The 55,504-nt window shown below is 76.2% G+C and carries 50 protein-coding genes and 1 pseudogene (2 of these 51 only partly in view); 28 read left to right on the top strand and 23 right to left on the bottom strand.

The window, feature by feature from the left end; genetic code table 11:
• Positions 1-356: the beginning of an SIS domain-containing protein gene (locus MUK52_RS27880; protein WP_114056382.1), read on the bottom strand. 553 nt of this gene lie to the left of the window's left edge; only the first 356 of its 909 coding nucleotides appear in the window; it begins with the start codon at positions 354-356; its stop codon lies off the left edge, out of view.
• 218 nt (positions 357-574) lie between these two features.
• Between MUK52_RS27880 and MUK52_RS27875 the strand changes: the two genes are divergently transcribed.
• Positions 575-1,372, top strand: a complete 798-nt coding sequence (locus tag MUK52_RS27875; RefSeq protein WP_114058769.1) for a DeoR/GlpR family DNA-binding transcription regulator — start codon at positions 575-577, stop codon at positions 1,370-1,372.
• Positions 1,373-1,480: 108 nt separating this feature from the next.
• Here MUK52_RS27875 and MUK52_RS27870 read toward each other — a convergent pair whose 3' ends face one another.
• From MUK52_RS27870 to tdh, 3 genes are all read right to left on the bottom strand, one after another.
• Entirely contained in the window at positions 1,481-2,398 is a 918-nt protein-coding gene (locus tag MUK52_RS27870; RefSeq protein ID WP_114056383.1) for a LysR family transcriptional regulator, read from the bottom strand.
• A 12-nt stretch (positions 2,399-2,410) separates the two neighbouring features.
• Positions 2,411-3,619 carry a glycine C-acetyltransferase gene (locus MUK52_RS27865; RefSeq protein WP_114056384.1) on the bottom strand — a complete coding sequence of 403 codons (1,209 nt, stop codon included), beginning with the start codon at positions 3,617-3,619 and terminating at the stop codon, positions 2,411-2,413.
• A 121-nt stretch (positions 3,620-3,740) separates the two neighbouring features.
• Positions 3,741-4,769, bottom strand: coding sequence for an L-threonine 3-dehydrogenase (gene tdh, locus MUK52_RS27860; protein WP_114056385.1), 1,029 nt, complete (start codon positions 4,767-4,769; stop codon positions 3,741-3,743).
• Between the two features lie 215 nt (positions 4,770-4,984).
• Between tdh and MUK52_RS27855 the strand changes: the two genes are divergently transcribed.
• Positions 4,985-5,893 (top strand): alpha/beta hydrolase fold domain-containing protein, encoded by a 909-nt coding sequence (locus tag MUK52_RS27855; protein WP_114058770.1) that lies wholly within the window; start codon positions 4,985-4,987, stop codon positions 5,891-5,893.
• 18 nt (positions 5,894-5,911) lie between these two features.
• Here the strand turns inward: MUK52_RS27855 and MUK52_RS27850 are convergent, their stop codons facing one another.
• A complete protein-coding gene (locus MUK52_RS27850) occupies positions 5,912-6,646 on the bottom strand; it encodes a class I SAM-dependent methyltransferase (RefSeq protein ID WP_114056386.1) in 735 nt (244 codons plus the stop codon).
• A 313-nt stretch (positions 6,647-6,959) separates the two neighbouring features.
• Between MUK52_RS27850 and MUK52_RS27845 the strand changes: the two genes are divergently transcribed.
• Positions 6,960-9,056 (top strand): SpoIIE family protein phosphatase, encoded by a 2,097-nt coding sequence (locus MUK52_RS27845; RefSeq protein WP_284581791.1) that lies wholly within the window; start codon positions 6,960-6,962, stop codon positions 9,054-9,056.
• A gap of 37 nt (positions 9,057-9,093) precedes the next feature.
• Here MUK52_RS27845 and MUK52_RS27840 read toward each other — a convergent pair whose 3' ends face one another.
• The gene (locus MUK52_RS27840; RefSeq protein WP_114056387.1) at positions 9,094-10,902 is read right to left on the bottom strand and encodes a glycoside hydrolase family 15 protein; all 1,809 of its coding nucleotides are present in this window, start codon (positions 10,900-10,902) and stop codon (positions 9,094-9,096) included.
• A gap of 100 nt (positions 10,903-11,002) precedes the next feature.
• Positions 11,003-11,560, bottom strand: a complete 558-nt coding sequence (locus tag MUK52_RS27835; RefSeq protein ID WP_114056388.1) for a DoxX family protein — start codon at positions 11,558-11,560, stop codon at positions 11,003-11,005.
• Positions 11,561-11,679: 119 nt separating this feature from the next.
• On the opposite strand from MUK52_RS27835, the gene MUK52_RS27830 reads away from it, so the two are divergent.
• Both MUK52_RS27830 and MUK52_RS27825 read left to right on the top strand, forming a co-directional pair.
• Entirely contained in the window at positions 11,680-12,141 is a 462-nt protein-coding gene (locus MUK52_RS27830; protein WP_284581061.1) for a MarR family winged helix-turn-helix transcriptional regulator, read from the top strand.
• A gap of 47 nt (positions 12,142-12,188) precedes the next feature.
• Entirely contained in the window at positions 12,189-12,494 is a 306-nt protein-coding gene (locus MUK52_RS27825) for a YkvA family protein (RefSeq protein ID WP_114056390.1), read from the top strand.
• Between the two features lie 3 nt (positions 12,495-12,497).
• On the opposite strand, the gene MUK52_RS27820 is transcribed toward MUK52_RS27825, so the two are convergent.
• The gene (locus MUK52_RS27820; protein ID WP_114056391.1) at positions 12,498-13,160 is read right to left on the bottom strand and encodes an alpha-ketoglutarate-dependent dioxygenase AlkB; all 663 of its coding nucleotides are present in this window, start codon (positions 13,158-13,160) and stop codon (positions 12,498-12,500) included.
• 247 nt (positions 13,161-13,407) lie between these two features.
• On the opposite strand from MUK52_RS27820, the gene dhaK reads away from it, so the two are divergent.
• The 3 genes from dhaK to MUK52_RS27805 are packed head-to-tail and all read left to right on the top strand — an operon-like array spanning position 13,408 to position 15,466.
• The gene (gene dhaK / locus MUK52_RS27815; protein ID WP_284581057.1) at positions 13,408-14,412 is read left to right on the top strand and encodes a dihydroxyacetone kinase subunit DhaK; all 1,005 of its coding nucleotides are present in this window, start codon (positions 13,408-13,410) and stop codon (positions 14,410-14,412) included.
• A 56-nt stretch (positions 14,413-14,468) separates the two neighbouring features.
• Positions 14,469-15,065 carry a dihydroxyacetone kinase subunit DhaL gene (gene dhaL, locus MUK52_RS27810; protein WP_114056393.1) on the top strand — a complete coding sequence of 199 codons (597 nt, stop codon included), beginning with the start codon at positions 14,469-14,471 and terminating at the stop codon, positions 15,063-15,065.
• Positions 15,062-15,466 (top strand): PTS sugar transporter subunit IIA domain-containing protein, encoded by a 405-nt coding sequence (locus MUK52_RS27805; protein WP_284581052.1) that lies wholly within the window; start codon positions 15,062-15,064, stop codon positions 15,464-15,466. The genes dhaL and MUK52_RS27805 overlap by 4 nt, the downstream gene beginning before the upstream one ends.
• 69 nt (positions 15,467-15,535) lie before the next feature.
• On the opposite strand, the gene MUK52_RS27800 is transcribed toward MUK52_RS27805, so the two are convergent.
• Positions 15,536-15,919, bottom strand: a complete 384-nt coding sequence (locus MUK52_RS27800) for an RNA-binding S4 domain-containing protein (RefSeq protein ID WP_114056395.1) — start codon at positions 15,917-15,919, stop codon at positions 15,536-15,538.
• A 134-nt stretch (positions 15,920-16,053) separates the two neighbouring features.
• Here MUK52_RS27800 and MUK52_RS27795 point away from each other — a divergent pair, with 134 nt between their 5' ends.
• From MUK52_RS27795 to MUK52_RS27785, 3 genes are all read left to right on the top strand, one after another.
• A complete protein-coding gene (locus MUK52_RS27795; RefSeq protein WP_284581049.1) occupies positions 16,054-16,449 on the top strand; it encodes a TOBE domain-containing protein in 396 nt (131 codons plus the stop codon).
• Positions 16,450-16,576: 127 nt separating this feature from the next.
• Positions 16,577-17,386 carry a molybdate ABC transporter substrate-binding protein gene (gene modA, locus MUK52_RS27790; RefSeq protein ID WP_114056396.1) on the top strand — a complete coding sequence of 270 codons (810 nt, stop codon included), beginning with the start codon at positions 16,577-16,579 and terminating at the stop codon, positions 17,384-17,386.
• A gap of 52 nt (positions 17,387-17,438) precedes the next feature.
• Positions 17,439-19,370, top strand: a complete 1,932-nt coding sequence (locus MUK52_RS27785; RefSeq protein WP_114056397.1) for an ABC transporter permease — start codon at positions 17,439-17,441, stop codon at positions 19,368-19,370.
• 17 nt (positions 19,371-19,387) lie between these two features.
• Here MUK52_RS27785 and MUK52_RS27780 read toward each other — a convergent pair whose 3' ends face one another.
• Together MUK52_RS27780 and MUK52_RS27775 are read right to left on the bottom strand one after the other, a co-directional pair.
• Positions 19,388-19,891, bottom strand: a complete 504-nt coding sequence (locus MUK52_RS27780; RefSeq protein ID WP_114056398.1) for an FBP domain-containing protein — start codon at positions 19,889-19,891, stop codon at positions 19,388-19,390.
• Between the two features lie 256 nt (positions 19,892-20,147).
• Positions 20,148-22,217, bottom strand: a complete 2,070-nt coding sequence (locus MUK52_RS27775; protein ID WP_284581044.1) for a SpoIIE family protein phosphatase — start codon at positions 22,215-22,217, stop codon at positions 20,148-20,150.
• 62 nt (positions 22,218-22,279) lie between these two features.
• Between MUK52_RS27775 and MUK52_RS27770 the strand changes: the two genes are divergently transcribed.
• The gene (locus MUK52_RS27770) at positions 22,280-22,753 is read left to right on the top strand and encodes an SRPBCC family protein (RefSeq protein WP_114056400.1); all 474 of its coding nucleotides are present in this window, start codon (positions 22,280-22,282) and stop codon (positions 22,751-22,753) included.
• A gap of 29 nt (positions 22,754-22,782) precedes the next feature.
• Here MUK52_RS27770 and MUK52_RS27765 read toward each other — a convergent pair whose 3' ends face one another.
• Entirely contained in the window at positions 22,783-23,919 is a 1,137-nt protein-coding gene (locus tag MUK52_RS27765) for a DUF6777 domain-containing protein (protein ID WP_284581042.1), read from the bottom strand.
• 517 nt (positions 23,920-24,436) lie between these two features.
• On the opposite strand from MUK52_RS27765, the gene MUK52_RS27760 reads away from it, so the two are divergent.
• On the top strand, positions 24,437-25,714 hold the full coding sequence (locus MUK52_RS27760) for a streptophobe family protein (protein ID WP_114056401.1): 1,278 nt from the start codon (positions 24,437-24,439) through the stop codon (positions 25,712-25,714).
• Positions 25,715-25,724: 10 nt separating this feature from the next.
• Here MUK52_RS27760 and MUK52_RS27755 read toward each other — a convergent pair whose 3' ends face one another.
• Positions 25,725-26,366, bottom strand: coding sequence for a hypothetical protein (locus MUK52_RS27755; RefSeq protein ID WP_246042614.1), 642 nt, complete (start codon positions 26,364-26,366; stop codon positions 25,725-25,727).
• A gap of 4 nt (positions 26,367-26,370) precedes the next feature.
• Entirely contained in the window at positions 26,371-28,788 is a 2,418-nt protein-coding gene (locus MUK52_RS27750) for an FHA domain-containing protein (RefSeq protein ID WP_284581036.1), read from the bottom strand.
• A 151-nt stretch (positions 28,789-28,939) separates the two neighbouring features.
• Here MUK52_RS27750 and MUK52_RS27745 point away from each other — a divergent pair, with 151 nt between their 5' ends.
• The 6 genes from MUK52_RS27745 (at position 28,940) to MUK52_RS27720 (ending at position 35,627) form a co-directional block, all read left to right on the top strand.
• Positions 28,940-29,989: a cation diffusion facilitator family transporter gene (locus MUK52_RS27745; RefSeq protein WP_284581034.1), complete on the top strand. Its 1,050-nt coding sequence runs from the start codon at positions 28,940-28,942 to the stop codon at positions 29,987-29,989.
• Positions 29,990-30,046: 57 nt separating this feature from the next.
• Entirely contained in the window at positions 30,047-30,538 is a 492-nt protein-coding gene (locus tag MUK52_RS27740) for an NUDIX hydrolase (protein ID WP_114056404.1), read from the top strand.
• A 152-nt stretch (positions 30,539-30,690) separates the two neighbouring features.
• Complete coding sequence (locus MUK52_RS27735) at positions 30,691-32,352, top strand: serine/threonine-protein kinase (protein WP_284581031.1); 1,662 nt, start codon at positions 30,691-30,693, stop codon at positions 32,350-32,352.
• A complete protein-coding gene (locus tag MUK52_RS27730) occupies positions 32,349-32,933 on the top strand; it encodes a hypothetical protein (protein ID WP_284581029.1) in 585 nt (194 codons plus the stop codon). Before MUK52_RS27735 ends, MUK52_RS27730 begins: the two co-directional genes overlap by 4 nt.
• A 293-nt stretch (positions 32,934-33,226) precedes the next feature.
• Positions 33,227-34,699 (top strand): glycosyltransferase family protein, encoded by a 1,473-nt coding sequence (locus MUK52_RS27725; protein WP_284581027.1) that lies wholly within the window; start codon positions 33,227-33,229, stop codon positions 34,697-34,699.
• A 163-nt stretch (positions 34,700-34,862) separates the two neighbouring features.
• Complete coding sequence (locus MUK52_RS27720) at positions 34,863-35,627, top strand: trypsin-like serine peptidase (protein WP_284581025.1); 765 nt, start codon at positions 34,863-34,865, stop codon at positions 35,625-35,627.
• A gap of 121 nt (positions 35,628-35,748) precedes the next feature.
• On the opposite strand, the pseudogene MUK52_RS27715 reads toward MUK52_RS27720, so the two are convergent.
• The 3 genes and pseudogenes from MUK52_RS27715 to MUK52_RS27705 all read right to left on the bottom strand — a co-directional run.
• Positions 35,749-36,210: pseudogene (locus MUK52_RS27715) on the bottom strand (NUDIX hydrolase); the annotation flags it as partial.
• 35 nt (positions 36,211-36,245) lie between these two features.
• Positions 36,246-37,865: an apolipoprotein N-acyltransferase gene (lnt, locus tag MUK52_RS27710; RefSeq protein ID WP_114056408.1), complete on the bottom strand. Its 1,620-nt coding sequence runs from the start codon at positions 37,863-37,865 to the stop codon at positions 36,246-36,248.
• A gap of 59 nt (positions 37,866-37,924) precedes the next feature.
• A complete protein-coding gene (locus MUK52_RS27705; protein WP_114058775.1) occupies positions 37,925-38,440 on the bottom strand; it encodes a hypothetical protein in 516 nt (171 codons plus the stop codon).
• 660 nt (positions 38,441-39,100) lie between these two features.
• On the opposite strand from MUK52_RS27705, the gene MUK52_RS27700 reads away from it, so the two are divergent.
• A complete protein-coding gene (locus MUK52_RS27700; RefSeq protein WP_246042616.1) occupies positions 39,101-40,021 on the top strand; it encodes an ADP-ribosylglycohydrolase family protein in 921 nt (306 codons plus the stop codon).
• A gap of 29 nt (positions 40,022-40,050) precedes the next feature.
• Here MUK52_RS27700 and MUK52_RS27695 read toward each other — a convergent pair whose 3' ends face one another.
• On the bottom strand, positions 40,051-40,848 hold the full coding sequence (locus MUK52_RS27695; RefSeq protein WP_162793265.1) for a glutamate racemase: 798 nt from the start codon (positions 40,846-40,848) through the stop codon (positions 40,051-40,053).
• Positions 40,849-41,203: 355 nt separating this feature from the next.
• Here MUK52_RS27695 and MUK52_RS27690 point away from each other — a divergent pair, with 355 nt between their 5' ends.
• From MUK52_RS27690 to MUK52_RS27670, 5 genes are all read left to right on the top strand, one after another.
• Complete coding sequence (locus MUK52_RS27690) at positions 41,204-42,373, top strand: glycosyltransferase (RefSeq protein ID WP_114056410.1); 1,170 nt, start codon at positions 41,204-41,206, stop codon at positions 42,371-42,373.
• Positions 42,374-42,619: 246 nt separating this feature from the next.
• Positions 42,620-43,150, top strand: a complete 531-nt coding sequence (locus tag MUK52_RS27685) for a DUF6643 family protein (RefSeq protein WP_114056411.1) — start codon at positions 42,620-42,622, stop codon at positions 43,148-43,150.
• Positions 43,151-43,245: 95 nt separating this feature from the next.
• Positions 43,246-44,070: an MOSC domain-containing protein gene (locus MUK52_RS27680; RefSeq protein ID WP_284581013.1), complete on the top strand. Its 825-nt coding sequence runs from the start codon at positions 43,246-43,248 to the stop codon at positions 44,068-44,070.
• Positions 44,071-44,341: 271 nt separating this feature from the next.
• Positions 44,342-44,953, top strand: a complete 612-nt coding sequence (locus MUK52_RS27675) for an Rv1733c family protein (RefSeq protein WP_284581011.1) — start codon at positions 44,342-44,344, stop codon at positions 44,951-44,953.
• 143 nt (positions 44,954-45,096) lie between these two features.
• Complete coding sequence (locus tag MUK52_RS27670; protein WP_284581009.1) at positions 45,097-47,547, top strand: right-handed parallel beta-helix repeat-containing protein; 2,451 nt, start codon at positions 45,097-45,099, stop codon at positions 47,545-47,547.
• Here the strand turns inward: MUK52_RS27670 and MUK52_RS27665 are convergent.
• Together MUK52_RS27665 and cds1 are read right to left on the bottom strand one after the other, a co-directional pair.
• Positions 47,498-49,906: a hypothetical protein gene (locus tag MUK52_RS27665; protein WP_502963635.1), complete on the bottom strand. Its 2,409-nt coding sequence runs from the start codon at positions 49,904-49,906 to the stop codon at positions 47,498-47,500. The genes MUK52_RS27670 and MUK52_RS27665 overlap by 50 nt on opposite strands.
• Positions 49,907-50,101: 195 nt before the next feature.
• A complete protein-coding gene (cds1, locus tag MUK52_RS27660; RefSeq protein ID WP_114056416.1) occupies positions 50,102-51,256 on the bottom strand; it encodes an L-cysteine desulfhydrase Cds1 in 1,155 nt (384 codons plus the stop codon).
• Positions 51,257-51,454: 198 nt separating this feature from the next.
• On the opposite strand from cds1, the gene MUK52_RS27655 reads away from it, so the two are divergent.
• Positions 51,455-52,063: an ATP-binding protein gene (locus MUK52_RS27655; protein WP_114056417.1), complete on the top strand. Its 609-nt coding sequence runs from the start codon at positions 51,455-51,457 to the stop codon at positions 52,061-52,063.
• A 99-nt stretch (positions 52,064-52,162) separates the two neighbouring features.
• Here MUK52_RS27655 and MUK52_RS27650 read toward each other — a convergent pair whose 3' ends face one another.
• Positions 52,163-53,422: an ROK family protein gene (locus MUK52_RS27650; RefSeq protein WP_114056418.1), complete on the bottom strand. Its 1,260-nt coding sequence runs from the start codon at positions 53,420-53,422 to the stop codon at positions 52,163-52,165.
• Positions 53,423-53,465: 43 nt separating this feature from the next.
• Positions 53,466-54,137 carry an alpha-ketoglutarate-dependent dioxygenase AlkB family protein gene (locus MUK52_RS27645; RefSeq protein WP_284581001.1) on the bottom strand — a complete coding sequence of 224 codons (672 nt, stop codon included), beginning with the start codon at positions 54,135-54,137 and terminating at the stop codon, positions 53,466-53,468.
• A 37-nt stretch (positions 54,138-54,174) separates the two neighbouring features.
• Here MUK52_RS27645 and MUK52_RS27640 point away from each other — a divergent pair, with 37 nt between their 5' ends.
• Positions 54,175-54,915 (top strand): maleylpyruvate isomerase family mycothiol-dependent enzyme, encoded by a 741-nt coding sequence (locus tag MUK52_RS27640; RefSeq protein WP_114056420.1) that lies wholly within the window; start codon positions 54,175-54,177, stop codon positions 54,913-54,915.
• Between the two features lie 61 nt (positions 54,916-54,976).
• Complete coding sequence (locus tag MUK52_RS27635) at positions 54,977-55,255, top strand: DUF6332 family protein (RefSeq protein ID WP_114056421.1); 279 nt, start codon at positions 54,977-54,979, stop codon at positions 55,253-55,255.
• 112 nt (positions 55,256-55,367) lie between these two features.
• Here the strand turns inward: MUK52_RS27635 and MUK52_RS27630 are convergent, their stop codons facing one another.
• A protein-coding gene (locus tag MUK52_RS27630; RefSeq protein WP_246042847.1) for a geranylgeranyl reductase family protein crosses the window boundary here: on the bottom strand, positions 55,368-55,504 show its 3' end. Its footprint extends 1,072 nt past the window's final position; the window shows 137 of its 1,209 coding nt (coding positions 1,073-1,209); its start codon lies beyond the right edge, outside the window; it ends in the stop codon at positions 55,368-55,370.

Below are 55,504 nucleotides of genomic sequence, written 5' to 3'. Positions count from 1 at the left end.
ACGGGCGTCGCGGGGTCCCCGACCACCGCGGTCACCGCCACCCCCGCGTCGCGCAGGCCGGCCAGCAGCTCCAGGACCTCGGTCGTGGTGCCCGACCGCGTCACGGCCACCACCCTGTCGTAGCGGCGGTGCAGGGGGAACTCGGACGCGGGGAACGCGTCCGTCTCGCCCTGCCCGGCCTCCTCGCGCAGGGCGGCCGCGGCCTGCGCCATGTAGTACGAGGTCCCGCACCCCACGATCGCCGCCCGCTCCCCCGGCTGCGGCAGCACCGCCCGCCGGCCCGGCGCCAGTTCGGCGGCCCGCTCCCAGCACTCGGGCTGCGTGCCCAGTTCGTATGCGACGTGGCTCTGGCTCATGGCGGCTCCCTGGCCGGGCTGATGCGGGTCGGGTGGGCGTGGCGCTTGATGTCGCGTGATGCGCTTTCCTGCAAGGTATCGGGCACTTTCACGCAACTTCAAGCATCCCGGTGCCCCGGACGCCTGGGTTAGTGTCGGCGCACGGGCCGCGGCGCACGCGCCGCCGGCCGGAGTGCCGGGCACACCTGGAACACCTGGGGGGCGAACGCGTGGGATCCATGACCCGCAAGGAGCGCTGGCAAACGCTGCTGGACCTGCTGGTCGAGCGGGGGGAGATCGAGGTCGAGCCCGCGGCGGAGACGCTCGGCGTCTCCGCCGCGACCGTCCGCCGCGACCTCGACCTGCTGGCCGAACAGCAGCTCCTGGTCCGCACGCGGGGCGGCGCGGTCGTGCACGGGGTGTCGTACGAACTCCCCCTGCGCTACCGGACGTCCCGCCGGGCCGCGGAGAAGCGCCGCATCAGCGAGGCGGTCGCCGCCCTGGTCACCCCCGGCGAGGTGATCGGCCTGACGGGCGGCACGACCACCACCGAGGTGGCCCGCGCCCTGGCCGCCCGCCCGGACCTCGCCCGTTCCGACGCCCAGGGCTCCGGCGCGCCCGCCCTGACGGTGGTGACGAACGCCCTCAACATCGCGGGCGAGCTGGTCATCCGCCCCCAGTTCAAGATCGTCCTGACGGGCGGCGTCGCCCGCGCCCAGTCGTACGAGCTGACGGGCCCGCTGGCGCAGCAGGTCCTCGGCCAGCTGTCCGTGGACACGGCGATCGTGGGCGTCGACGCCTTCGACCCGGCCGACGGCGCGGCAACCCGCCACGAGGACGAGGCCGCGATGAACCGCCTCCTGTGCGACCGCGCCCGCCGCGTGGTCGTCGCGGCGGACTCCAGCAAGCTGGGAGTCCGCGCCTTCGCCCGCATCTGCCCGACGTCCGCGGTGGACACCCTGATCACGGACACGGCTCTGCCGGACGAGGTGGCGGAGCGCTTCGAGGCGGCGGGGGTGGCGGTGCGGCGGGTGTGAGGCCCGGCAGCCGCGGGGCGGGGCCGGGGCGACGGCGGGAGCCGGGTGACCGGGAGCCTCGCGACCGGGGCCGACGGGCGCACCGGGCGGTGGCTCCCCGCCGCACCGTCACCCCCGCGTGTCCAGCCGCGCGGCCTCCCTCGTCAGCGCCTCCAGGATGGGAGCCAGCAGCGGGTGGGTCTCCGCCCCCCTGCGGGTTGCGGCGAAGACGCGGCGGGTTGCCGGGAGGCCGGCCACCGGGCGGACCTGGACCTCCTTGAGGTCCATGCCGCGCAGGGCCGAGCGCGGGACCAGGGCGACCCCGGCTCCTGCACCGACGAGGGCCGTCACGGCGCGGAAGTCGTCCGAGGAGTGGCGCAGGCGCGGCTGGAAGCCGGCGAGTTCGCAGGCCAGCAGGGTGACGGCATGGCACGGGTTGCCGGGGTACTGGCCGACCCAGTCCGAGTCGGAGAGGTCCGGCAGGCTCACCTCGGGGAGGTCGGCGAGCGGGTGGCCGGCGGGGAGGACCGCGTCGAAGGGCTCGGCGTAGAGCGGGACGACCGACAGGCGGCCGTCGTCGGCGCCGGGCGCGCCCCGGTATTCGACGGCGAGGGCGATGTCGGCCCCGCCGTCGAGGACGAGGGGGAGGCTTTCGTCGCCTTCGGCGTCGCGGACGCGGAGGCGGATGCCGGGGTGTTCGCGGGCCAGGCGGGCGATCGCCGGGGCGAGGACCTCGGCGATGCCGGTGGCGAACGCGGCGACGGTGACCTCGCCGGCGGTGCCGCCCGCGTACGCGGCGAGTTCGGCCTCGGCCTTTTCGAGCTGGGCGAGGACCTCGTGGGTGTGGGCGAGGAGGATCTCGCCGGCGGCGGTGAGCCGCACGCCCCGGCCGCTGCGGGTCAGCAGTGTGTGCCCGGTTTCCTGTTCGAGCGCCGCGAGCTGCTGGGAGACGGCGGAGGGGGTGAGGTACAGGGCTGCGGCCGCGGCGGTCACCGTACGGTGGTCCGCCACGGCCCGCAGGATGCGCAGCCGGCGGGGGTCGATCACCCCTCCATGATGTCAGCCCCTGGCGGCGGCGAGGGCCGCGCGGGCGTCGGTGAACGCGGCCACGGCCCGCTCGACGTCGGCGGTGGAGTGGGCGGCGGACAGCTGGACGCGGATGCGGGCCTGGCCCATGGGGACGACGGGGTAGGAGAAGCCGATCACGTACACGCCGCGCTCCAGGAGGAGCTCGGCCATGCGGCCCGCCTCGGCGGCGTCGCCGATCATGACGGGGGCGATGGCGTGGTCGCCGGGGAGGATCTCGAAGCCGGCCTCGGCCATCTTGGTACGGAACAGCGCGGTGTTGGCGGCGAGGCGCTCGCGGAGGTCCGCGGCGGACTCCAGCAGGTCGAGGACCTTGAGGGAGGCGGCGGCGATGACGGGCGCGAGGGAGTTGGAGAAGAGGTAGGGGCGGGAGCGCTGGCGGAGCAGTTCGACGATCTCGGCGCGGGCGGCGACGTAGCCGCCGGAGGCTCCGCCGAGGGCCTTGCCGAGGGTGCCGGTGATGATGTCGACGCGGTCCATGACGCCGTGCAGCTCGGGGGTGCCGCGGCCGCCGGGGCCGACGAAGCCGACGGCGTGCGAGTCGTCGACCATGACCATGGCGTCGTAGCGGTCGGCGAGGTCGCAGATCTCGGCCAGGGGGGCGACGTAGCCGTCCATGGAGAAGACGCCGTCGGTGACGATCAGCCTGCGGCGGGCGCCGCCCTCCGCGGCCTCCTTCAGGCGGGCTTCCAGTTCGGCCATGTCGCGGTTGGCGTAGCGGAAGCGGCGGGCCTTGGAGAGGCGGATGCCGTCGATGATGGAGGCGTGGTTGAGGGCGTCGGAGATGACGGCGTCCTCGGGGCCGAGGAGGGTTTCGAAGACGCCGCCGTTGGCGTCGAAGCAGGAGGAGTAGAGGATCGTGTCCTCCTGGCCGAGGAAGGAGGACAGGCGGGCCTCCAGCTCCTTGTGGACCTCCTGGGTGCCGCAGATGAAGCGGACGGACGCCATCCCGTAGCCCCAGCGGTCGAGGGCCTCCTTGGCGGCGGCGACGACCTCGGGGTGGTCTGCGAGGCCGAGGTAGTTGTTGGCGCAGAAGTTGAGGACCTCACCGGGGGTGCCGCCGGCGGTGACGGCGACGGACGCGCTCTGCGGGGTGCCGATGACCCGCTCGGGCTTGTGCAGGCCGGCGGAGCGGATCTCGTCGAGGGTGGCGCGAAGGTCTTCGCGGACGTGTCCGAACATGGTGCGGTGCTCGCTTTCTTCTCCGTGCGGCGGAGGGAGACGAAGGGGGGCCGGGCCCCGCGGAGGGGGGAGGGTTCTGCGGGGCCCGGCCGGAGGGGAGTGGTGTGCGGGGCAGGCGCGGCTACGCGGTCCAGTCCAGGATGATCTTGCCGCTGCGGGCGGTGGCCGCCTCGTCGAAGGCGGCTTCGAAGTCGCGGTGCGAGTAGCGGCCGGTGATGACGGGGCTGAGGTCGAGGCCGCCTTCCAGGAGGACGGTCATCGCGTACCAGGTCTCGAACATCTCGCGGCCGTAGATGCCCTTGATCGTGATCATCGAGGTGACGATCTTCGCCCAGTCCACGGGGAACTCCTGGGCGGGCAGGCCCAGCATGGCGATCTTCCCGCCGTGCGTCATGTTGTCGATCATGTCGCGCATCGCCTCGGGGCGGCCGGACATCTCCAGGCCGACGTCGAAGCCCTCGCGCAGCCCGAGCCGCTCCTGGGCGTCGGCGATGGTCGCGTCCGAGACGTCGAGGGCGAGGGTGGCGCCGGCCTTGCGGGCGATCTCCAGGCGCTCGGGGCTGACGTCGGTGATGACGACGTTGCGGGCGCCGGCGTGGCGGGCGACCGCGGCCGCCATGATCCCGATCGGGCCGGCCCCGGTGATCAGGACGTCCTCGCCGACGAGGGGGAAGGACAGGGCGGTGTGGACGGCGTTGCCGAACGGGTCGAAGATCGCGGCGACGTCGAGGTCGACGGCGGTGCGGTGCACCCACACGTTCTGCGCGGGCAGGACGACGTACTCGGCGAAGGCGCCGTCGCGGCCGACGCCGAGGCCGACCGTGCTGCGGCACAGGTGGCGGCGGCCGGCCAGGCAGTTGCGGCACTTGCCGCACACGAGGTGGCCCTCGCCGCTGACGAGCGCGCCGATCTCGATGTCGCGGACGTCGGCGCCGACGGCGGCGACCTCGCCGACGAACTCGTGCCCGAGGACGAGGGGGGTCTTGACGGCGCCCTGCGCCCAGCCGTCCCAGGAGCGGATGTGCAGGTCGGTGCCGCAGATGCCGGTGCGCAGCACCCTGATCAGCACGTCCCCGGCGCCGTACTCCGGTTCCGGGACGTCCATCAGCCAGAGCCCGGGTTCGGCTTTGTGCTTGACGAGTGCCTTCATGGGGTGGCTCCAGGCATGTGCAGGGGGTGCCGCGCCCCGTGGGGCTGGTGCGGCGTATCGACGGGACCAATCTGCCGACCTGCGCAGTAATCAGTCCATCGAGGATTTCTTAAGCGGGTCGACAGCGCAGCTTCACGCCTATGCTCCTCCCGTGAAGGGCGGGTGGCCTGCGGAAGGGCCGCCTGTCGGGGTCGGGGTTCGGGGAGGTGTCGGGCGTGCCTAGTCTGCGCAGCAGGGCGCTGTCGGTCGCGCTGGTCGCGGCGGGCAGGCGCAGGGGGCTCGCAAGTGCGGAGGCGGTGCGCGCGCTGGTCGCCGAGGCGGCGCGCCGGCCGGCGTCGCACCTGCCGCCCCGGTCGCTGGGGCGGGTCGCGGAGATATCGCGGACGTTCGTCGGGGCGTGGCCGGTGTACGACGCCTCGCCGCGGGGCGCCGAGCCGGCGGCCCGGGTGCTGTACATGCACGGGGGCGGGTACGTGCACGAGCTGGTGCGGCCGCACTGGGCGATGGTGCGGACGCTGGTGGTGCAGGCGCGGGCACGGGTGGTGGTGCCGGCGTACACGCTGGCTCCGCGGGGCACGGCGGACCGTACGGTGCCGGTCGCCGCGGACCTGCTCAGCGGCCTGATCGAGGCCGGCGGCGAGGGCGGGACGGTGCTGGTCGGGGATGCGGCGGGCGCCGGGCTGGCGCTGGCGGCGGCGCAGCGGCTGCGGGACCGTACGGGGGCCCAGCCGTCCCGGATCGTGCTGATCTCGCCGTGGCTGGACCTGACGGTGAGCCATCCGGACCAGGAGGCGTTGGAGGCCCTGGACCCGGTGCAGGCGCGGTCGGGGCTGCGGGAGGCGGGGCGGTTGTACGCGGGGACGCTGCCGACGGAGGATCCGCAGGTGAGCCCGTTGCGCGGGTCGCTGGGCGGGCTGGCTCCGATCACGGTGTTCTCGGGGACGCGGGACGTGCTGGCGACGGACAGCCGGGAGCTGGTGCGGCGGGCGCGGGAGGCCGGCTCCGAGGTGGAGCTGTACGAGGAGGCGGGGCTGCTGCACTCCTATCCGCTGCTGCCGGTGCCGGAGGGGCGGGCGGCCCGCGACCGGATCGTGGAGCTGGTCCGGTCCGCCGCCGCACAGTGAGGGGCGGGGCGGGCGGGCTCAGGCCGTGCAGGTCATGAGGGAGCTGACCGGCCAGGCGCGGTACGCGGTCCAGTAGGCCTCGTCGCGGGCCGCGTCGGCGGGCGGGGTGCGGTTGGGCTGCCAGCCGACGGTGCTGAACCCGGCTTCGACGGCGGCTTCCGCGAAGTCGGAGTGCGCCCACTCGCGGAACTCGAACTCGAGGGCGGGGGCGCCGACGAGCTGCGCCTTCAGCAGGGGGGCTTCGCCTGCGGGGATGCGCTCGACGATGCGGACCCCGTACGGCGACCAGTCGACGTGCGGGTAGGCGCCGGCGTTGGGGACGGTGGCGAGGAGCCGGCCGCCGTCGCGCAGGTTGGCCCTGATGGAGCGGAACATGCCGTGGAGCGCGGTGCGGTCGGGGGCCTGGTTGAACAGGTAGGCGGCGGTGACCAGGTCGAAGGGCCCCATGCGGGGCAGACTGGCGGTGTCGGCGACGACGTAGGCGACGGCTCCGGGGATGTGGCCGGCGTGGGCCCGGGCCTTGCGGACCAGGTCTTCGGAGGTGTCGACGCCGAGGGCGCGGCGGGCTCCGCCGCGGGCCAGGAGCCGGGTGTTGTGGCCGTGTCCGCAGGCCAGGTCGAGGGTGTCGAGGCCGTGGACCCCGCCGAGCGCGTCGAGCGCCTCCAGGAGGGTGTGGGTGTCGGCGGCGGAGTAGGCCGCCGTGGTCGTCGACTCCGGGAACTCGTCGCCGAGGGTGTCGTACGGGAACCGCATGCTCTGCCTTGCCTTCCGGGGCGGGAGGGGTGGGAGGGGTGGGACGCCTGCGTATCGTGCCCCGGGTCCGGGCGGGCGGCGGGGTGGGCGCGAGCCCGTCCCCCCGGACGGGCGAGTCGTTCGCCCCGCCGGCGGGGCCGGCGGGCGGGGGCTGTGCGCGGTGCAGGCGCCGCGTACGGGCCCCGCCTGGTGTGTCCGGCCCCGGCGGGAGGTGCGTCCGCCCGCCGCACGGGCGGCGGTCGCGGTGGCGGCGGGGCGGGGGCATGCTGGCTGTGTGACGGCGAGACCGGACAGCGGCCCGGGCCGCGATGCCCTGGCCCGGGTGCTCGTGCGGGCGGCCGGCGAGGCGGTGCGGGCGGTCGGCGGGTTCGCGGGCGGGGTGTATCTGCGCTCGGGGGCCGGGGGTGTGCTGCTGATGGCGGCGCTGACCGGGGCGCCGGGCCCGCTGTTCCGGCCGTGGTGGCGGATCCAGGTGAACCGGCCGTTCCCGGTCGCCGAGGCGCACCGCACAGGTTCGGCCGTGTACCTGCCGGACGCGGAGTCGGCGACGCGGCGGTTCCCGCAGCTGATGGCCGGGCTGCCGTACCGGTACGGGTCGCTGTACGAGCCGGTCGCGGCCGGCGGGGACCGGTTCGGGGTGCTGTTCGTGCTGCGCCCGCCCACGCCGGGCGCCGCGGTGCCGGCCGTGGACCGGGAGCGGCTGCGGGCGGTCGCGGCCGGGCTGGCCGTCGAGCTGGCGGCCGTGGCGGCGGCCGGGGACGCGGTGGAGTGGGCGGGTGATCCGGTGGTGGCGCCGCCGCCGGGGCGTGCGCAGGGGGCGCGGGAGGCGTTGGACCGGTTTCCGCGGGCGGTGCTGTCCCTGGACCGCGGGGGCCGCATCCGGTACGTGAACGCGGCGGCGGCCCGGCTGGGCGCGGGCGGGCCGGAGCTTCGGGGGCGGCTGCTGTGGGAGGCGGTGCCGTGGCTGGGGCACCCGGCGTACGAGGACCACTTCCGGGCGGTGTTCATGGCGGGCGACCCGGTGCACTTCCCGGCGCGGCGGGGCCGGCAGCCGCCCGGGGAGTGGGTGGCGGTCGACCTGTACCCGGGGCCGGACGGGGTGACGGTCGTGATCGGCGGGACGGAGGAGCCGGCGTACGCGCCGGAGGCGGTGGTGCGTCCCGGCGCGGACCTGGGGGCGCCCGCGGACCGGGCGTCGGCGCTGTACCGGCCGGTGGCGCTGGCGATCGCGCTGACGGAGGCGGTGACGGCCCGGCAGGTGTCGGCGGTGGTGACGCAGGAGCTGCTGCCGGCGTTCGGGGGCCGCCAGCTGGCGATCTACCTGCTGAGCGACCGCCACCTGTACCTGGCGTGGGAGACGGGTTTCCCGCAGGGGTTCCTGGACCGGTTCGACGGGGTGGGGCTCGACGCGCGGCTGCCGGGCGTGGAGACGCTGACCTCGGGCCGGCCGATCTTCTTCGAGTCGATGGAGCACCTGGCCGCCGCGTACCCGGGGATCCCGCTGGACGCGCACGTGGGTGCGCGGGCGTTCCTGCCGCTGATCGCGTCGGGGCGGCCGGTGGGCTCCTGCATCCTCGGCTTCGACGCGCCCCGCGGCTTCAGCCCGGAGGAGCGCACGGTCCTGACGGCGCTGGCGGGGCTGATCGCACAGGCGCTGGAGCGGGCGCAGCGCTACGACTCGGAGGCGGCCCTGGCGCGGGGCCTGCAGTCGGCGCTGCTGCCGCACCGGCTGCCGGAGCGGCGGCACGTCACGACGGTGGGCCGGTACCTGCCGGGGACGGTGGGGATGGATGTGGGCGGGGACTGGTACGACGTCGTGGAGACGGCCGGGGGCCTGCTGGCGCTGGTCATCGGGGACGTGCAGGGGCACGGTGTGGCGGCGGCGGCGACGATGGGCCAGGTGCGCAGTGCGGTACGGGCGTTCGCGCTGAGCGGGAACACGCCGGAGCAGGTCGTCGCGGGCACGAACCGGCTGCTGATCGACCTGGACCCGGGGCAGTTCGCGAGCTGCTGCTACGTGGTCCTCGACCCGGTGTCGGGGCGGGCGCAGGCGGTGCGGGCGGGGCATCCGCAGCCGCTGCTGCGGCACGCGGACGGGCGGGCCGAGGTGCTGGACCTGCCGGGCGGGGTGGTGCTGGGGATCGATCCGGACGCCGTGTACCCGGTGGCGGACTTCCGGCTGGCGCCGGGGGCGGTCCTCGCGATGTACACGGACGGGCTGGTGGAGATGCCGGACACGGACATCGACGTGGGGGTCGAGCGGCTGCGGGCGGCGCTGGCCGCGGCCCCGCCGTCGCCGCTGGAGGAGACGGCGGACCGGCTGATCGGCGTGGTGCGCGGGGTCGAGGACAGGGCGGACGACGTGGCGCTGCTGCTGGCCTCGCGGGAGGCCGCCCCGCGGCGGCCGTGAGACTCCGGGGGCGGCCGGGCCGGGCTGCGGCGCGCCGTCAGTGCGGCGCGGAAGGGGGGCCGCCGGGGGTGAAGAGGGTGAGGACGGTGTTGACGAGGCCGATGTGGCTGAACGCCTGCGGGAAGTTGCCGAGTTGGCGGTCGGAGACGGGGTCGTACTCCTCGGCGAGGAGGCCGACGTCGTTGCGGACGGCGAGCAGCCGTTCGAACAGCTCCCGCGCCTCCTTGTCGCGGCCGGTGAGGTGGAGGGCGTCGGCCAGCCAGAAGGAGCAGGCGAGGAAGGCTCCTTCGTCGCCGGGCAGCCCGTCGACGGAGGGCCCTTCGGTGCTGTAGCGGCGGAGGAGGCCGCCGTTGCTGCCGAGTTCGGCGCGGACGGCGTCGACGGTGCCGATCACGCGCGGGTCGTCGGGCGGGAGGAAGCCGACGCGCGGGATGAGGAGGGTGGCGGCGTCGAGTTCGCGGGAGCCGTAGAACTGGGTGAAGGTGTTGCGCTCGGGGTCGTAGCCGTTCGCGCAGACGTCGCGGTGGACCTCGTCGCGCATGGCGCGCCAGCGTTCGACGTCGCCGAGCTCGGAGGGGTCCCGTTCCAGGGTGCGGACGGCGCGGTCGGCGGCGACCCAGGCCATCACCTTGGAGTGGACGAAGTGGCGGCGGGGGCCGCGGACCTCCCACAGTCCCTCGTCGGGGCGGCGCCAGTTGTGCTCCAGGAAGTCGAGGAGGGCGAGTTGGATGCGCCAGCCCTGGCGCTCGGCGGGCAGGCCGGCGGTGCGGGCCAGGTGGAGGGTGTCGAGGACCTGGCCGTACACGTCGAGCTGGAGCTGGTCGACGGCGGCGTTGCCGATGCGGACGGGCGCGGAGCGCTCGTAGCCGGGCAGCCAGGGCAGCTCGGTCTCGGGCAGGCGCCGCTCGCCGCCGAGCCCGTACATGATCTGCAGGTCGGCGGGGTCGCCGGCGACGGCGCGGAGCAGCCATTCGCGCCAGGCGCGGGCCTCGTCGAGGTAGCCGGTGGCGATGAGGGAGCCGAGGGTGAGGGTGGAGTCGCGCAGCCAGCAGTAGCGGTAGTCCCAGTTGCGGACGCCGCCGATCTCCTCGGGGAGCGAGGTGGTCGCGGCGGCGGCGATGCCGCCGGTGGGGGCGTAGGTGAGGGCCTTGAGGGTGATCAGGGAGCGGGTGACGGCCTCCCGGTAGGGGCCCTCGTAGGAGCACTGCGCGGTCCATGCCCGCCAGTCCTCGATGCAGTGCTGCAGGGCGGTGTCGGGGTCGACGGGGCGTGGCCGGGGTTCGTGCGAGGGGTGCCAGGTGAGGACGAACGCGACGCGGTCGCCGGCGGTGACGGTGAACTCGGAGCAGGTGCTGTTGGCCTCGCCCCAGGTGGGCACGGGCGGTTCGCTGCGGAACCAGGCGGAGTCGGGGCCGGCGACGGCGACGCGCTCGCCGTCGACGCGGCGGACCCAGGGGACGACGTGCCCGTAGTCGAAGCGCAGGCGCAGGGTGCTGCGCACGGTGACGGTGCCGGAGAGGCCTTCCACGATGCGCATGACGTCGGGGGCCTTGTCGCGCTGCGGCATGAAGTCGACGACCTTGACGGAGCCTTCCGGGGTCTCCCAGTACGTCTCCAGGACCAGGGTGTCGTCGAGGTAGGCGCGGCGGGTGCACGTCTCGTCCGAGGCGGCCGCGGCGGGGGCGAGGCGCCAGTGGCCGTTCTCGCGGGTGCCGAGGAGGGCGGCGAAGCAGGCGGCGGAGTCGAAGCGGGGCAGGCACAGCCAGTCGATGGACCCGTCGCGGCCGACGAGCGCGCTCGTCATCAGGTCGCCGATGATTGCGTAGTCTTCGATGGGTTGTGTCATTCGTGCGCTTTTCCCGCGGATCGGCTGCACCAATCAGCGGAAGCGGCGCGGGCGGCGCCCCGTCGGCCCGTGGCGGACGGGCGGGCGGGGCGCCGGTGCGTCAGGAGCGGACGAGGAGCGTGACGGCCGCGGCGGCGATGCCGACGGCGAGCGCGACCGCGCCGTGGGTCAGCCGGTGGGCGCGCAGGAAGGGCACGAGGCGGTCGACGGCGTGGCGGCCGGGGCCGGTGAGGGTGAGGGCCGCGGCGGCGGCGGTGAGCAGGAGTTCGTACTCCATGCCGCCCTTGGTGGCGAAGAAGGACTCGGTGCCGTGCACGGCGATCGCGTTGATCATGGTGCCGACGACGGCGGCTCCGGCGAGCGGGGTGAGGACGCCCAGGGCGAGGCCGAGGCCGCCGAGGGTCTCGGTGAGGCCGGCGACGACGGCCATCGCGTCGCCCGCCGGGTAGCCGACGGAGGTGAAGAACTTCCCGGTGCCGCTGATGCCGCCGCCCCCGAACCAGCCGAAGAGCTTCTGGGCGCCGTGGGCGGCGATCGTCAGGCCGAGGACGAGGCGGAGCAGGAGGAGGCCGGCGTCGTATCCGGGTGCGGAGAGGGCGAGGGGGGCGGCCGGTGCGGCGGCCTGCGGCTGCGTCGTGGCGACGGAGGGGCTGGTCATGGGGATCCTTCCGGTCGGGCGGCCCCTCGGCGGCGAGGGGAGTTGTTCAAATTCGAACCGCCATCCTTGCCGACAGTAGCGAGTGATTCAAATTGGAACAACCTGTGTACCCTGGGGGCATGGCTGGAACGAGATGGCTGGACGAGCGGGAGATGCGCGCCTGGAGGGGTTTCCTGGCGGCTTCCGCCCTGGTGAACCGGCATCTGGACCAGCAGCTCAAGGACGACTCCGGACTCTCCCACCCGCAGTACGAGATACTGGTGCGGCTCGCGGCTGCGCCCCGCAACGAGCTCCGGATGACGGAACTCGCCAATGGCCTGATCAACTCGAAGAGCGGCCTGACCTACCAGGTGACGCAGATGGAGAAGGCCGGGCTCGTGCAGCGCCGCAGCTGCCCCTCCGACGTCCGCGGGGTCTTCGCCGTCCTCACGGAGGCGGGCCGCGCCCGCCTGGAGGAGGCCGCCCCCGGGCATGTGGCAGCGGTCCGCGAGGCGCTCATCGACGTGCTGACCCCGGCGCAGCTGGAGGCCGTCGCCGACGGGCTCGGCGAGGTCAGCCGCCGGCTGCGGGAGCAGGGCTGACACGGCGGCCGTCCGGCTGCGGTGCGCGGAACGGGTAGGGAGGGTGCATGGACACGACGACGCTCTGGCTGACGGCCGCGGCGGCGGCCGGCCTCGCGCTGGCCGCCACGGCGGCCGTGCTCCTGGTACGGGTGGTGCGGGCGCGGCGGATGCTGCTGGACGCGGGGGTGCCGCTGCGCGACAAGGCCCTGTTCTGGGCGGCCGTCGTCTACACGGTCTCGCCGGTGGACCTGGTGCCCGACCCGGTCTACCTCGACGACATCGGCGTACTGCTCTTCGCGCTGCGCTCGCTGCGGGCCGCCGCGCACGCGGTGCGCCGGGAGCCCGCGGCGAAGGAGCCGGAGGCGGTCTGAGCGTCAGGCCACGCCGCGCGGCCGGTACTGGATGCTGATGCGGGGGCCGACGGCCTTGGCGGACTTGGGCACGGCATGCTCCATGGTGCGCTGGCAGGAGCCGCCCATCACGGCCAGGTCGCCGTGGCCGAGGGGGAGGCGCAGCAGGGTCGGCCCGCCGCCGCGGGCGCGCAGGACGAGGTCGCGCGGGTCGCCGACGGAGACGATGGCGACCATGGTGTCCTCGGTGGCGGAGCGGCCGGTGCGGTCGCCGTGCCAGGCGACGCTGTCGCGGCCGTCGCGGTAGAGGCAGAGGCCCGCGGTGGCGAACGGCTCGCCGAGCTCGGCGGCGTAGTGCCGGGAGAGGGTCTCGCGGGCCTCTGCGAGGACGGGGTGCGGAAGCGGCTCGCCTTCGCCGTAGTGGGCGAGAAGCCGCGGCACGGCGACGTCCTGCTCGTACATGCGGCGGCGCTCGGCGCGCCACGGGACATGTTCGGCGAGGTGGGCGAAGAGGGCGTCCGCGCCGGTGAGCCAGCCCGGCAGGTGGTCGACCCAGGCACCGGATCCCAGCGGGGTGCGGCACAGGCCGGCGAGCGGTCCGAGCCCGATGTCCTCCCCCTGGTCGAAGAGGGAGCCCTGGAGGCCGGGGAGGCTGCCCGGTGCGGAGGGGCCGCGGAGGGTGCTCATGGGTCGAGCGTACCTCGCCACTCGAACATCCGCTCGATTACATGGGTCGCTGCGCCCTCGAACGCCGCCGCGTGGCGCACCGGTCCGGCAGGTGATCCGGCGCCCCCGTCCCGTGCGCGTTCCGTGACGCTGCGCCGCGGCGCCGCATAGGCTCGCCTCCGATCACCGAGGACGCCGACGGGGGCCGCCGGGCCCGGGCCCGGCCCGCCCCGCCGCCCCGCCCCGCCGCTCCACTCCGGGAGACGCCATGAGGATGCTGATCAACAGTCCCGAGACCGTCGTCGCCGACGCCCTGCGCGGCATCGCGGCCGCCCACCCCGACCTGGAGGTCGACGTCGAGCGGCGGATCGTCGTACGGCGCGGCGCGCGCGAGGGCGGGCGCGTCGGCCTGGTCTCGGGCGGCGGCTCCGGGCACGAGCCGCTGCACGCCGGCTTCGTCGGCCCCGGCATGCTGTCGGCGGCCTGCCCCGGCGAGGTGTTCACCTCGCCCGTTCCGGACCAGATGCTGCGGGCGGCCGCCGCCGTCGACTCCGGGCAGGGCGTGCTCTTCGTCGTCAAGAACTACACGGGCGACGTGCTGAACTTCCGGATGGCCGCCGAACTCGCCGAGGAGGACGGCATCCGCATCGAGCAGGTGCTGGTCAACGACGACGTCGCGGTCACCGACAGCCTGTACACCGCAGGCCGGCGCGGCACCGGAGCCACCCTGTTCGTCGAGAAGATCGCCGGAGCGGCGGCCGAGGCGGGGGCCCCGCTGGAGGAGGTCGCGGAGATCGCCCGCCGGGTCAACGCGGCCTCGCGCAGCTTCGGCGTGGCGCTCAGCGCCTGCACGACGCCCGCCAAGGGCAGCCCGACCTTCGACCTGCCGGACGGCGAACTGGAGTTGGGCATCGGCATCCACGGCGAGCCGGGCCGCGAGCGGCGCCCCGTGATGCCGTCGCGGGAGATCGCGCGGATCGCGGTGGGCGCCGTCGCGGAGGAGCTGGAGCGGATCGCGCCGCAGGACGGGCCGGTCCTCGCCCTCGTCAACGGCATGGGTGCCACCCCACTGCTGGAGCTGTACGGGTTCACCGCCGACGTCTGCGCGGTTCTCGCGGAGCGGGGCGTGCACGTCGCCCGGACGCTCGTCGGGAACTACGTCACCTCGCTGGACATGGCGGGCTGTTCGGTGACGCTGTGCCGCGCCGACGAGGAACTGCTGCGTCTCTGGGACGCGCCCGTGCGGACGGCCGCGCTGCGGTGGGGCGCCTGAGCATAAGGTGGCGGGCGGGACCGCCGGCCGGTGGGGTGCGAGGCGAGGAGACCGAGTTGCGTGACACTGAATTCTTCAGGCGCTGGATGGCGGCCGCCGCTGCCTCCGTGGAGCGCGAGGCGGACCGGCTGACGGAGCTCGACTCCCCCATCGGGGACGCCGACCACGGAAGCAACATGCTGCGCGGCTTCACGGCGGTGCAGGCCGCACTGGAGTCGGAGCCGCCCGCCACGCCGGCCGCGGTGCTAGGGCTCGCGGGCCGGACCCTGATCTCGACGGTGGGCGGCGCCTCCGGCCCCCTGTACGGGACGCTGCTGCGCCGCACCGGCAAGGAGCTGGGCGACGCCGCCGAGGTCACCGACGAGGACCTGCGCACGGCGCTGGACGCGGGTGTCGCCGCGGTCTCCGCCCTGGGCGGCGCCGCGGCGGGCGACAAGACGATGCTGGACGCGCTGCTGCCCGGCGTGGCGGCGCTCGGCACCTCCTACCGGGCGGCCGCGGAGGCGGCGGAGGCCGGCGCGCTGGCCACGGTCCCCATGCTCGCCCGGAAGGGCAGGGCGAGCTACCTGGGCGAGCGGAGCATCGGCCACCAGGACCCGGGGGCGACGTCCTCGGCGCTGCTGCTGGCGGCCCTGGCGGAGGCGGCCGGATGAGCGGCGGGCCGGTCGGGATCGTCCTGGTGTCGCACAGCGCGCGGGTCGCGGAGTCGGTCGCGGAGCTGGCGGCCGGGCTGGCGGCCGGCGGGGCGGTGGCCCCGGTGGCGGCGGCGGGCGGCACCGCCCGCGGCGGCCTGGGGACGAGCGCGGAGCGGATCGCGGCGGCCGCGCGGGAAGTGGACCGCGGGGCGGGCGTGGCCCTGATCGCGGACCTCGGCAGCGCGGTGCTGACGGTGAAGGCGCTGCTGGCGGACGACGAGCTGCCGCCGCGGTCCCGCCTGGTGGACGCCCCGTTCGTGGAAGGCGCGGTGGCGGCGCTCGTCGCGGCCTCGTCCGGGGCCTCCCTGGACGCCGTCGCCGCGGCGGCGCAGGAGGCGTACGACTATCGCAAGGGCTGACCGCGCGGCGGGGCGGCGCGCCCGGGCAGGGGCTCCCGCCCCGCCGCGCACACCGCCCCGCCTCGGGGGTCAGCGCCGGCGGAGCTGGTCGAGTTCGCGCCGGTCCCGCTTGGTCGGCCGGCCCGTACCGCGGTCGCGGATGCCGACCGCGGCCGCCTCGACGGGCGTCGGAGGCGGCGGGCTGTTGTCGACGAAGCACTCGGCGGCCACCGGCGCGCCCACCCGCTTCGTCACCGGCCGCCGGACCACCACGATCCGCTCGCGGCCCGCGTGGAAGAGGCGTACCTCGTCCCCCGCCTTCACCGACTGCGCGGGCTTGGCCCGCTCGCCGTTGACCTTCACATGGCCCGCGCGGCACGCGGTCGCCGCGATCGAGCGGGTCTTCGTCAGCCGGACGGACCAGATCCAGGCGTCCACCCGGGCCGTCCCCGATTCGGTTGCTCCCTCTGCCATGGCACGACTCTAGCGAGGGGAGGCCCGGAAACCGGAACGAGTTTCGGCGGATGCCACAACCCCTGCCGCATCTGCCATGCAGTTCATCCGAAGACAATTGCAGATGCGCCACTAGTGCGCCTACCGTGTCGCACATGCAGACCTACACCATCGGCCAGGCGGCGCGCCTGCCGGGCGTCAGCCCGGACACGGCCCGCCGCCGGGCCGACGCCGGCCGGGTCGCGACCCACCGCGACCCCGCCGGCCGACGGGTGATCGGCGGCCGCGACCTGGCCGCCTTCGCCGTCGAGGCGGGCCAGGGCGCCGCCGCCGAGGACGGCGCACCGCACACCTCGGCCCGCAACGCCTTCCCCGGCATCGTCACCGCCGTGCGGCTCGGCGACGTCGCCGCCCGGATCGGGATACAGGCCGGCCCGCACCGCATCGTCTCGCTGCTCACCCGGGAGGCCGTCGCCGAACCCGGCCTGGCCGTCGGCCGGCGGGCCACCGCCCGCGTGAAGTCCACCAGCGTCCACATCGACCGCGCCTGACCCGCCCGCGGCGCCTGCGAGAGGCCCGCCCGTACGCCCCACCGCCCCGCTCCGCCGTCCCCGGCGCGGGTCGCCATCCCGCGGCCGGCACCGCCCGCCCGCCGCAGATCCGACCGAGGAGCACCGCATGCCCCCCGCCCCCCAGCGCCGCACCGCCCCGGCCGCGGCAGTCCTGGCCGCCGTCCTGCTGCCCGCCCTGACCGCCTGCGGCGGCAGCACCGACAGCGGGGCCGGCAGCCCGGCCGTCTCCGGCCCGGCGTCCGCCCCCGGCGCGGCGCACCTCACCGTCCTGGCCGCCTCCTCCCTCACCGACGTGTTCAAGACCGCCGGTGCGGCCTACGAGAAGGCCCGCCCGGGCACCCGGGTCACCTTCTCCTTCGCCGGGTCCCAGGAGCTCGCCGCCCAGGTCAGGCAGGGCGCTCCCGCGGACGTGCTCGTCACCGCCGACACCAGGACGATGGACGGCCTCGCCGCCGAGACCGGCAGCCCCTCGGTCATCGCGAGGAACCGCCTGGTCATCGCCACGGGCAAGGGCAACCCGTTCAAGATCGGAGGGCTGAAGGACCTCGCCGACAGCAAGGTCAAGGTGGTGCTCGCGGCGCCCGAGGTCCCGGTCGGCCGCTACAGCCGACGGATCCTCGACGCGCAGCAGGTACGGGTGGCGCCCGTCTCCGAGGAGCCCAACGTCCGCGCGGTGCTCGCAAAGGTCGAACTCGGCGAGGCCGACGCCGGCCTCGTCTACCAGACGGATGCCGCCAAGTCCGCCGACAAGGTGGCGACAGTGGACATCCCGGACGGGCAGAACGCCGTCGCCTCCTACCCGGCCGCTGCGCTCAGGCAGTCGAGGAACGCTGCGGCCGCCGCCGCGTTCACCGCCTGGCTGAGCGGCCCGGAAGCGCAGAAGATCTTCCAGGACGCCGGCTTCCAGAAGCCGTGACCGCCGCCGGCCGGCCCGCCGCCCCCGTGCCCGAACGCCCGAGCCAGGAACCATGAGCAGACACCGCACCCTCCGCACCCGGCCGCCCGTGGCGCTGGCGCTGCCCGCGCTGCTCGCCGTCGCGTTCCTGCTGCTGCCCCTCGCCGGGATCCTCGTCCGCACGCCCTGGTCCGAGCTCGGCAGCCACCTCGGCAGCCCCGGCGTCCTCGAAGCGCTGCGGCTCTCGCTCGTCGTGTCGTTCTGGGCGCTGGGCCTGTCGCTCCTGCTGGGGGTGCCGCTGGCGTGGCTGCTGGCCCGCGTCGACTTCAGGGGCAAGGCCTTCGTGCGGTCGCTGGTGCTGCTCCCGATGGTGCTGCCGCCGACCGTGGGCGGTGTGGCACTGCTGCTCGCCTTCGGGCGGCGCGGGCTGCTCGGGCCCTGGCTGGAGGAGTCCTTCGGCATCACCCTGCCGTTCCACACGTCGGGCGCGGTGCTCGCGGCCACGTTCGTCGCCATGCCGTTCCTGGTGATCAGCCTCGAAGGCGCACTCGGCGGCCTGCGGCCGAGCTACGAGGAGACCGCCGCCTCCCTGGGGGCCTCGCCGGTCCGCGTGTTCTTCACCGTCACCCTCCCCATGGCGGGCCCGGGACTCGTGGCCGGGGCAGCACTGACATGGGCCCGCGCGCTGGGCGAGTTCGGCGCGACCATCACCTTCGCGGGCAACCTGCCCGGCACCACCCAGACCCTGCCCCTCCAGGTCTACCTGCTGCTCCAGGACCGGCCCGAGGCGGCGACGTCCGTCTCGCTGCTGCTGCTGGCGATCGCCATGGCCGTGCTGATCGCCCTGCGGGGGCGCTGGTCGGGCACCCCGCTCCCCCGCCGCCGGCCGGCGCCGCAGCCGCCGGAGGACGCCGCGCCGCAGGCGCCGTACGAGGCCGGGGAGGCGCCCGCGGTCCCGAGCAACGGCGGACGCTGGCCCCTGCACGCCGCGGTCACCGGGTACACCGAGCTCACCCTGGACGCCGCCCCCGGCACCACCATCGCCGTCGTCGGCGAGAACGGCGCCGGCAAGACGACCCTGCTGCGCGCCCTCCTCGGGCTGACGCCGCGCGCCGAAGCCGAACTGCGGCTCGGCGACGCCGACGTCACGGCCCTGCCCCCGCACCGCCGCCGGGTCGCCTGGGTCCCCCAGGACGGGGCGCTGTTCCCGCACCTGAGCGCCCTGGCCAACACCGCGTACGGGCTGCGGGCACACGGAATGCCGCGGGCGGAGGCCCGGCGGGAGGCCCGGCGGTGGCTGGAGCGGCTCGGCGTCGGCGACCTCGCCGGCCGCAGGCCCGGCCAGCTGTCCGGCGGCCAGGCCCAGCGGGTGGCGCTCGCCCGGGCGCTCGCCGCCCGGCCGCGGCTGCTGCTGCTCGACGAGCCGCTGGCCGCCCTCGACCAGGCGACCCGGGCCCGCGTACGGCACACGCTGCGCGCGCACCTGGCCGGGTTCGGCGGGGTGTGCCTGCTGGTGACGCACGATCCCGTCGAGGCGGTGTCGCTGGCCGACCGGGTGCTCGTCCTGGCCGGCGGGCGGACCCTGCAGGACGCGCCGCCCGCCGAGGTGGCCCGGCATCCGCGGTCGCCGTGGGTGGCGCGGATGCTGGGCCGGAACGCCTGGCAGGGGACCGCGTCCGCCGAGGGGCTCGCGCTGCCCGGAGGGGGCCGGCTGGTGGTGGCCGAGACGCTGCCCGCCGGGGTTCCGGCGCTCGCCGTCATCGGGCCGGAGGCGGTGTCGGTGCACCGCGAACGGCCCGCCGGCAGCCCGCGCAACGTGTGGCCGGGCACGGTACGGGAGATCACCTCGGTCGGCAGCCGGCTCCGCGTGCTCGTCGCCTCGCCCGGCGTGCCCGACCTGGTCGCGGAGATCACCCCGGACGCGGCCGCCGAGCTGGGACTGGCCGACGGGGCTCAGGTGTGGACGAGCGTCAAGGCCACGGAGGCGACGCTCGTCGGCCTGTGACGCGCCGGCGGCCGCCGTCAGGCGGTGATGCGGGCGGTGAGGGCGTCCAGGTTGGCCAGCGCGCGCTCGACGCGCTCCTCCACCGTGAGTGTCTCCTCGTACGTGCGGGTGCGCAGCTTGGGCAGCCGCTTGCCGCGCAGGTACAGGGAGCAGGCGAGGTCGGCGCAGACGTACGAGCCGACGGTGTTGCCGTCGCGGCCCCGGGCGCCCGCAAGGGGGGCGACGAGCAGGGACACGCCGGAGGCGGCGTGCGCGGTCAGGCAGATCTGGCAGACGCTGGACCTGACGGCGCTGGTGCGGTGGGTGACCGGGACACGGAGGCCTATGCCGACGGCCGCCCCGTCGGCGCCGGGGCGCACGAGGTAGGCGCGCAGCGGGGCCGCGGGATCGACCCAGCCGAGGAAGTCGAGGTCCTCCCAGGGGAGTTCGCCGAAGTCCGGCGGGAGCTTCAGCCGCGAGGCCTCGCCCTTGGTGCAGTTCACGAAGGACGCGCGGATCTGCTTCTCGGTGAGTGGTTCCATGGGAGGCCACGGTACGTGGCCATGGCAATGATCTTCATCCGGATTAGGGCCTGTATTGAGTTGCCCCGTGGAGCAAGGAGCGGCGTTCGGTGCGTGCCCTCGGTGTGCGGGACGAATGTCCTCGTAGCGGAGCTACTAGGACATTCGGCTCGTGCGCCGAGGGTGCGTGCCGGGCGTCGCGACGCCGCGGGGCAACTCAATACAGGCCCGGCCCTAATCGCGCCGCCCCGCGGGGCCGCGCCTTCCGGGGCCTGTTTCACGGGCCGGCCGGGTGCTCGGGGACGGCGAACTCGCACCACACGCACTTGCCTCCGCCCCGGGGCTCCACACCCCAGTCCTGCGCCAGCTCCTCCACCAGCAGCAGGCCGCGCCCCGAGACGGACCAGTCGCCGGCCTGGCGGCGGTGCGGCAGGGCGCTGCTGGAGTCCTCGACCTCGATCCGGATGCGGCCCTCGGCGGTCATGCGGAGGCCGACGTGGCCCCCGCCGTCGGTGTGGACGAGGGCGTTGGTGATCAGCTCGTCCGCCGCCAGCTCGATCTCGTCCGTCAGCTCGCGGGCGCCCCAGGCCGCCGCGGCCGCCCGGATCAGGTGCCGGGCCGTCGACGGGCCCTGCGGGTCCCCGGGCGCGAGGCGCAGCCGCAGGGGGCCGCCGCCGCGCGGCGTGGGCGTGCCGCGGCGGCGCAGCAGGAGCAGGGCCATGTCGCCGCGCGCGCCCGCGTCGCCGGTCGGGTCGCACAGGACGTCGGCCAGCTCCTCCACGTCGGCGGGGCCGGTGCTGACGGCCCGTACGAGGTCGCGCATGCCGGCGGCCCGGTCGGCGCCGTGCCGTTCCAGGAGGCCGTCGGTGCACAGCACGAGCGTGTCGCCGGGGTGCAGTTCGACGCTGGTGACGGGGTAGCCGGTGCTGGCCCCCGGCTGCTCGTCCCGCGGCGCGCCCAGCGGCGGCCCCCCGGCCACGGGGACGGTGTGGCAGCTGCCGTCACCGCGCCGGACCAGCGGGTCGTGGTGCGCGGCCCGGACCATGCGCAGCATGCCGGTGGCGAGGTCCAGCTCCGCGTAGGTGCAGGCCGCCAGGCGGTCGGTGGCCAGGTCGTGCAGGAAGGCGGAGGCCCGCGCCATGGCGGTGTCGGGGGTGTGGCCCTCGGCGGCGTACGCGCGCAGCACGATCCGCAGCTGGCCCATGACTGCGGCCGCGTCGGTGTCGTGCCCCTCGACGTCGCCGATCATCACGCCGACGCGGCCCTCGCCGAGCGGGACGACGTCGTACCAGTCGCCGCCGATCTTCCGCCCCATCCGCGCGGCCCGGTAGCGGACGGCGATCCTGGTGCCGGGGACGTCGGGGATCCGGCGGGGCAGCATGGCCCGCTGCAGGCCCTCCGCGAGGTCGTGCTCCTGCTCGAAGAGGATGGCGCGCTGGAGGCTCTGCGCGATGCCGCTGCCGAGCGCGACGAGCAGGTTGCGCTCCTCGGCGGTGAAGTCGCCCTCCCGCCGGTAGAGCAGGCCGAGCGCGCCGATGGCCCGGCCCTGCGCGATCAGCGGCAGGTAGACGCCGCTGTGGACGGCCAGCGGCTCGATGTACGGCCACAGGTCGGGGAACCGGAGCCGGAACTCGTCGCGGGAGGCGACGAAGACCGGCTGGAGGCTGCGGACGGCCTCGCTCATCGGGAAGCGGGCCTCGATGCGGGTGTACTCGATCTCCGGGACGTAGGTGCCGAGCCGGCCCTCGGCGACGAGGTGGATGCGCCCCCCGTCGACGATGCCGAGCATCACGCTGACGGCCCCGAGGTGGCCGAGGGCCTCCGGGTCCTTCAGCACGTCGGTGACGTCGTTGACGGTGCGGGCGTGCGCGAGGATCGCCGTGGTCCGCTCGACGACGCCCGTCATCCGGCGGCGGCCCTCGTCGCGGTCCCCGCCGGCCCCGGACTCGCGGGGGTCGTGGGCGGCGTCGCGGATGATCCCGATGATCCGGTACGGGCGGCCGCCGGGCTCGCGCAGGATGTGCCCCTGGATGTGGGTCCAGGCGGCGGTGCCGTTGCGGCGGCGCCGCCGGACGTACGCCCCGTAGTGGCTGCGCCCGTCCTTGAGGGCCTGTGCCACGCGGGCGTCGAGGCGGGCCTCCTCCGGGGGCGCGAGGCGGACGCGCAGCCCGGCCGGGGTGCCGTTGAACTCGTCCGCTCGCAGGCCCAGGACCTCGAGGGCGGTTTCGTCCAGGTGCATCCGCCCGCTGTCGAGGTCCCAGTCGAAGGTGCCCATGTGGTTGAGCGCGAGGCTGGTGTCCGGCCGCGCCGGCCACTGGACCTCGGGGCTCGGTCGCCTTTCGGCCATGCTGCCAGGGTCTCACCGATCGGCGCCGCGCGCGGGGATCCGCGCGGCGCGACAATCCGGGTATGGAAGATCCCCGGGTGGTCGTGGAGCGTGAGGTGGCCGCTCCTGCGGAGCGCGTGTGGCGGGCGCTGACGGACCTGGAGGCGATGCCGCGGGTTCTGTCGGGCGTGGAGGCGGTCGAGGTGCTCACCCCGGGCCCGTTCGGGGTGGACACCCGGTGGCGGGAGACCCGCCGCATGTTCGGCTCACGGGCGACGGAGGAGATGCGGGTCAGCGTGTGCGAGGCGCCGCGCCGCTACGTCGCCGAGGCCTTCAACGCGGGGATGCGCTACGAGTCGGAGTTCCGGGTGGAGGAGCGGGCGCCGGGGCGGAGCGTCGTCCGGATGGCGTTCTCGGCGTCGCCCGCATCGGGCGGGAAGCCGCCCGGCGTGTTCCTGCGCCTGCTGAACCGGCTGGGGACGCGGGCGGCCGCCCGGGCGGTCGCGAGGGACCTGGCGGACGTGGCCGCGGCCGTCGAGACGGCCGGTCCCGGCTGACGTCCGCCCCGGCCGGGACGGTCGCCGTGTCAGGGCGCCGGGGTGGGAGACGTCGGCGGCGGGGAGGCCGGGGTCGGACCCGCCGGGGTGGGTGTCGGCTCGTACGGCTCGGTCGGCTCCTGGGAGGGGACGGGGGTCAGGCGGACGGAGGCCGTCGGGGTGGCGGAGCCGGGCTCCGTTCCCGAGGGGGTGACGGCCCGGGACGGGGTACCGGTCCCGGTGGGGGCGGGGGTGGGGGTGGCCGTTGCGGTCGGGGTGGCCGGGGTCGCCGTTGCGGTCGGGGTGGCCGGGGTCGCCGTTGCGGTCGGGGTGGGCGGGGCCGGAGGGGGCGTCGGCGGGGTCGGGCCGCCTGTGGGGGTCGCCGTGGCGGCCGGGCTGCGGGTGGGGTCCAGTCCGGGCGGGACGGGCGGCGGGGGGACGGGCCGGTCCGGGTCCTTGGCGCCGCCGGCCGGACGCTGGTACCAGCGTCCGTCGCGCGCGTCGTAGAACGTGATCTTGTTGATGACGACGACCGTCGGCCTGATCACCACCGTCTCCTGCGGCCGGTACGCCGCCCAGGGCTGCCCGAAGCGCCGCGAGTCCGGCTTCAGCGCGACCGGCTGGTCCAGCGGGTTGCCGCACGCGCAGCGCACCCGCGGCACGCCGTGGTCGTCGACGAGGACCGCCGTACCGGCCTGGAGCACCGCCTGGTACGGCGTGGGACGGCCGTCCTCGTAGCCGTGGTTGGTGACCCGTGTGTCGACGCGCAGGGTGACGGCGGTCAGCGAGCGCAGGAAGCCGGGGACCTCGGCAGGCCGGATGCCGAGGGCCTCGGCGAAGGCCGCGTTCTTGGCCGGTTCCGCGGACAGGGTGCGCACCTGCTTCTCGATGTCGCAGCTTGCCGTGTCGCGGGTGCCGCCGTACAGGCCCGGGGACGCGCCCGTGAGGGAGCGGGTCGTGACGGTGCCGGTGGCGGGAGGCCGGTCCGGGGCGTCCCCGGACGGCGCGGGGCTTTCGGCGGCGCCGGCCGGGACGGTCGCCGTGGACTCGGTGAAGGGCGCCCTGCCCTGCGCGGAGGCCGGTTCGAGGAACAGCTCGCCGCCCGTCGCGGACGGTACGCCGCCCGGCCGGGTCAGCACCACCGCGAGCACGACGGCCGCGGCGAGCGCCGCGACGGCGCCGGCCACTACGGGCAGGCGCCACCGGGGGCGCCGGGGGCCTCCGGGCGGGCCCGGAGTGCTCGGCGGCTCACCGCCGCCCGGACCGCCGGCTCCCCCGCCGCCCGGCGGGGGACCCCCGGATGGCGGGCCGCCGGGGGCGGACCCGCCGGCCACCGTCGGGGGGCCGGAGGCCCGGCCGCCGGAGAGCGGTCCGGCCGGCGGGCCGGCGGGCGGCCCGGAGGGCGGGCCGCCGGGGCGGTCCGAGGGCGGTGTGCCGGAAGGCTGCGTGGTCACGGGCGCTCCAGTGCCGGGCGCTTGCGACCCGGCCCCCGGCCGGCCGCCGGGGCCGCCGGTGTCGGGGCGGAGTCGGGGGCGGGCTCGCGGCGGGGTCGGGTCCGAGGCGGGTCGGGATCGGTACGGGGCCGCCGGTGTCGGGGGCGCGGTCGCCGGGACGGGCCGATCGCGGGGGTGCGGCCACTCCTGCGGACCATTGTGTGCGGCCTCCCGGTGGTGGCCGCAAGCCGGGACTGCCTACGGTGGCGCTGTGAGCCGTACGTCCGCGGACTCCCGGGGAGCCCGGCCCGCCTGGCGCGACGCCCTCGCCGCCGTCGCGGCGGGTTTCGCGGTGATGGCCGCGGTCTCCGCCGCGGGCCTGGCCTGCGCGGGCGCCGCGCGGCTGCCGGGCGCCGCCTTCCCGCACGTCGTGGCCGCCGTGGTCGTGCTCGCCGCCGGCGGCTCGGTCGACGTGGCGGGCGGCGAGGGGCTCCTCCGGGCGGAGGGCGGCCTGGCGCTGCTCCCGCTCTCCGTGAGCCTCGCCGGCGCCCTCACCGCCGGCCTGCTGTTCCTGCGCCCGCTGCGCCACAGGGCCGTCGCCGGCGGACGCGAACTCCTCGCCCGGGCCGGCCCGCTGGTGCTGCTGTGGCTGGCCGCGCTCGCCGGCACCGCGCTGCTCGCCCGCCAGGACTTCGCCGTCAGCCCCGGCGACCCGGCGCTGGAGGACGCCTCCGAACTCCTCGGGCCGGCGCCGACGGTCGGGTTCCGCGCGGACCTGCCGGCCACCCTCCTGTTCGGGCTGCTGTGGATCGCGGGCCTGCTGCTGGTGGCGCTGCTCGTCTCGCGCCGGGCACCGCTCCCGGCGCGGCTGGTCCGCTTCCACGCGGCGGTGCGGCCCGCCGCGTCCGCCACCGTCGTGCTGCTCCTCGCGTACGTGGCCCTCGGGCTCGGCGCCGGCCTGCTCGCGGCGGCCACGCGCGGCCAGCCGGACCGGGCGTTCGCCGTGATCCTGCTCGCCCTGCCCAACCTGGCGTGGCTCGCGCTCACCCTCGGCTACGGCGGGGCGTGGGACGGCCGGGCGGACGGGCCGTTCGGGCTGCCCGTGCCGCAGGTGCTGGACCGGGTCGTGCGCGACGCCGACCGGTCCGCGGTGGACGTCGCCGACCTCGCCCGCCAGGACGGGCGCATGTGGTGGCTGGTGGCCGTCACAGCCCTCGCCCTGCTCGGCACGGGCCTGCTGGCCGCCCTCCGCTCCCCCGCGCACGTACGGCCCCGGCAGCACGCCCTGCACCTGGCGGCGGCCCTCGGGGCGGCCGCCCTGGCGGTGTCCCTGCTCGCCTCCGTCGACGCGCACTTCGGGCTGGCCCTGATGGGCATCGGCGACGCGGGCGGGCTCGGCACGACAGTCGAGCTGCTTCCCGTCCTGTGGCGGAACGTGGGGCTCGCCGTGCTGTGGGGCGCGGTCGCGGGCTTCCTCGGCGCCCTGCTGGCCCGGCCGGTGCACCGGCGCGCCGCCGCCCGCGGAAGGTCCGCCGCGCGGGGGCGGTGACCGGGCGGGCTCAGCTGCCCCCCGCCTCCGGCGGGGTGACGACCTGGGTCGGCTCGCGGCCTCCGCGCCGGGCTTCCGCAGCCGGGCGCTCCGCGGAGCCGCCCTCTCCCACGGCGGTCGGCGTCGGCTCGGCCCGCGGGGCCGGCTCGCTGCCGGGCGCGGGGGCGGCGTAGGCGGCGAGGCGGGTCCCGTCGCCGTACATCCACTGGCCGGAGGCCTCGTCGTACAGCCACACGGACTCGCCGTCGACGACGGCCCCGGACCGCAGCCCGCGCGTTCGGCTGCGGAACCCCTCCTGGTCCAGCCGGCCCGCCGCGAGCTCCTCGACGGCCTGCCGGTAGCGGTCCAGGGCGTCGGCGGCGCGGGCGAGCAGCGGCAGGGGGTCCTCGGCGCGGCCGACGGGCCGGCCCCCGGTCGGGGGCGGCTGCGGCACGGCGACGAGGAGGCGGCCGTCCACCCAGGCGGACCATCCGTTGGCGCAGAGGATCTGCCCCCACTCGCCGCGCCGGGAGAGCAGCTGCACGGGCAGGAAGGGGTCGAGGGGGACGGTCGGCCGGGAGACGTCGGGCTCCTCCCAGGCCGGCATCCCGCTCTGCGGGACGACGTGTGTGGGGCGGAACTCTGCGCCGGCGTATGCCGCGGGTGCTCCCATCGCGCTACTTCCGCATGATGGCCGGCTCGTGGCGGCGCAGGAGCCGCACGACCAGCACGCCGAACAGCACGGACAGGGCGGCGAGCATGCCCAGGTCGAGCAGCCACACCCGCAGGTCGTGCGCGAACAGCGGGTCGGCGGTGAGCGCGCCGGGGACGATAGCGCCGAGGTCGACGGTGCCGGCCATGGCGCCGAGGGCCCAGCGGGAGGGCACGAGCCAGGCGATCTGGCCGATGACGGGGGCCCCGTCGAGCCGGAGCAGCGCCCCGCAGAAGACGACCTGCACGATGGCGATCAGCACCAGCAGCGGCATGGTGACCTCCTCCTTGCGGACGAGGGCGGAGACCAGCAGGCCGAGCATCATCGCGGTGAAGGACAGCAGGGCGGTGGCGAGGATGATCTCGGCGAGCGGCGGCAGCAGCACCCCGCGGCCGCCGGGGGCGTTGGTGTCGACGCCGTACAGGGCGACCAGGGTGAGGACGGCCGCCTGGGCGGTGGTGATGGCGCCGAGGACGGCGACCTTGGACATGAGGTAGGCGGATCTGGACAGGCCGACGGCCCGTTCCCGCTGGTAGATGGTGCGTTCCTTGACGAGTTCGCGGACGGCGTTGGCGGCGCCGGTCAGGACCGCGCCGACGCACAGGATGAGCAGGACGTTCATGGCGGACTCGCGGGTGAGCGAGCCCCCGGCGAGGGCGCGCGCCATGGCGCCCATGACGAACGGCAGGGCGATCATGATGGCGAGGAAGGTGCGGTCGGCGCCGAGCGCGGCGGCGTAGCGGCGCACCAGCGTGGACAGCTGTGATCCCCAGCTCTGCGCCTTGGGCGGCGGCGGGGCGGCGAAGGCTCCGGAGTGCCGCTCCCCGGCCTGCTGCGGCAGGCGGGCGGCTCCCCGGACGTACCGGCGGTACTCGGGCGAGGCGCTGAACTGCCCGGCCCAGTCGCGGCCGCGTTGGGCCTCGAACGCCTCGAACGCCTCCGGCCACTGGTCGAAGCCGAAGAAGGGCAGGGTCTCCTGCGGGGGCCCGTACCAGGCGGTGCGGCCGCCGGGGGCGAGGACGAGGACCCGGTCGCAGACGTCGAGGCTGAGGACGCTGTGGGTGACGACGATGACGGTCCGGCCGTCGTCGGCGAGGCCGCGCAGCATGTGCATGACGGAGCGGTCCATGCCGGGGTCGAGGCCGGAGGTGGGCTCGTCGAGGAACAGCAGCGAGGGCTTGGTGAGGAGTTCCAGGGCGACGGAGACCCGCTTGCGCTGTCCGCCGGAGAGGCTGTGGATGGGCTGGCCGGCGCGCTGGTCGAGGCCGAGTTCGGTGATGACCTCGTCGACGCGGGCCTGCCGCTCGGCCTTCGCCGTGTCCTGCGGGAAGCGGAGTTCGGCGGCGTAGGAGAGGGCGCGGCGGACGGTGAGCTGCGCGTGCAGGATGTCGTCCTGGGGGACGAGCCCGATGCGGCTGCGGAGTTCGGCGTAGTCGCGGTAGAGGTCGCGGCCGTCGTAGAGGACGGTGCCGTGGTCGGCGGGGCGCAGTCCGGTGAGGGCCCCCAGCAGGGTGGACTTGCCGGCCCCGCTGGGTCCGACGACGGCGAGGAGGCATCGGGCGCCGACGGGGAAGGAGACGTGGTCGAGGAGGGTCTTGCGGCCGTGGTCGACGGTGACGGTGAGGTCCTGGACGTCGAGGGAGACCTCGCCGGTGTCGGTGTACTCCTGGAGGCGGCCGCCGACCAGGCAGAGGGCGGTGTGGCCGATGCCGATGATGTCGCCCTCGGAGACGGCGGCGCGCCCGGTGCGGACGCCGTTCAGGTAGGTGCCGTTGTGGCTGCCGAGGTCGTGGATTTCGTGGGTGCCGTCGGGAAGGGCACGGAGCTCGGCGTGCCGGCGCGAGACGACGAGGTCGTCGATGACGAGGTCGTTGTCGTCGGCGCGGCCGATGCGGACGGCGGTGCTGGCGGGGACCTGCCGGATGGAGGTGGGGCGGCGGAAGGTGCCCGTCAGCGACGGGCCGGAGACGCCGGCCGGGGCGGCGGGCGCGGCCGCGGGCGGGGGCGCGGGCGGGGGCGCGTCGGCGAGCGGGCCCACGGGCGGCGCGGCGGCGGCCGGGCCGCGGTCGAGGAGGAGGGCGCGCGGGCCGTCGGTGGCGCTGCCGAAGCGGAGTTCGCTGCCGGGCCCCACACTCCACTCGCGGACGCGGTGGCCGTCGGCCCAGGTGCCGTTGGTGCTGTCCTCGTCCTGGACGGTCCAGTGGTCGCCGTCGGGGCGCAGCACGGCGTGGTGCCAGGAGACGCGGGCGTCGTCGAGGCAGATCTCGCAGAGGGGGTCGCGGCCGACGTGGTAGGTCCGGCTCGGGCTCATCGGGGTGGAGCCCGTGTCGGTTTCCAGGACTAGCTCGGGCGCGGCTGACGGCACACCTGAGGGCTGGGCCATGAGCAGATTTTCCCACGATCCTTCCGGCCGGGCATAACCGCAGGTCAGAGGGGTGTTAACCGTAATGACAACGGTCCCCGTTGCAGCCTTTGCCCATTGCTTCACAGTGCGCTTCACTTCACGCGTCGGAACCGACCGGACGGGGGACGCCATGAGCGTGCACGACCAGATGCACGACGCCGGACACACGCACGACCAGGGCCGCGGCCACGGGCACGACGGGCACGGGCACGGACCCGGCGGGCACTCCCACGGAGTGTCCGCGGACGCGGACCGGCGGTGGCTGGCCGCGGCACTGGTCCTGATCGGCACCTTCATGGCCGTCGAGGTGGTCATCGGAGTGATCGCCCGCTCGCTCGCCCTGATCTCCGACGCGGCGCACATGCTGACCGACGCCGTCTCGATCGTCCTCGCGCTCATCGCGATGCGGCTCGCGGCCCGCCCCGCGCGCGGCGGGTTCACCTACGGGCTCAAGCGCGCGGAGATACTGTCCGCCCAGGCCAACGGCCTCACCCTGCTGCTGCTGGCCGTCTGGCTGGCGTACGAGGCGGTCGAGCGGCTGATCGACCCGCCGCCGGTCGCGGGCGGCCTGGTGCTCGTCACCGCGCTCGCCGGCATCCTCGTCAACATCGCCGCGGCCTGGTGCATCTCCCGGGCGAACCGCTCCTCGCTCGCCGTCGAGGGTGCCTACCAGCACGTCCTGAACGACCTGTTCGCGTTCATCGGCACGGCCGTCGCCGGCCTCGTCGTCCTGACCACCGGCTTCCGGCAGGCCGACGCGATCGCCACGCTCGTCGTGGTGGCGCTGATGGTCAAGGCGGGCTACGGGCTGGTCCGCGAATCCGGCCGGATCTTCCTGGAGGCGGCCCCCGCCCACCTGGACCCGGACACGGTCGGCGACCGGCTGGCCGGGCACCCGCCGGTGGCGGAGGTCCACGACCTGCACATCTGGACGATCACCTCGGGCCAGGCCGCCCTGTCGGCCCACGTGCTGGTCGAGCCGGCGGGCGACTGCCACGCGGTCCGGCGGGACCTGGAGCGGCTGCTGTCCAAGGAGTACGGCATCACCCACACCACGCTCCAGGTGGACCACGCCCAGGAGGCGCTGCTCACCGTCGGCCGGACGGCGGACGACGGCGCCGACCCGCACTGCGCCGAGGCCCACGGCCCGGTCCACCGCCAGGGCCCGCACGACCACTGAGCCGCCGCGGCGCGCCGGCCGCGACTGCCGGTGCGCCCGCCGGGCATACATGCGGCCATGACGACGAAGCGCAGTGCGGGGCTCCTCCTCTTCCGCGAGACGGGGGCGGCGGCCGGATCCGGGGCCGCCCCGGCGGTCGAGGTACTGCTCGGCCACATGGGCGGCCCGCTCTGGGAGCGGCGCGACGCCGGCGGCTGGGCCATCCCGAAGGGGGAGTACGAGCCGGACGAGGCGCCCCTCGACGCGGCCCGGCGGGAGTTCACCGAGGAGATCGGCCTGCCCCCGCCGGACGGCCCGTACCTCCCGCTGGGCGAGGCCCGGATGCCGAGCGGCAAGCAGGTGGTGGTCTGGGCGGTCCGCGCCGACCTCGACCCGGCGCTCATGGTTCCCGGCACCTTCCTGATGGAGTGGCCGCCCCGCTCGGGGCGGACGCAGGAGTTCCCGGAGCTCGACAGGGTGGCCTGGTTCACCCCCGAGGAGGCCAAGGCGAAGCTGATCGCCTCACAGGTCACCTTCGTCGAACGGCTGTTGCAGCTGCAGGCCGGTTGAGCGGAGCCCGGGCGCCCCCGGAGCGGACAGCGGCCCGAGTTGCCGCGGCCGGGTTGGGAACCGGCCCGGCCGGAAACCGTGTCACTGGGAGTGCCCGGCCGGCTACGCGGCCGGGCCGGGGCCACGGCGACGCCACGGACGGGGGGCAGGCGATGACGGTGTACGGCTGGACGGTGCCCGGCTACACGCACGTCCGGGAGCTCGGCGCAGGCGGCGGCGGCCGCGTGGTCCTCGCCGTGCACGGGGCGACCGGTACGCCCGTCGCGGTGAAGTACCTGGGCGAGCGGCTCCGCGAGGACCCGGCGTTCCTCGCGGAGTTCAGGGCCGAGGCGCGGCTCCTGGGCGGCCTGGACTCCCCGTACGTGGTGCGGCTGTACGAGTACGTGGAGGCGCCGGGCGGCGCCGCGATCGTGATGGAGCTCGTCGACGGGATCTCGCTGCGGGCCGTGCTGCGGGAGGCGGGGCAGACCGGGCCCGAGGCGGCACTGGCCGTGCTGAAGGGCTCGCTGCTCGGCCTGGCGACGGCGCACCGGACGGGCGTCGTCCACCGCGACTACAAGCCGGAGAACGTCCTCGTTGCGGCCGACGGCACCTCCAAGCTCGTCGATTTCGGGATCGCGGCGCGCCGCGGGACGACCCCCGGCGTCGCGGGGACGCCCGCCTACATGGCGCCCGAGCAGTGGCAGGGGCGGCCGGCCTCCCCCGCGGCCGACGTGTACGCGGCGACGGCCACGTTCTTCGAGTGCCTGACCGGCCACAAGCCGTTCCCCGGGCAGAACTTCGCCGAACTCGCCGTCCAGCACGTGGAGGCGCCGGTACCGGAGGACGAGGCGCCGGAGACGGTCCGGCCGCTGATCCGCCGCGGCATGGCGAAGGCGCCGGAGCAGCGCCCGGGCGACGCCGAGGAGTTCGTCGCGGAACTGGAGCACCTGGCGCTCGCCGCGTACGGGCCCAACTGGGAGGAGCGCGGGCAGCGCAGGCTTGCGGCGGCGGCCGCGCTGCTGCCGCTGCTGTTCCCGTCCTCGGGGGGCGCGGCCTCGGGGACGACGGCGGTCGCGACGACGTCGCTGGGGCGGGGGTCGGGCTGGGCGCCCGGGCGGCGCGGGTCGATCGCCGCGGGAGCGGCCCTCGTGCTGGGGATCGTCATCGGGGCGACGTACAGCGCGGTGGGCGGCGAGCCGGGGGGCGCACGGACGGTGAACTCGTTCGCGACGTCGCGGCCGGCGCCGCCCGGGCCGGAATACGGCTCGCCCCGGCCGGAGCCGTCCGGGTCGGCGGGGCCATCCGGGTCGCCGCCGGGGTCGCCGTCGCCGTCGCCGTCGCCGTCGGCGAGCGGTTCGCCCGCGCCCTGGCCGTCGCTGTCGGCCCGCCCGTCGCCGAGCCGTTCGGCGGTGGTGCGGCCGTCGGCGTCCGCCTCGCCGGCGCGCCCGCCGTCCCCTCGGCCCTCGGCGACCACCACGCCGACGCCGAAGCCGACGCCGGTCGTGCACGCCGTCGGGGTGCAGCTCGCGCAGACCGGCCCGGACACGGCGGCGGCGGAGATCTCGTTCAAGACGACCGGCACGGGAACGGTCCGGGTCACTGTCCAGTGGTTCACGGGCGACGACGGCGACGCCTTCGCCGAGCCCGACGGCACCACCGTGTACGACCACACGGCGGGCGGCGGTACGGCGGCCCTGGCGGCGGCCGGGCCGGTCACGCACACGTTCAAGGGCGGCGGCTGCCACTGGGGCGTCCGGGTGACGACCTCCCCGGCGGCAGGACAGGGCCCGGCCACCGACAGCCTCGTCGTGAGGAGGTGCTCCCCCGCATGAACAACGACGACGACGACGAATACAGCGCCACCGTGCTCGGCAGCCACTGGATCGACCGGCCGCCAGAGCCCCGGGACGCCGTCCCCGACCGGGTCGAGGGCTCGGTCCTGCGGTTCGGCCCGGGGGTGACGGCGGCCGCGCCGGCCCCGTTCCCCGTGGTGCTCCCGCCGCGCGCGCGGCGGCGCCCGGAATGGCGCCGCTACACCCTGGCCGGTGCCGTCCTGCTCGGAGTGCTCGGCTACCTGGCGTGGCAGGAGTGGGGGCCGGGGCTGGCGGTGCGGGAGGTGTCGGCGGCCACCGCGGACGGCCGGGACCCCGGCTGCGACTCGACCGCCGACGTGGTGGCCGTCGTACGGACCAACGGGCGCCCGGGGACGATCACGTACCGCTGGCTCCGCAGCGACGGCACCCGCACGGAGGCCCTCTCCGAACGGGTCCCGCGCGGCCGCGACGAGGCCCGGCTGCACCTGCTGTGGACGTTCCGCGGCGAGGGCGTCTACGAGGCGTCCGCGACCGTCGAGATCGTCTCCCCCGACACCCGCACCGCCCGCACCGCCTTCACGTACCGCTGCGACCGCTAGTGCTGTGACCGGGAAGGTTTGCCGGGGCGCGGTGTCCGGTGCGGTGCATCGCGAGGCGGCGGGCCGCAACGCGTACGGGGCGTACGTGTGCGGTCCGCCGACGCGGCGAGGCGCCGTGCCGGGCGCCGTGACCCGGTGAACCTTCCCGGCCACAGCACTAGGGGGCCGTCGCCCGGATCGCGGGGCGTGCGCTCCCGCGCCGCGGTGCACGACAGCGCGGAGGGAAACCGCCCGGGGCGTCCATAGACTGGCACCTTCCGCTCGCACACTCCTTCGAGGATTCGAACCGCACCATGGCATTTCCCACGAGAACCGCCCTCCGTCGCCTTCCCGTGTGGCTGCTGCCGGTGCTGTGGACGACGGGGCTCGGACTGTGGGGGCTGTCCCGGCAGGACAGCGTGTGGCGGGACGAGGCGGCCACCTGGCAGGTCGCCGGGCGGTCGGCGGGGGACATCTGGGCGATGCTCGGGAACGCCGACGCCGTGCACGGGCTGTACTACCTCCTGATGCACGGCCTCTTCGAGGTGTTCGGGCCGGGCACGGCGACCCTGCGGCTGCCGTCGGTGCTGGCGGTCGCCGCCGCCTCGGCGTGCACGGCGCTGCTCGGGGAGCGCCTGGCGGGCCGCTGGGCCGGCCTGGGGGCGGGGTTCGCGCTGCCGCTGCTGCCCGCCGTGCAGTTCCACCTCCAGGAGGGCCGCCCGTACGCCCTGGTCGCCGCCGGCACCGGGCTGTCGACGCTGCTGCTGGTGTCGCTGCTCGCGGACGGGGCCGGGGCGGAGGGAGCGCGGACGGACCGGCGGCGGTGGCCGCGCTGGACGGCGTACGCGCTGGCGGTGCTCGTGTGCGCGCTGCTGAACTGGCTGTCGCTGCTCGTCCTCCCGGCGCACGCGGCAACCCTGTGGTGGACGGGCGCGCCGCGGGCCGTGGCGGCGCGCTGGGCGGCAGCGGCGGCCGGGGCTGCAGCCGGAGTGCTGCCGCTGGTGCTCTTCAGCCGGAGCCAGTCCGGCCAGGTGTCCTGGATACCGCCGCTGACCTGGCACATGATGATCGGTCCGGCCGTCCTGCTGGCGGTGGGCGGGCTGTGCGCGGCGGCGGACCGGCCGCGCGCGGGCCGGCTGTCGGCCGCGGCCGTGGGCCTGCCGCTGCTGGCGGTGCCGCAGCTGGGCCTGATCGGGCTGTCGCTGGTGCAGCCGCTGTTCGTGGAGCGGTACGTGCTGTTCGGCATGCTGGGGCTGGCGCTGCTGGTCGGCGCGGCGCTGGGAGCGGGCGTACGGGCCCTCGCGCCCCGGTTCCCGCGGGCGTCGGGCCTGGTGGTGCCGGTCGTGGCGGCGGCGGCGGTGCTCGCGCTGCTGCCGCAGTCGCTGGCCAAGCGGTCGCCGGCGAGCCGGGTCGACGACGTGCTGGCGGTGGCCGGGGAGGTGGCCCGGCTGGGGCGGCCGGGTGATGCAGTGGTGTTCGTACCGGCGGCCCGCAGGGACACGGCGCTGGTCTCCCCCGGGGCGTTCGCGGGGCTGGCGGACGTCGCGCTGGAGCGCAGCCCGGCCGAGTCGGCGACACTCAAGGGCGAGGAGGCGGATCCGGCGCGGATCCGGGCCGCCCTGCTGGCGCAGCGCCGGGTGCTGCTGGTGACGGACGCCGCCCGGGTCGCGAAGCCGTCGGGCGCCGCCCGGGACGCGGCGAAGGCGAAGGTCCTCGCGGAGCATTTCACGGTGGTGGCGGACCGGGAGGTGCGGGGCCGGCGGGTGACGGTGTACGAGCGCCGATAGGGCCTGTGTTGAGTTGCCCCGCGGGGCAACTCAACACAGGCCCCAGGGGACGCGTCCGGGCCGGTCCGGGGTGGCCTCCGGGCCGGGATTCACAGCGGATTCATATGGAATAGCGGGCTCCGTCCATGGTTTCGAGGGGGAGGCTCGGACCATGATCCCGCGCATGCCGAGCCGAACGCCGCGCCGCACCCGCGTCCGCCGGGCCGCCCGGACGCCCGCGGCCCTCGCCGCGATGGCCGCCCTGCTGGGTGCCCACGTGCCCGACGCCTCCGCCCTGCCGCCCCCGGGCACCACCGCGCCCGCGCCGCCGGGCACGGCGGCGGACCGGGTCGGGCCGCTGTTCGCAGGAGGCCTGGACGGCGGCCACTTCTGCACGGCCTCCGTGGTCCGCAGCGCGGGCCGGGACCTGATCGCCACCGCCGCGCACTGCCTCGCCGACCCGCTGAACACGTTCTTCGCACCCGGCTACCGCGACGGCAGGGCCCCGTACGGGGTGTGGCGGCTGACCGGCGTCCACACGGCGCCGTCGTGGACCGAGCGCGAGGACCCGGACGCCGACCTGGCCTTCGCCACGGTCGTCCCGGCGGGCGGCGGTGCGGCCCTGCCCGTGGAGGAGGCCGTCGGCGGCTTCCCGGTGGCGGGCGGGCAGCCGGCCGGGACGGCGGCGACGGTCCTCGGCTACCCGCGCACCGCGGAGGCGCCGCTGCGCTGCACGAACACGACGGCCCTGCACACGCCGACGCAGCGGCGGATCGACTGCCCCGGCCTCAGCGGCGGCACGAGCGGCAGCCCGTGGCTGACGGACGGCGCCGTGGCCGGCGTACTCGGCGGGCACGAGGGCGGGGGCACGGACCCGGACGTCTCGTACAGCGCGGTGATGGGCGACCGGGCAGTGCGGCTGTACCGGGAGGCCGCGGCGCGGGCCTGACCCGCCGCGGGCCGGCCTACTCGGGGATCCCCTCGGGCACCCAGGCGGGGGCCGCCTCCTGCCCGGCCGGGACACCCGCCGCAGCGGGCACCGCCGCGGGCTCCGCGGGGAGCTCCGCCGCGGGCGCGAACCAGGTCGGCCCGCCGGCGAGGGCGCGGCGGATCCGGTGGAGGGCGAAGGGGTGGAGCGGCGGCAGGGCGTCCGGCTCGAACCAGCCGACCTCCAGCGACTCGTGGTCGTTGACGCGGGCCTCGCCGCCCGTGGCGCGGCAGCGGAACGTGGTGTCCTGGAACTGGCAGACGTCACCGTTGGGATAGGTGAACGGTTCGAGCATCTCGACGAGGACGACCTGCTCGGGGACGCAGCGGACGGCCGTCTCCTCGTACACCTCGCGCACGGCGGTGTCGGCGGGCTGCTCCCCCGGCTCGGGGATGCCGCCGATCACGGACCAGCCGCCGGTGTCGGCGCGGCGGCCGAGCAGCACGCGTCCGAGGTCGTCGACGACGACGGCGGTGACGCCGGGAAGCAGGAGGAGCCGGTTCCCTGCGTGTTCGCGGATCTCGCGGATGAACTCAGGTGTCATCCCCCGACCATACGAGGCCGCGGGCGCGGCCCCCGTCAGGCGGCGCGGCCGCGGGAGCGGATCCGCCGTGACAGGGCCAGGCCGAGCCCGCCGGCGGCGAGCACGAGGAGCACGTACTCCGGCAGCGGGCCGAGGCGGGTGGCGGGCGTCTCCGTGGAGCGCAGCGGGATCTCGGCGACGAGCGCGTCCGCGGTGAACATCTCCGTCTGCCGGACGACCCTGCCGTCGGGGCGGATGACGGCGCTGACGCCGCTGGTGACGGGGACGAGGACGGTCCGGCTGTGCTCGACGGCCCGGACGCGGTCCATGGCCAGCTGCTGGTAGGTCATCTGGGTGCGGCCGAAGGTGGCGTTGTTGCTCGGCACGGCGATGACCTGGGCACCGGCCCGGACGGTGGAGCGGACGGCGTCGTCGAAGGCGGCCTCGTAGCAGGTGACCATGCCGACGCGGCTCCCGGCCATGTCGAAGACGCCGGGCTCCTTGCCGGGGCCGAAGTCGCGGCTCACCCGGTCCACGTCCTTGCTGAACAGGCGCACCACGGACCGCATGGGGATCCGCTCGCCGAAGGGCTGGATCTTGCGCTTGTCGTAGGTGTCGGTGGGGCCCTTCTCGGGGTCCCAGCGGATCACCGTGTTGCGGAGCGGTCCCGTCTCGGGGGCCAGGACGGCGCCGATCGAGACGGGCACGCCGACGGCCTTCACCGCGTTGTCGATGACGCGGTAGGCGTCCGGCTGGGTGAAGGGGTCGATGTCGGAGGAGTTCTCCGGCCAGACCACGAAGTCGGGCCGGGGGGTCTTGCCCGCACGGGCCTCCTCGGCGAGCTGGAGGGTCCGGTTGGCGTGGTTGTCGAGGACGGCGCGGCGCTGGGCGTTGAAGTCGAACCCGGCGCGCGGGACGTTTCCCTGGATGACGGCGGCCACCGCCGTGCCGTCCTCGGCGGCGGAGGAGACGAGGGGGCGGGCCGCGAGGGCCGCTCCGAGGGGGGCCGCGACGGCGAGTGCGGCGATGGCGGCGGCGGCCGGGCGCGGCCTCTCGCGGGCGGCGAGCAGGGCGGCGTACAGGCCGAAGCCGCACAGGGCGGTGGCGAAGGACAGCAGCGGGGTGCCGCCGACGGCGGCGAGGGGCAGGAGGATGCCGTCCGCCTGCCCGAAGGCGAGCTTGCCCCAGGGGAAGCCGCCGAAGGGGGCGCGGGCCCGCAGCGCCTCGCCGGCGGTCCAGACGGCGGCCGCCCACAGCGGCCAGGCGGGCAGCCGGCCGACGAGGGCGATGCCGGTGGCGGTGAGGGCGATCATGAGGGCTTCGAGGGTGGCCAGGGCGATCCACGGGACCGGGCCGACGCCCTGGCTGGTCCACACGAGCAGCGGCAGCAGGAAGCCCAGGCCGTGGAGGAGGCCGAGCCCGGACGCGGCACGGGCCCGGCGGCCGCGCAGGCAGCCGGCGAGCACGGCGAGGGCGACGGGCGCCAGCCACCACAGGGGCCGCGGCGGGAAGCTCAGGTAGAGCAGTGCACCGGAGCCGGCGGCGAGGAGGGCGCGGACCGCGGCGGCCCTCCGCCCGGACTGCTCGGCGCCCGCGGGCCGCGCGGAAGGGGAACCGGCACCGGCGACGGCTTCCGCTCCGGCGGTTCGGGGCTCTCGGGTGACACTGCTGCTCATCTGGCGGAGTGTACGCGGCCGGTCCGCCGGGGCGGGCTCGGGCGGGTCGGGCGGCGTGCTCAGCGGGTGTGCGTCCGCAGGTGGGTGTCGATCACGCGGACCGCGTTCTCGGCGTCGTCGACGGTGACGGTGAAGAGCCTGCCGTCGCCGAGGTGGAGCGCGAGGCCCTCGCCGCGGCGCACGATGACGGCGGTGCCCTTCTGGGGCCGCCAGCGGTGGCCCCAGCCGCCCCACTGCTGCGGGGTGATGTGGGGCAGGTACTCGGCGCGGGTGACCTCGGCGAGGCGGACGGTGCGGCGCGGCAGGCCGATGTGGCCGCAGCGGACCTCCAGGGCCTCGGCGTCGATGGTGACGGCCACGTACACGAAGGCGAGGGTGCCGTACAGGATCAGCAGGCCGACGGCGATGCAGCCGACGACGGCCATGAGCAGCGCCACGGTGCCCGCGCCCCACGAGGAGGCGACGGCCAGCTGGATGCCGAGCGCCAGGGATGCGGCGCCGGCGAGGGCCAGCAGCCACTGGGCGCGGTTCGAGGCCCGGCCCGTCCAGAGCGGACCAGGGGGGTGACCCGTCATGGGCAGCAGCGTACTCACGTTCCGCAGGTGCGGCACCGCCTCGCGTCCGCGCCTGTCCGGGGAGGGTCTCGGTCTCGAACGCCGGACGCTGTCCGGAACGGGCCCGGAGCGGGCCGTCAGCCGGGCAGGAGCCCGACCGGCGCGTCGCGGAGGGCAGGGCGGCGGGCGGTCGCGAACCGGTGCAGCGTGCGGGAGCCGGACGCCACGCGCCGGGCAGTGCGGCGGCGCTCGCGGTCGTACGCGCGCACGGCCGCGGGCAGCCCGGCCCGCCCGTGGGCGGCTGCGGCCGGCCGAGCGCCTCGCGCCGGGGCAGGGCGGCACAGGCGTCCTGCCCCCGGGTGGGGCGCCATGGCGGGGCCGCCGCCGGCCCGGTCCGGCGGTGAGGGCGTCGGCCGGGCAGGGGGTCGGCGTCGCCTGTCGGGGCGCTCGGCCACCCGGTCGGCGCCGACTGCGCCCCGCACGGCCCGCCTGCTGCGCGCGGCCTGCTTGCCGTCCGAGCCCCGCGCACCCCCGCGCCCTCACCCTTGCGAGGGACGGCGCGCTCTGGCACCTCCTCTCCACGGCCCCGGCCGCACCGGCCGCCGCCGGGCTGGACGATCTGGACGCGTTCGCCCGCGGCGTGCTGGACTGTGCCTGCCCCGACCTGCACGAGGAGGCCCCTTGACGACCCGTCTCGACCGCGCCGCGGGCGCAGTGCTGGGCTCCGCCGTCGGCGACGCGCTCGGCGCGCCCTACGAGTTCGGGCCCGCCGGGGAACTCGACGCCCGCGGGTCGGAGATGCGCGGGGGCGGCGGCTGGGACCCCGGCGAGGCCACCGACGACACGCAGATGGCCGTCCTCGTCGGCGAGTCCCTCCTCGACCACGGCGGGCTCGAACTCCCCGACGTCTTCGACCGGTTCCGGCGCTGGGCGGCCGCCGGGCCGAAGGACATCGGGCTCCAGACGGAACAGGTGCTCACCGGCGGCGACCCGTGGGACCTCGCCGCGGCACTGCACTTCCAGGTGAACGCGCGGGCGGCCGGCAACGGCTCCCTCATGCGGGCGTCGACCTCGGCGGTGTTCTTCGCGGCGGCCGGGCAGGAGGCCACCATGGACGCGGCCCGGCGCCTGGCCGCCCTGACCCACGGCGACCCTGCGGCCTGGGAGGGCACGGCCCTCCTCCACGAACTCGTCCGCGCGGCGCTCGACGGGGCAGACCCGCTGGAGCGGCTGCCGCAGGCGCTGGCGGCGGTCGCCCCGGAGCAGCGCGAACGCTACGCCCGCGTCCTCGCCCCGGACTGGCACCCCGGCCTCGCCACCGAGTTCAACGGCGCCGTGTGGCCCTGCCTGGGCTCGGCGGTATGGGCCCTGCGGACGACCACCGGCTTCGCGGAGGCCGTACGGGCCGCGGTGAACCTGGGCGGGGACACGGACACGGTGGCCGCGGTCACGGGCACCCTGGCCGGCGCCCGCTACGGCCGGGCGGCGATCCCCCCGGAGTGGACCACGCCCCTGCACGTACCGCTCCCCGGCTCCGGCGGCCGCGTCCTGGACGCCCGGTCCCTGGACGACCTCGCGGCCCGGCTGGCCGGGGCGGCGTAGGGCGGCGGACCGCACCGCCGCCCGCGGGGTCAGCGGCCGCCGACGGCGGCGCCCTCACCGGCCAGCAGCCGCCCTTCGGCGTATGCGAGCGCGGCGGCGGACAGGGCGCCCTCGCTGCCGCTGAGCAGCACGGTCAGGGTGCCGGTGGCGGGAGCGCCCGGGTCGGGGGCGGCGCCGATCCGGCGCAGCGCCTGGACGGCGACCGGCTCGGCGGAACCGTGGTAGACGAGGCCGGCCCCGCCGGTCCGCTCGGCCAGCGCCGCCCGTACGGCGGGTTCGACGAGCTCGTAGTGGGTGCAGCCGAGGACGACGTCGGTGACGTCGGCCGGGGTGAGGGCAGCGGCAGCCGCGACGGCGGCCGACACGGCATCGGCGTCGCCCGCCTCGACGGCGTCGGCGAGCCCCGGGCAGGGCACCTCGGTGACGTGCGCCCCGGCCGCGAAGTCGCGGATCAGGCCGCGCTGGTACGGGCTGCCGGTCGTGGCGGGGGTGGCCCAGATGGCGACGCGCCCGCCTGCCGCGGCGGCGGGCTTGATCGCGGGCACGGTCCCGATGACGGGAATCGCCGGCTCCAGCTCGGCCCGGATGGCGGGGAGGGCATGGACCGTGGCGGTGTTGCAGGCGATGATCAACGCGTCCGGCCGCAGCGCGGCGGCGGCACGCGCGACACCGAGCGCCCGCCCGGCCAGGTCGGCGGGGGTCCGCGGCCCCCAGGGCATGCCGTCGGGGTCGGAGGACAGGACCAGGTCGGCGTCCGGCCGCTGCCGCCGCATCGCGGCGGCAGCCGCGAGGAGGCCGATTCCGGAGTCCATGAGGGCGATCTTCACCTGGTCACCTTAATCGACGCACCCCTCCGGGCCGCCCCGACGGGCCCCCGCTGTGTGCCGCGGCACACCCGCCGGACCAGGTCCTGCCGCCCCGGGGGCGCCGGCTCCGCCCCCGGTGTCCGGCCCCGTGCACCGCAAGGCGGAGGAGCGCCCGCGTGCCGGGCGAACGCAGGGTCGCCTGACCGCGCGCGGCGAGGTGCGGCACAGGACGCCGCGGTCCCGGCGCCCCGGGGAGAGGGCCTGGGCAGCCGCTTCCAAGGTGCATGGCTGCGCCGCCCGGGGCGGCTCCGCGCCGTCGGGTGGCGCGCCGGCGGGGTGCGGGACATGCCGCGCAGGGTTCGGCACACTGCGGCCCATGGGCCTTTTCGGTGCTGCCTGCGTCTCCCTCGCCGCCTGGTTGTGGCTCACCTTCGCGCAGGGGATGTTCTGGCGGACCGACGTCCGCCTGCCGCCGCGTTCCGCCCCGGCGCGCTGGCCCTCCGTGGCCGTCGTCGTCCCCGCGCGGGACGAGGCCGGGGTGCTGCCGCTCAGCCTGCCCTCGCTGCTCGCGCAGGACTACCCGGGCGAAGCCCGGATCGTCCTCGTCGACGACGGCAGTACCGACGGCACCGCCGACCTGGCCCGCCGCCTCGCGCGCGGGCACCCCGGGCTGCCGCTCACCGTCGTCTCGCCCGGCGAGCCCGGCCCCGGCTGGACGGGCAAGCTGTGGGCCCTGCGCCACGGCATCGCCGTCGCCCGGGCGTCCACTCCCGCCGGGCCGGACTACCTCCTCCTCACCGACGCCGACATCGCCCACGGGCCCGACAGCCTCCGCGAGCTCGTCGCCGCCGCGACCAGCGCCGGCCTGGACCTGGTCTCGCAGATGGCCCGGCTCCGGACCGCCGGGCCGTGGGAGCGGCTCGTCGTCCCCGCGTTCGTGTACTTCTTCGCGCAGCTCTACCCCTTCCGCCGGATCAACCGCCCGGGCGGGCGGACCGCCGCCGCGGCCGGGGGCTGCGTACTCCTGCGGACGGAGGCGGCTGTACGGGCGGGCGTGCCGGACGCGATCCGGCACGCCGTCATCGACGACGTCTCCCTCGCCCGGGCCGTCCGGGATTCCGGCGGCCGGATCTGGCTGGGGCTCGCGGAGCGCGTGGCCAGCGTGCGCCCGTATCCGGGGCTGGCCGACCTGTGGCGGATGGTGTCGCGCAGCGCGTACGCCCAGCTCCGCCACCAACCGCTGCTGCTGGCCGGGACGGTGGCCGGGCTCGTGCTCGTCTACCTCGTCCCGCCGGCGGCGCTCCTGGCGGGCCTGGCCGGCGGCCGCCCGGCCACGGCGTGGGCCGGGGGCCTGGCCTGGCTTCTGATGGCGGGCACGTACCTGCCGATGCTGCGGTACTACCGGCAGCCGGCCGTGCTGGCGCCGCTGCTGCCGTTCACCGCGCTGCTGTACCTGCTGATGACGGTCGATTCAGCGGTGCAGCACCACCGGGGGCGCGGCGCCGCGTGGAAGGGGCGGACGTACGCCCGCCCCAGCGACGCATGAAACGGAAATATCGCCCCCCGGGCGATGTCATCCGGGGCCACGGGGTGGTGACGCTGCGTCAGCGGCAAGTCGGTGCAACACCCAACCGGCGAGTACGAGTCGGAGCAAGCCGGGGCGGAAGTGGCGAATCGTGCACGTGAAGGTCAAGTGAAAGCTGGGGCACTGACCTGGGAATATGCAGGTCAGCGCGGGGTTCGTCACGCCTCGCTATGGACCCCGTGAAGCCGTGGGCTTAACTTATGACCCATGACCTCCCCCCGCTCCACTTATGGCGGCGGCTACTACTCCGCGCCCTCCTTCCCGGACACCCCCATCTACGACTCGCTCGTGGCGGAACGCGGGACTCCGCAGATCGCCCCGATCCGGGTTCCGGCCGCCTACGACACGCCGGGCGCCGGCTATGCGAGCGGTGGAAACCTCCCGGCCCTCTCCTCCTCGCTGCCGGCTCTGCCGGCCGCCCTCCCGCCCGCCGCACCGCAGCAGCAGACGGGCGGATACGGGTACCCGTACCAGGGGCAGGCGGCGCCCGCGCCCATGCCCCTGCAGAGCGCGCCCGCGCCGTACATCCCGCAGCAGCAGCCCGCCGCAGCCCGCCCCGGGTACATGCAGCAGGCCCAGCCGCAGCCGCCGCGGCCGGCCGCCGCGGGCACCGGGTACGAGGCGATGCGCCCGGCCGCGCCGCGCCCCGTGCAGGTTCCGGTTCCGACTCCGGCACCCGCCGCGGGCGCCCCGTACCAGGACCCGTACGGCCGCCCCTACCAGGGGCGCGGCTACTGACCGCCCGAGCGGGCGGAACGCTCCCGGCCCGGGCGTCCTGACAGTCCCGCCGGCGCCCGCTGGGGCGCAGGCGGGTCGCCTGGCAGGATGCACCCATGGCGAACCCGTACGTGCACTCGCTCCACGTCCATCCCGTGAAGTCGGTGGCGGGGACCGCTCCCGCCGAGGCGGCCGTGGAGCCCTGGGGGCTGTCCGGCGACCGGCGCTGGGCGCTGGTCGACACGTCGGGCACGGTCATCACGCAACGCGGGCAGCCTCGCCTGGCGCTGGCGGCCGCGCGCCCGCTGGCCGGGGGCGCGGTCGCACTGTCGGCGCCGGGCATGGCGGAGCTGGTCGTGGAGGTACCCGAGCCCGGGCCGCTGGAGCCGGTGGTGCTCTTCGGCAAGAAGGTCGAGACGGTGGTGGCCGCGGGCGCCGCCGCGGACTGGTTCAGCGCCTGGCTGGGCGTCCCGGTGCGGCTCGTGCACCTGGACGACCCGGCCGTGCGCCGGCCCGTGGACCCCGAGTACGCCCTGCCCGGGGAGACCGTCAGCCTCGCCGACGGCTACCCCGTGCTGCTCGCCTCGCTGGCGTCGCTGGACGCGCTCAACTCGCTGATCGCGCAGGGCGGGCACCCCGAGGAGGGGCCGCTGCCGATGAACCGGTTCCGGCCCAACCTCGTCGTCGCGGGCGCGGGGCCGTGGGCCGAGGACGGCTGGCAGCGGATCGCGGTCGGCGAGGCGGTCTTCCGCGTGGCCCGCGAGTGCGGCAGATGCATCGTCACGACGACCGACCAGGCGACGGCGGAGCGCGGCAGGGAGCCGCTCAGGACGCTCGGCACGTACCGCAGGATCGGGAAGTCCCTCGCGTTCGGGCGGCAGCTGGTGCCGGTCCGGACGGGCACGGTGCGGGTGGGGGACGAGGTGCGCGTCCTGGGCTGAGGCAGGCGCCGCCGCCCCGTCGGCCTGCGCTGCCACGTCCGCGGCCGCACGGCGGCGGATCGCCGTCGGAATGACACCTTCGAGGGGCTCTGCCGCCGGTTCGGAACCGACCGCGGCCGGCCGCCCGTTGGATCAGTCGGAACGTGTCGCACGACCGCGGGGGACCGTGCAGCGGCTCGCGCGGCACACCTCCCAGCGCCCGGAATGCGCGTCTCCGGGGCGTGCGGGAGGCTTGGACGGCCGACAGGCGGAGGCAAGGGGGTGCCGGACCGTGTGGACAGCGGCAGGGGTGTGGCGTTGGCGGCGCAATCCGCTGCGCCGGCCCACTGATCTCGTCGAGGCATGGGTGGCGTTCGCCGCGGTGGTGTGCGTCCTGCTGGTCGCACCGGCCGTGGGCTGCGCCGCCGGCCTCCGGGTGGACGACCGGCTGCAACAGGCAGCGCGGGAGCAGCAGCAGGAGAGATTCCTCGTGCCGGCGGTGGTGGTGCGGCCCGCCGAGGAGGGCCCCGGGCGCGCGGGCGCCGACGCGAACCCGCAGCACCACAGCCCCCGGCGCACCCAGGTGGTGGCGGAGTGGACCGCGCCGGACGGCAGCAGCCACCGGGGCACCGTCCCCGCGGCCGAGGAACCGCCGCAGGCCGGCGACCGGTTCCGGATATGGACGGACGCCGGGGGCAGGCTGGTGGGGCGGCCGCTCGACGCGGCGTCCGCGGCGGCGCACGCGGCGGTCGTCGGCCTCGCGGCCGCCGCCGGGGTGGCCCTGCTGGCCGACACGGGCCGCCGGCTCGTCGTCCGCCGGCTGGTACACCGGCGCCACGCGCTGCTGGACCGTGCCTGGGCGGAGACCGGGCCGGACTGGGGCCGGGCGGGTGCGGGAAGTTGACCTGGCCTCCCGGCGGCTCCCCGCGCGCTACGGTGGGGCCGGACCCCGGTTGCCGTCGGCCGCTCCCACCGCCGAGGGCGGTCGCGGAGGCGGTTCCGGTCGGTTCGACAGCGCGAGAACGAGGGCGGGGGCACGACAGCACCATGGCACAGGGCACGGTCCAGCTGACGCACGGCGGTTCCTCGCGGTGGCGGCGCCGCTCCGGCGAGTACCCGACGCTGTCCGCGGCGCTCGCCGCCGCGGGCGACGGGGACGTGCTGACGGTCGCGCCCGGCACCTACCGGGAGAACCTGGTGCTGCACCACGCCGTGACGCTCCGCGGGGTCGAGGGCGCCGCCGGGTCGGTGCGCATCGCCCCGCCGGACGGGATCGCGCTGACCGTGCGGGCGTCGGCCGTGGTCCGTGACCTGACCGTGGAGGGGCAGGACAGGGCCGCGCCCGCGCTCCTGGTGGAGGAGGGCACGCCGGAGCTGACCGACCTGCGTGTGGCCACGGAGTCGGCGGCCGGCATCGAGGTCCGCGGCAGGGGCCGGCCGGTGGTGCGGCGGTGCACCGTGGAGAACCCGTCCGGGGTCGGGGTCGCCGTACTGGACGGCGGCGGAGGGGTGTTCGAGGAGTGCGAGGTCGCCGCCTCCGGACAGGCCGGGGTCTCCGTCCGCTCCGGCGGGCACCCGCGCCTGGAGCGGTGCCGGGTCCACCACGCGGGAGGCGCCGGCATCGCGGTCACCGGGGAGGGCTCGGGACTGGAGGCGCTGGGCTGCGAGGTGTACGAGACCAACGGGACGGGCGTGCAGGTCGCCGCACGGGCGGCGGCCCGGCTCACCGACTGCACGGTCCACCGCACCTCGGCCGACGGGGTCACCCTCGACACGGACGCCGTGCTCACCCTCTCCGGGTGCGACATCCACGACGTCCCGGAGAACGCGGTGGACCTGCGCTCCCGGTCGGTGCTCACCCTCACCCGCACGAGTGTGCGCCGCTTCGGCCGCAACGGCCTGTCCGTGTGGGACCCCGGCACCCGCGCCGAGGCGGACTCCTGCGAGATCCACGACAGCACGGGCGACTACCCGGCCGTGTGGATCAGCGACGGGGCGGGCGCCTCGCTGACGGACTGCCGGGTGCACGACGTGCCGGACGCGGTGTTCGTCCTGGACCGCGGCTCACGCGCGGACGTCGTCGACAGCGACCTGTCGCAGGTCCGCAACACCGCCGTCTCCGTCAGCGACGGGGCCACCGCGCGGGTCCGGGACTGCCGTATCCGCGAGGCCGCAACAGGCGCCTGGTTCCGCGACCACGGCAGCGGAGGCACCCTCGCCGACTGCACGATCGACGCCGTGCAGACCGGGGTCATCGTCACCAAGGGCGCCGATCCCGCGGTCGAGCGGTGCACTGTGTCCTCCCCCGCCGAGTCCGGGTTCTACGTCTCCGCCGGCGGGCGGGGCAGCTTCCGGTCCTGCCGGGTGACCGGCAGCGCCGGCTTCGGGTTCCACGTCCTCGACGGCTGCCGCGCCCACCTGGCGGGCTGCCACACCGAGCGGTGCGCCCGCGGGGGCTACGAGTTCGCCGAGGACGGGCCCGTCGCCGAGGACTGCACCGCCGACGGAACCCCCTCCCGGCACGCCGGGCACCCCGGGGCAGGCGGCGCAGCCGGGGAGCGGGCCCCGGCCCGCGCGGTCCCCGCCCCGGCCGGCGCGGCGAGCCCCCCGCTGCCCGGAGCCCGGCCCGCGCCCGCCCCGGTGCCGGAGCCGGGGGGCGCGGAGGCGGTCGCGCCGCAGGGCGGGTCCGCCGCCGTGCTGGAGCGGCTCGAAGGGCTGGTCGGCCTGGACAGCGTCAAGCGGGAGGTGCGCGCGCTCACCGACATGATCGAGGTCGGGCGGCGCCGGCAGCAGGCCGGGCTGAAGGCCGCCTCGGCCCGGCGGCACCTCGTCTTCACCGGCTCGCCCGGTACCGGGAAGACCACGGTGGCCCGCCTGTACGGGGAGATCCTCGCCTCCCTCGGCGTCCTGGAGCGCGGGCACCTCGTCGAGGTCTCGCGCGTGGACCTCGTCGGCGAGCACATCGGGTCCACCGCGATCCGCACCCAGGAGGCGTTCGAGCGGGCGCGCGGCGGCGTCCTGTTCATCGACGAGGCGTACGCGCTGGCACCGGAGGACTCCGGCCGGGACTTCGGGCGGGAGGCGATCGACACGCTCGTGAAGCTGATGGAGGACCACCGCGACGCGGTCGTGGTGATCGTCGCCGGGTACACGGCCGAGATGGAGCGGTTCCTGACCGTCAACCCGGGCGTCGCCTCCCGGTTCTCCCGGACCATCAGCTTCGCCGACTACGGGCCGGAGGATCTGCTGCGGATCGTGGAGCAGCAGGCCGACGAGCACGAGTACCGGCTCGGGGAGGGCACCGCCGAGGCACTGCTGGCGTACTTCGCGGAGCTGCCGAAGGGGCCGGCGTTCGGCAACGGGCGCACGGCCCGGCAGACGTTCGAGTCGATGGTCGAGCGGCACGCCGGCCGGGTGGCGCAGCTCGCCGACCCGGGGACGGACGAGCTCACCCTGCTGTTCCCGGAGGATCTCCCGGCTCTGCCCGCTCCCTGCTGAGCCGCGGGGCGGGCAGCCCCGTGCCGGCGCCGGTCCCGGGGGCGGCGGGCGCGGCTCCGGGCCGGGCGCCGTCCGCGCCGCAGTGGTCGTCGGGGAGCGGCCGGGGGCCGGAGAGCCGGGCGAGCAGGGCGTCGCGTTCGGCGGCGAACGCCGGATCGTCCTGGTACTCGAAGTGGCCGAGGACGGGCGCGGGCAGCGGCTGCTCCGCGGTCCGCCCGTACGCGACGGGGTCGGGCAGCGGCCCCCGGTCCACGGCCGGGCCCGCGCCGGGGACGACCGGGCCCCCGATGGGGTCGGTGGCGCGCCACAGGTTGCGCCAGCAGTCGACGTCCCGGTGCAGGGACAGCAGCGGGCCGCTCCCGAAGTACGCGGGGAACCAGCGGCCGTACAGCCGGCGCAGCGGCGAGCCGTACGTGAGGAGGGCGACGCGGTGGCGCACGTGCGGCGGGAGCTGCCAGACGGCGGCAGCCGCGAGGACGCTGCCCTGGGAGTGGCCGGAGATGACGAGGCGTCCGCCGGTGCGGCCGGTCCAGGCCGTCATCCGCCACGTCAGGTCGGGGACGGCCCGCTCGGCGTAGCAGGGCGGCGCAAAGGGGTGGGCGGCGCGCGGCCAGAACGTGCCGACGTCCCACAGCACGCCGACGGTGCGGCGGGCGGCCGGGTCGCGGTAGGCGCGCCGCCCCCAGGTGACGAAGAGCAGGAAGCCGAGGCCGACCAGCCACGACCCGGCGTCCTGGGCGGCGCGCGCGGCGGCCTCCAGTAGCGGATGCGCCCCGCGGGCGGCCTCGCCGGGCACCTCGCCGGTCAGCCAGGCCCCGGCGAGGGCTCCGGCACCGAGCAGCAGGGTGATCCCGGAGAGGGCGGCGGCGAAGCGGGGCGCGGAGTCGGTGAGGGCGGCGGCGGTGCGGGCGCCGGCGATGCGGCGGCTGCGGTCGCGGTCCGGGACGGACCCCGGGTACTCGGCGGCGACCCCGGCGGCGATCCGGCGGCGCGTGCGGGCCGCCCCGGCGGCGTGGAGCCCGGCCAGGCAGGCCAGGGCGAGGAGGACCGGCGGCAGGACGGCGGCCTGCCAGGACAGCAGGACGGGCGGCTCGGCCGGCGCCTCCTCTCCAAGCCAGTCGGCGAAGCGCCCGGCGACCCCGCCGGACATGACGCCGCCGAGGGCGCAGGCGAGCACGGCGACGGCCGGCCCGCCGAGCCCGCGCAGCGCGGTCGCCGGGTCGGGGGCCCGCCGGTACAGGCTCCGGGCGACGGCGGCGAGCGCGACGATGCAGCAGCCCTGGCCCAGCATCAGCAGGCCGAAGGCGAAGTCGCCGGGCAGGCGGCCCGAGGAGGTCCATCCGGGGCGCGACCAGCAGGCGTACACCAGGACGGCGCCGAGGAGGGCGAGCGCGGCGCCGGGCAGCAGGGTCGTCGCGGCCCGGTCGAGCCGGTGGTCGGCCCGGGCTTCGGTGCGGCCGCGCCGGCAGACGACCCAGGCGACCGCGGCGGCCCCGGCGACGAGCAGCGCCTCCAGGGCCCAGCCGACGGATTCCAGGACGGCGGCGCCCGCGGCGGCGTCGCGGCGGGCGACCGGGACGGCGACGGCGGCGGCGACGGTGAGCAGTCCGGCCGCGGTGTGGGCCGCGCGGAGCCGGGCCACGATGCGGCGGCCGTACCAGAACCCGGGCCGGCCGAGGGCGGGAGCGCCGGAGGCGCCGGTTCCGTTCTCGTGGCCGGCGGGCGGGGTCTGGGATTCGTAAGCGCTCCACGTGCGGTTCGACAGGAACCACAGGAGCCCGGTCAGGGCCGCCGGGACGAGGGCGGCGAGGGCGAGGCGCCGCCCTGGCTGGCCCCACCAGCGGCCGGGTTCGGCGAAGTGCAGCCACCAGCGGGAGCGGGTGCAGGGGTGCGAGCCGGCGCACTGCCAGGCGAGCAGGTCCAGCGCGACCTCGCAGGCGGCCGCGATCAGCAGCAGCGTCAGGCTGAGGGCGATGATGCGGACGAGCAGCCCGTACGTGCGGACCGCGCGCGGCTGCGGGGCGCCGTCGGGCACGGCGGGGCGGGCCCAGTGCGCGAGGTTGACCACCATGAAGGGCAGGAGCAGCAGCCACAGGGCGCGCGAGCCGTTGCCCGAGGTGAGGCGGGACCAGCAGTACGCCTCCACGACGGGCCGGCCGGCGTACCGCTCGGGGTGCGCCTCGGCCTCGGCGTCGGCGGTGCGGCGGAACACGGCGGCCGTGGCGTCGCCGGTGACGCGGACGGTGCGCGGGTCGTCGAGGAGCTTCTCCGGGGCGGCGCCGTGGACGCCGTGGACCCGGAGTTCGAGGGCCAACGGCCTCGGGGAGGCCCGGCGTTCTGGAGCGAGGGGGTGGGGGATGTCCGGCACGGGCGGCCTCCGCTCGCGGGGCGGGAGTCAGCGCGGCCTCCAGCATCCCGCGCACCGGGCCCGCCGCCTAGCCCCTGTACGGGGGACACCGGCGGGCCCCGACACCCCTGTCCCACGGCGCTGCTGAGTTCCCGTCAGGCGCAGCACACGGCCGGCTGCCCGCGTCCTGCCGCTCGCGGGCCGGGGTCAGGCGCCCGGTTCGCGCCAGGTGCCGGTCGCCAGGAGCGTCTCGATGGTCTCGGCGTACGGTGCGAGGTCGAGGCTTTGGGCGGCGACCCAGTCGTCGGAGTAGTACTTGTCCAGGTAGCGGTCGCCGGGGTCGCACAGCAGGGTGACCACACTGCCCGTCCGGCCCTCGGCCACCATCTCCGCGACGATCTTCAGGGCGCTCCAGAGGCCCGTGCCGGTCGAACCGCCGGCCTTGCGGCCGATGGCCCGCTCCAGGGCGCGGCAGGCGGCGACGCTCGCCGCGTCGGGCACCTTCATCATCCGGTCGATGGCACCGGGCACGAAGCTGGGCTCCATCCGCGGCCTGCCGATGCCCTCGATGCGGGAGCCGCAGTCGCTGGTCGCGCCGGGGTCGTCCGCCGTCCAGCCGTCGAAGAAGCAGGAGTTCTCCGGGTCGGGGACGCAGACGCGCGTGTCGTGCTGCATGTAGTGCACGTAGCGGGCGATGGTCGCCGAGGTGCCCCCGGTGCCGGCCGTCGCGACGATCCACGCGGGCTCCGGGTAGCGCTCCAGGCGCAGTTGCTGGTAGATCGACTCGGCGATGTTGTTGTTGCCGCGCCAGTCGGTGGCCCGCTCCGCGTACGTGAACTGGTCCATGTAGTGGCCGCCGGTGCGGGCCGCGAGGTCCGCCGACTCCTCGTACATCTTCATCGGGTCGTCGACGAAGTGGCAGGCGCCGCCGTGGAATTCGATCAGGCGGCACTTCTCGGGGCTGGTTGTGCGGGGCATGACGGCGATGAACGGGACGCCGATCAGCTTCGCGAAGTACGCCTCGGAGACGGCGGTCGAGCCGGAGGAGGCCTCGATGACGGGCCGTCCGGGGCGGATCCAGCCGTTGCAGAGGGCGTAGAGGAACAGCGAGCGCGCGAGGCGGTGCTTGAGGGAGCCGGTCGGGTGCGTGGACTCGTCCTTGAGGTAGAGGTCGATGCCCCATTCCTCGGGGAGCGGGAAGCGCAGCAGGTGGGTGTCGGCGGAGCGGTTGGCGTCCGCCTGCACCTTGCGGACGGCGTCTTTCAGCCAGGCGCGGTACTCCGTGTCGCTGCGGTCGACGTCCGCGGTCGTGGCCGCGGGCGCCGCCGCGGCCGGCGTGGCGGAGGTACGGGTGGTGCTCATGCGCCTTGCTCCTTCGTGCGTTGCTTCGCCCCCTGCTTTCGCAATGTACCTCCGCCACCTGCACAAACAGTCACTTTGGGTATCTACCTGGTTCGCTTTCGGTCGCATTCGGTTGCACTCCCGCGCACCGTGGGTGACCCTGGTGGAGCATTACTGAGGGTGCAGCACCCGTAACACTCATGTCGGGGAGTCGCAGCCGTGATCAGTCACTCACGCAGGCACTGCGTCGTCGAACTGCAGGCCCTGCCCGCCCGGATCGGACAGATCCGGAGGATCGTCTCGGCGCAATTGCGCCACTGGCAGCTGGATCCACTCATAGACCGGGCTGCGCTCGGCGTGACGGAGCTCCTGAGCAACGTCCACCGCCACGCGCAGCCCGACAAGACCTGCACGGTGGAGATCGAGCTGCGGCTCGGACGGCTCACGGTCTCCGTGTACGACAGTGATCCGCGGCTCCCGGTCCTGCGGACGGCCGCCGCGAGACCGCCGGGCCCGGATGCACCGCCGGCCCTGGACGTCCCCGGTCCGCTGGACCCCCTGGACGCCCTGGAGACCTGCGGGCGCGGCCTCGCCCTCGTCGAAGCGCTCAGCGAGGCCTGGGGCGCCCGGCCGCAGGAGGGCGGCGCCGGCAAGGTCGTCTGGTTCTCGCTCCGCGCAGCGCCCGCGGCGCCGGCCCGCCCGCGCCCCTCCCGGGTCCGAGCCAAGCCCGTACGGGAACCCGCACCGGCCGTGGTCCTCACCGCGGACACGCGGCCCGTGCCGACCGGTCTGTCGGTGGCCGCCTCCACGCTGATCGGCCCGGGGTAGGGCTCCCGCCGCGGCGCCGCGCGAGCGGCGCCGCCGGGCCGGCCGGCCCCGCATCGCCCGGCCCTGCGGCGTAGGGCAGCAGGCGTCAGTCGGCAGGCGTCAGGCGGCGGTGCCCAGCGTGCCCAGGGGGTCGTCAAGGACCGGCTGCCACGCCAGCTCGGCCGCGCCGACCAGGCTGTTGTGGTCCAGCGTGCACGGCAGGATCGGCACTCCCCCGCTGCGCCCCCACAGGCTGCGGTCCGCGACGACCGCGCGCAGCCGCTCGGGGTCCGCGTACAGCAGCTCCCGGTGCAGGCCGCCCAGGATGATCCGGTCCGGGTTGAGGATGTTCACCAGGCCCGCGAGGCCCAGGCCGAGCCGGTCGATGAGCTCCTCGGCGGCCGCGCGCACCGGGGGCTCCCCGTACCCGTCGCGCAGTAGGTCGCGGGCCTGCTGGAGCAGTGACACCTCCGGGCCCGGGGTGCGGCCGGCCGCCGTGAGGAACGCCAGCGGGTCCGCCTCCACGTCCAGGCAGCCGCGGCCGCCGCAGTGGCAGGCCCGGCCCTCCGGGTTCACCGTGAGGTGGCCGACCTCCAGCGCCAGGCCGGAACTCCCGCTGTGCAGGCGGCCGTCCAGCACCAGTGCCCCGCCCACGCCCCGGTGCCCGGTCGCCACGCACAGCAGGTGCTGGGCGCCGCGGCCCGCGCCGTGCCGGTGCTCGGCGAGCGCGGCGAGGTTGACGTCGTTCCCGGCGAGGGCCGGGCCGTCGATGCCGGCGTCCTTCACGCACCGCTCGAAGATCGCCCGCACCGGGGAGCCCGCCGGCCAGGCCAGGTGGAGCGGGTTCAGCGCCGTCCCGTCCGGTTCGGCGACCGCCGAGGGGACCGCGAGGCCCGCCCCGATGCAGCGCCGGCCGGTCTCGGCCAGCAGCCCGGCGCCCGCGCCGACGACCGCGCCCAGGACCTGCGCGGGATCCTCCGACACCGTGAGCTTGCCGGGTGCGGTGGCGACGATCCGCCCGCCCAGGCCGACGAGCGCGGCCCGGAAGCCGTCCGGGTGCACCTGCGCGGCCAGCGCGACGGGCCCGTTCTCGTCGATGGCGAGACGGTGCGAGGGGCGGCCCTGCGCACCGCCCGCGCCCGGCCGGGAGTCGACCCGGATCAGGCCGAGGGCCTCCAGTTCGGCCGCGACCGCGCCCGCGGTGGCCCGGGTCACGCCGAGTTCGGCGGTCAGGACGGCCCTGGTCGGGGCCCGGCCGGTGTGGACGAGCTCCAGCGCCGGGCCGAGGGCTCCCCGCCCCCGCTCCAGCCTGGTCCGCGCGGATGCCGCGGACCCGCTGTTCGCATCCCCCGCCCGCGGCGGGGCGCCGTTGCCGTTCATGACAGCGATCCTCGCATGATCGGCGGAGTGTGCGGACCGCCGCTCATCCGCGCGGCAGGTCGAGCCCGCCCACCCGGAGCGTGACGTTCAGCCGTCCGGTCAGCCCGAGCTCCGGCGGGGCGGTGCCCGGATGGACCTTCGGCACGCCGTGGTAGGCGAGCCGGGCGGGGCCGCCGAAGACGAACAGGTCGCCGCTGCGGAGCAGCACGTCCCGGTACGGCCGCCCCCTGGAGGCGGCGCTGCCGAAGCGGAAGACGCAGGTGTCGCCGAGGCTGAGGGAGACCACGGGCGCGGCGGACCGCTCGTCGGCGTCGCGGTGCATGCCCATGTGGGAGTCGCCGTCGTAGAAGTTGACGAGGGCGATGTCGTACGGGGCTTCGCCGGCGGCCGGCGGCGCGGTGCCGTACGCGGCGCCGACGGCCTCGCGCCCCAGCTCGGCCAGCCATGCGGGCATCGGCTTGACCGGTGCACCGTCGCCGTCGACCGCGGTGCGGGCGTATCCGTACGGGTACCAGTGCAGGCCCAGGCACACCTGCCGGGCGGTCATCGTCCCGCCGCCCGGGGTGCGGACGGTGCGCAGTCCGGCGGGCGGCCGCGCCCATGTGCGGCAGGCGGCGAGCAGGCTGCGCTGGCGCTCGGGGCCGAGCCAGTCCGGCACGTGCACGGCGCCGGGGGCGATCTCGGTCCGCTCGCGCGGGAAGAGTTCCCCGTTCATGCCCCCATTGTCGCGGGGCTGCTGGAAGACTGCCCGTATGAAGATCACCGAATTCGTGGAGACCCTCGACTGCGAGGGGGCCCTGCTCGCCGACCTGGCGGATCGCGCGGGGACGGACGCCCTGGTTCCGACCTGCCCGGGGTGGCGGATCGGCGACCTGCTGCGGCACACGGGGGCCGTACACCGCTGGGCCGCCTCCTGCGTCGCCGAGGGGGCGGTGGAGCCGGTCCCGTTCCCCGCCGCGCCGGAGCCGGCCGGCGCGGAGCTGCCGGGCTGGTTCCGCGAGGGGCACGCGGCCCTGGTGCGGACGCTGGCGGAGGCGCCGGCCGACGTCGAGTGCTGGACCTTCCTCCCGACGGCGCCGTCCTCGCCGCTGGAGTTCTGGGCGCGCCGGCAGGCCCACGAGACGGCCGTGCACCGCATGGACGCCGAATCGGCCCTGGGCGCGTCCTTCACCCCGGTGGCGGCGGAGTTCGCCGAGGACGGTGTGGACGAGCTGCTGACCGGCTTCCACGCCCGGCCGCGCAGCCGGGTCCGCACCACGGACCCGCGCGTCCTGCGGATCCGCGCCGCCGACACGGGCATGGTGTGGACGGTCCACCTCTCGCAGGAGCCGCCGCGCACGGTCCGCGGCGACGAGGGCACCGCCGACTGCGACGTGGTGGGCGAGGCCTCCTGGCTGTACGCGGCCCTGTGGAACCGCCTGCCGCTGAACGGGCCGGGCGTCACGGGCGACGCGTCGCTGGCCCGCCTGTGGACCGAGACGGCCGGTATCTGACAGGGCCTCCTCCGCAGGGCCCTGGTTGTGGCCGCACGGCGGGTGCGGGGAGACTGTGCGGATGACTCAGCGAACCATGCGGCGCAGCCAGGCGGAGCGCGACGCCGTCACCGTCGAGATCGGGTACGCGTTCGTCAGCGCGTGCTTCGCGGCGGCCCTGGTGTTCGGGGCGGTCTTCGGACCCGCCCTGGCATTCGACCTGTCCGGCGCGTTCGAGCGCGGCCTCGCCGTGGCCGGCGGCGCCCTGGCCGCGGCGGTGTTCCTGCTGCGGGTGGCGCACGTGCTGTGGCGCTTCGGCCGCCGCCCCGGCGGCGGCCGCGCTCCGCACGGCGGGAGGTGAGCGGCGCCCTCCGGCCTGCGACGGACGCGGCGCCCCGGTGCCGTCGTACGGCGCCCGGTGCCCGGCGGGACGGCCGGCCCGCCGCCGGGGCGCGGCGGGCCGGCGGCGGGTGCTACGCGCCCGGCCGGTTCTGGCGGGCGTCCACGAGGGTGAGGGCCCGGCGGGCCAGCGGGTGGCTGCGGACCAGCTCGGCCAGCGTTGTCGAGCCCCTGGTGATCCGGGCGAACGCCCGCCATGCCGGGGCGAAGC

This window comes from Streptomyces sp. 2P-4 (assembly GCF_030167965.1).
GTDB classification, from domain to species: Bacteria; Actinomycetota; Actinomycetes; order Streptomycetales; family Streptomycetaceae; genus Streptomyces; species Streptomyces globosus_A.
The sequence above is the reverse complement of the archived record's forward strand: the minus strand, read 5'-3'. Positions and strand labels throughout refer to the sequence as shown.

Bases quoted from the DNA above. Each gene is read 5' to 3' on its own strand.
- MUK52_RS27720 (WP_284581025.1), top strand. From the start codon at position 34,863: ATGCCGAGCCGAACGCCGCGCCGCACCCGCGTCCGCCGGGCCGCCCGG.
- dhaK (WP_284581057.1), top strand. From the start codon at position 13,408: ATGAGGATGCTGATCAACAGTCCCGAGACCGTCGTCGCCGACGCCCTG.
- MUK52_RS27730 (WP_284581029.1), top strand. From the start codon at position 32,349: ATGAACAACGACGACGACGACGAATACAGCGCCACCGTGCTCGGCAGC.
- MUK52_RS27640 (WP_114056420.1), top strand. From the start codon at position 54,175: ATGAAGATCACCGAATTCGTGGAGACCCTCGACTGCGAGGGGGCCCTG.
- MUK52_RS27850 (WP_114056386.1), bottom strand. From the start codon at position 6,646: ATGCGGTTCCCGTACGACACCCTCGGCGACGAGTTCCCGGAGTCGACG.
- MUK52_RS27755 (WP_246042614.1), bottom strand. From the start codon at position 26,366: ATGGGAGCACCCGCGGCATACGCCGGCGCAGAGTTCCGCCCCACACAC.
- lnt (WP_114056408.1), bottom strand. From the start codon at position 37,865: ATGAGCAGCAGTGTCACCCGAGAGCCCCGAACCGCCGGAGCGGAAGCC.
- MUK52_RS27670 (WP_284581009.1), top strand. From the start codon at position 45,097: ATGGCACAGGGCACGGTCCAGCTGACGCACGGCGGTTCCTCGCGGTGG.
- MUK52_RS27745 (WP_284581034.1), top strand. From the start codon at position 28,940: ATGAGCGTGCACGACCAGATGCACGACGCCGGACACACGCACGACCAG.
- MUK52_RS27840 (WP_114056387.1), bottom strand. From the start codon at position 10,902: ATGACACAACCCATCGAAGACTACGCAATCATCGGCGACCTGATGACG.
- MUK52_RS27750 (WP_284581036.1), bottom strand. From the start codon at position 28,788: ATGGCCCAGCCCTCAGGTGTGCCGTCAGCCGCGCCCGAGCTAGTCCTG.
- MUK52_RS27875 (WP_114058769.1), top strand. From the start codon at position 575: ATGACCCGCAAGGAGCGCTGGCAAACGCTGCTGGACCTGCTGGTCGAG.
- MUK52_RS27690 (WP_114056410.1), top strand. From the start codon at position 41,204: ATGGGCCTTTTCGGTGCTGCCTGCGTCTCCCTCGCCGCCTGGTTGTGG.
- MUK52_RS27705 (WP_114058775.1), bottom strand. From the start codon at position 38,440: ATGACGGGTCACCCCCCTGGTCCGCTCTGGACGGGCCGGGCCTCGAAC.
- MUK52_RS27825 (WP_114056390.1), top strand. From the start codon at position 12,189: ATGGACACGACGACGCTCTGGCTGACGGCCGCGGCGGCGGCCGGCCTC.
- MUK52_RS27800 (WP_114056395.1), bottom strand. From the start codon at position 15,919: ATGGCAGAGGGAGCAACCGAATCGGGGACGGCCCGGGTGGACGCCTGG.
- MUK52_RS27835 (WP_114056388.1), bottom strand. From the start codon at position 11,560: ATGACCAGCCCCTCCGTCGCCACGACGCAGCCGCAGGCCGCCGCACCG.
- MUK52_RS27780 (WP_114056398.1), bottom strand. From the start codon at position 19,891: ATGGAACCACTCACCGAGAAGCAGATCCGCGCGTCCTTCGTGAACTGC.
- MUK52_RS27795 (WP_284581049.1), top strand. From the start codon at position 16,054: ATGCAGACCTACACCATCGGCCAGGCGGCGCGCCTGCCGGGCGTCAGC.
- MUK52_RS27650 (WP_114056418.1), bottom strand. From the start codon at position 53,422: ATGAACGGCAACGGCGCCCCGCCGCGGGCGGGGGATGCGAACAGCGGG.
- modA (WP_114056396.1), top strand. From the start codon at position 16,577: ATGCCCCCCGCCCCCCAGCGCCGCACCGCCCCGGCCGCGGCAGTCCTG.
- MUK52_RS27735 (WP_284581031.1), top strand. From the start codon at position 30,691: ATGACGGTGTACGGCTGGACGGTGCCCGGCTACACGCACGTCCGGGAG.
- MUK52_RS27740 (WP_114056404.1), top strand. From the start codon at position 30,047: ATGACGACGAAGCGCAGTGCGGGGCTCCTCCTCTTCCGCGAGACGGGG.
- MUK52_RS27770 (WP_114056400.1), top strand. From the start codon at position 22,280: ATGGAAGATCCCCGGGTGGTCGTGGAGCGTGAGGTGGCCGCTCCTGCG.
- MUK52_RS27805 (WP_284581052.1), top strand. From the start codon at position 15,062: ATGAGCGGCGGGCCGGTCGGGATCGTCCTGGTGTCGCACAGCGCGCGG.
- MUK52_RS27635 (WP_114056421.1), top strand. From the start codon at position 54,977: ATGACTCAGCGAACCATGCGGCGCAGCCAGGCGGAGCGCGACGCCGTC.
- MUK52_RS27785 (WP_114056397.1), top strand. From the start codon at position 17,439: ATGAGCAGACACCGCACCCTCCGCACCCGGCCGCCCGTGGCGCTGGCG.
- MUK52_RS27820 (WP_114056391.1), bottom strand. From the start codon at position 13,160: ATGAGCACCCTCCGCGGCCCCTCCGCACCGGGCAGCCTCCCCGGCCTC.
- MUK52_RS27645 (WP_284581001.1), bottom strand. From the start codon at position 54,137: ATGAACGGGGAACTCTTCCCGCGCGAGCGGACCGAGATCGCCCCCGGC.
- cds1 (WP_114056416.1), bottom strand. From the start codon at position 51,256: ATGAGCACCACCCGTACCTCCGCCACGCCGGCCGCGGCGGCGCCCGCG.
- MUK52_RS27685 (WP_114056411.1), top strand. From the start codon at position 42,620: ATGACCTCCCCCCGCTCCACTTATGGCGGCGGCTACTACTCCGCGCCC.
- MUK52_RS27865 (WP_114056384.1), bottom strand. From the start codon at position 3,619: ATGTTCGGACACGTCCGCGAAGACCTTCGCGCCACCCTCGACGAGATC.
- MUK52_RS27830 (WP_284581061.1), top strand. From the start codon at position 11,680: ATGGCTGGAACGAGATGGCTGGACGAGCGGGAGATGCGCGCCTGGAGG.
- MUK52_RS27680 (WP_284581013.1), top strand. From the start codon at position 43,246: ATGGCGAACCCGTACGTGCACTCGCTCCACGTCCATCCCGTGAAGTCG.
- MUK52_RS27725 (WP_284581027.1), top strand. From the start codon at position 33,227: ATGGCATTTCCCACGAGAACCGCCCTCCGTCGCCTTCCCGTGTGGCTG.
- MUK52_RS27775 (WP_284581044.1), bottom strand. From the start codon at position 22,217: ATGGCCGAAAGGCGACCGAGCCCCGAGGTCCAGTGGCCGGCGCGGCCG.
- tdh (WP_114056385.1), bottom strand. From the start codon at position 4,769: ATGAAGGCACTCGTCAAGCACAAAGCCGAACCCGGGCTCTGGCTGATG.